49 protein-coding genes (1 of these 49 running past the window's edge) are annotated in these 57,671 nt (G+C 43.3%); 15 read left to right on the top strand and 34 right to left on the bottom strand.

All coding sequences use genetic code 11. The features are described 5' to 3' along the window. The 3 genes from ACPUYX_RS19930 to ACPUYX_RS19920 all read left to right on the top strand — a co-directional run. On the top strand, window positions 1-755 hold the 3' portion of the coding sequence (locus ACPUYX_RS19930; RefSeq protein ID WP_426381356.1) for an ornithine cyclodeaminase family protein. 244 nt of this gene lie to the left of the window's left edge; only the last 755 of its 999 coding nucleotides appear in the window; its start codon lies beyond the left edge, outside the window; the stop codon is at window positions 753-755. 47 nt (window positions 756-802) lie between these two features. Continuing rightward, window positions 803-1,822: a proline racemase family protein gene (locus tag ACPUYX_RS19925; protein WP_426381355.1), complete on the top strand. Its 1,020-nt coding sequence runs from the start codon at window positions 803-805 to the stop codon at window positions 1,820-1,822. Between the two features lie 231 nt (window positions 1,823-2,053). Then, window positions 2,054-2,407, top strand: a complete 354-nt coding sequence (locus ACPUYX_RS19920; RefSeq protein ID WP_426381354.1) for a CGGC domain-containing protein — start codon at window positions 2,054-2,056, stop codon at window positions 2,405-2,407. 506 nt (window positions 2,408-2,913) lie between these two features. Here the strand turns inward: ACPUYX_RS19920 and ACPUYX_RS19915 are convergent. Then, window positions 2,914-3,057: a hypothetical protein gene (locus ACPUYX_RS19915; protein ID WP_426381353.1), complete on the bottom strand. Its 144-nt coding sequence runs from the start codon at window positions 3,055-3,057 to the stop codon at window positions 2,914-2,916. Between the two features lie 433 nt (window positions 3,058-3,490). Here ACPUYX_RS19915 and ACPUYX_RS19910 point away from each other — a divergent pair, with 433 nt between their 5' ends. From ACPUYX_RS19910 to ACPUYX_RS19890, 5 genes are all read left to right on the top strand, one after another. Beyond that, window positions 3,491-4,576 carry an RHS repeat domain-containing protein gene (locus tag ACPUYX_RS19910; protein WP_426381352.1) on the top strand — a complete coding sequence of 362 codons (1,086 nt, stop codon included), beginning with the start codon at window positions 3,491-3,493 and terminating at the stop codon, window positions 4,574-4,576. 5 nt (window positions 4,577-4,581) lie between these two features. Continuing rightward, window positions 4,582-5,019: a hypothetical protein gene (locus tag ACPUYX_RS19905; protein ID WP_426381351.1), complete on the top strand. Its 438-nt coding sequence runs from the start codon at window positions 4,582-4,584 to the stop codon at window positions 5,017-5,019. A 244-nt stretch (window positions 5,020-5,263) separates the two neighbouring features. After that, on the top strand, window positions 5,264-5,833 hold the full coding sequence (locus ACPUYX_RS19900) for an imm11 family protein (RefSeq protein WP_426381350.1): 570 nt from the start codon (window positions 5,264-5,266) through the stop codon (window positions 5,831-5,833). Between the two features lie 429 nt (window positions 5,834-6,262). Next, window positions 6,263-6,490: a hypothetical protein gene (locus tag ACPUYX_RS19895; RefSeq protein ID WP_426381349.1), complete on the top strand. Its 228-nt coding sequence runs from the start codon at window positions 6,263-6,265 to the stop codon at window positions 6,488-6,490. Window positions 6,491-6,677: 187 nt separating this feature from the next. After that, window positions 6,678-7,250, top strand: coding sequence for a hypothetical protein (locus ACPUYX_RS19890; protein WP_426381348.1), 573 nt, complete (start codon window positions 6,678-6,680; stop codon window positions 7,248-7,250). 314 nt (window positions 7,251-7,564) lie between these two features. Here the strand turns inward: ACPUYX_RS19890 and hypD are convergent, their stop codons facing one another. The 18 genes from hypD to ACPUYX_RS19800 all read right to left on the bottom strand — a co-directional run bounded on the left by hypD (window position 7,565) and on the right by ACPUYX_RS19800 (window position 31,051). Beyond that, window positions 7,565-9,922: a trans-4-hydroxy-L-proline dehydratase gene (gene hypD / locus ACPUYX_RS19885; protein WP_426381347.1), complete on the bottom strand. Its 2,358-nt coding sequence runs from the start codon at window positions 9,920-9,922 to the stop codon at window positions 7,565-7,567. Between the two features lie 61 nt (window positions 9,923-9,983). Then, on the bottom strand, window positions 9,984-10,889 hold the full coding sequence (locus ACPUYX_RS19880) for a glycyl-radical enzyme activating protein (RefSeq protein ID WP_426381346.1): 906 nt from the start codon (window positions 10,887-10,889) through the stop codon (window positions 9,984-9,986). A gap of 2 nt (window positions 10,890-10,891) precedes the next feature. Next, a complete protein-coding gene (locus ACPUYX_RS19875; RefSeq protein ID WP_426381345.1) occupies window positions 10,892-11,956 on the bottom strand; it encodes a glycyl-radical enzyme activating protein in 1,065 nt (354 codons plus the stop codon). A gap of 36 nt (window positions 11,957-11,992) precedes the next feature. Then, a complete protein-coding gene (locus ACPUYX_RS19870) occupies window positions 11,993-14,386 on the bottom strand; it encodes a glycyl radical protein (RefSeq protein ID WP_426381344.1) in 2,394 nt (797 codons plus the stop codon). A gap of 154 nt (window positions 14,387-14,540) precedes the next feature. Beyond that, window positions 14,541-15,257: an ABC transporter ATP-binding protein gene (locus ACPUYX_RS19865; protein ID WP_426381343.1), complete on the bottom strand. Its 717-nt coding sequence runs from the start codon at window positions 15,255-15,257 to the stop codon at window positions 14,541-14,543. Beyond that, complete coding sequence (locus ACPUYX_RS19860; protein ID WP_426381342.1) at window positions 15,254-16,024, bottom strand: ABC transporter ATP-binding protein; 771 nt, start codon at window positions 16,022-16,024, stop codon at window positions 15,254-15,256. Before ACPUYX_RS19860 ends, ACPUYX_RS19865 begins: the two co-directional genes overlap by 4 nt. Before the next feature lie 109 nt (window positions 16,025-16,133). Further along, window positions 16,134-17,090, bottom strand: coding sequence for a branched-chain amino acid ABC transporter permease (locus ACPUYX_RS19855; RefSeq protein WP_426381341.1), 957 nt, complete (start codon window positions 17,088-17,090; stop codon window positions 16,134-16,136). A gap of 3 nt (window positions 17,091-17,093) precedes the next feature. Then, the gene (locus tag ACPUYX_RS19850; protein WP_426381340.1) at window positions 17,094-18,014 is read right to left on the bottom strand and encodes a branched-chain amino acid ABC transporter permease; all 921 of its coding nucleotides are present in this window, start codon (window positions 18,012-18,014) and stop codon (window positions 17,094-17,096) included. A 104-nt stretch (window positions 18,015-18,118) separates the two neighbouring features. Then, window positions 18,119-19,279: a branched-chain amino acid ABC transporter substrate-binding protein gene (locus ACPUYX_RS19845; RefSeq protein WP_426381339.1), complete on the bottom strand. Its 1,161-nt coding sequence runs from the start codon at window positions 19,277-19,279 to the stop codon at window positions 18,119-18,121. Between the two features lie 591 nt (window positions 19,280-19,870). Next, window positions 19,871-20,704, bottom strand: a complete 834-nt coding sequence (locus ACPUYX_RS19840) for an ABC transporter permease subunit (RefSeq protein WP_426381338.1) — start codon at window positions 20,702-20,704, stop codon at window positions 19,871-19,873. Next, on the bottom strand, window positions 20,683-21,735 hold the full coding sequence (locus ACPUYX_RS19835; protein WP_426381367.1) for a class I SAM-dependent methyltransferase: 1,053 nt from the start codon (window positions 21,733-21,735) through the stop codon (window positions 20,683-20,685). The genes ACPUYX_RS19840 and ACPUYX_RS19835 overlap by 22 nt, the downstream gene beginning before the upstream one ends. A gap of 36 nt (window positions 21,736-21,771) precedes the next feature. Next, window positions 21,772-22,572, bottom strand: a complete 801-nt coding sequence (locus tag ACPUYX_RS19830) for an ABC transporter permease (protein WP_426381337.1) — start codon at window positions 22,570-22,572, stop codon at window positions 21,772-21,774. Then, window positions 22,541-23,494 carry an ABC transporter ATP-binding protein gene (locus ACPUYX_RS19825; protein ID WP_426381336.1) on the bottom strand — a complete coding sequence of 318 codons (954 nt, stop codon included), beginning with the start codon at window positions 23,492-23,494 and terminating at the stop codon, window positions 22,541-22,543. The genes ACPUYX_RS19830 and ACPUYX_RS19825 overlap by 32 nt, the downstream gene beginning before the upstream one ends. A 3-nt stretch (window positions 23,495-23,497) precedes the next feature. Beyond that, on the bottom strand, window positions 23,498-24,817 hold the full coding sequence (locus ACPUYX_RS19820) for an ABC1 kinase family protein (protein WP_426381366.1): 1,320 nt from the start codon (window positions 24,815-24,817) through the stop codon (window positions 23,498-23,500). Between the two features lie 205 nt (window positions 24,818-25,022). After that, window positions 25,023-26,621, bottom strand: coding sequence for a prenyltransferase/squalene oxidase repeat-containing protein (locus tag ACPUYX_RS19815; protein WP_426381335.1), 1,599 nt, complete (start codon window positions 26,619-26,621; stop codon window positions 25,023-25,025). A gap of 333 nt (window positions 26,622-26,954) precedes the next feature. Next, a complete protein-coding gene (locus tag ACPUYX_RS19810) occupies window positions 26,955-29,138 on the bottom strand; it encodes a DNA topoisomerase III (RefSeq protein ID WP_426381334.1) in 2,184 nt (727 codons plus the stop codon). Between the two features lie 59 nt (window positions 29,139-29,197). Further along, window positions 29,198-29,653, bottom strand: a complete 456-nt coding sequence (locus ACPUYX_RS19805; protein WP_426381333.1) for a YbaK/EbsC family protein — start codon at window positions 29,651-29,653, stop codon at window positions 29,198-29,200. Between the two features lie 9 nt (window positions 29,654-29,662). Further along, on the bottom strand, window positions 29,663-31,051 hold the full coding sequence (locus tag ACPUYX_RS19800) for an aspartate kinase (RefSeq protein ID WP_426381332.1): 1,389 nt from the start codon (window positions 31,049-31,051) through the stop codon (window positions 29,663-29,665). Between the two features lie 251 nt (window positions 31,052-31,302). Between ACPUYX_RS19800 and ACPUYX_RS19795 the strand changes: the two genes are divergently transcribed. Next, entirely contained in the window at window positions 31,303-32,448 is a 1,146-nt protein-coding gene (locus tag ACPUYX_RS19795) for an aldo/keto reductase (RefSeq protein ID WP_426381331.1), read from the top strand. A 240-nt stretch (window positions 32,449-32,688) separates the two neighbouring features. Here the strand turns inward: ACPUYX_RS19795 and ACPUYX_RS19790 are convergent, their stop codons facing one another. Together ACPUYX_RS19790 and ACPUYX_RS19785 are read right to left on the bottom strand one after the other, a co-directional pair. After that, entirely contained in the window at window positions 32,689-33,276 is a 588-nt protein-coding gene (locus ACPUYX_RS19790; protein ID WP_426381330.1) for a hypothetical protein, read from the bottom strand. 184 nt (window positions 33,277-33,460) lie between these two features. Continuing rightward, window positions 33,461-35,380, bottom strand: a complete 1,920-nt coding sequence (locus tag ACPUYX_RS19785) for an APC family permease (protein ID WP_426381329.1) — start codon at window positions 35,378-35,380, stop codon at window positions 33,461-33,463. A gap of 148 nt (window positions 35,381-35,528) precedes the next feature. On the opposite strand from ACPUYX_RS19785, the gene ACPUYX_RS19780 reads away from it, so the two are divergent. Beyond that, complete coding sequence (locus ACPUYX_RS19780; protein WP_426381328.1) at window positions 35,529-38,762, top strand: SNF2 helicase associated domain-containing protein; 3,234 nt, start codon at window positions 35,529-35,531, stop codon at window positions 38,760-38,762. Window positions 38,763-38,841: 79 nt separating this feature from the next. Here ACPUYX_RS19780 and ACPUYX_RS19775 read toward each other — a convergent pair whose 3' ends face one another. From ACPUYX_RS19775 to ACPUYX_RS19720, 12 genes are all read right to left on the bottom strand, one after another. Then, entirely contained in the window at window positions 38,842-38,985 is a 144-nt protein-coding gene (locus ACPUYX_RS19775) for a hypothetical protein (protein ID WP_426381327.1), read from the bottom strand. Between the two features lie 77 nt (window positions 38,986-39,062). Then, window positions 39,063-40,064 (bottom strand): PfkB family carbohydrate kinase, encoded by a 1,002-nt coding sequence (locus ACPUYX_RS19770; protein WP_426381326.1) that lies wholly within the window; start codon window positions 40,062-40,064, stop codon window positions 39,063-39,065. A 23-nt stretch (window positions 40,065-40,087) separates the two neighbouring features. After that, window positions 40,088-40,735 (bottom strand): bifunctional 2-keto-4-hydroxyglutarate aldolase/2-keto-3-deoxy-6-phosphogluconate aldolase, encoded by a 648-nt coding sequence (locus ACPUYX_RS19765; RefSeq protein WP_426381325.1) that lies wholly within the window; start codon window positions 40,733-40,735, stop codon window positions 40,088-40,090. 28 nt (window positions 40,736-40,763) lie between these two features. Continuing rightward, window positions 40,764-42,251, bottom strand: coding sequence for a UxaA family hydrolase (locus ACPUYX_RS19760; RefSeq protein ID WP_426381324.1), 1,488 nt, complete (start codon window positions 42,249-42,251; stop codon window positions 40,764-40,766). Between the two features lie 19 nt (window positions 42,252-42,270). Beyond that, window positions 42,271-43,797: a tagaturonate reductase gene (locus tag ACPUYX_RS19755; protein ID WP_426381323.1), complete on the bottom strand. Its 1,527-nt coding sequence runs from the start codon at window positions 43,795-43,797 to the stop codon at window positions 42,271-42,273. 35 nt (window positions 43,798-43,832) lie between these two features. Then, window positions 43,833-44,678: a 5-deoxy-glucuronate isomerase gene (gene iolB, locus ACPUYX_RS19750; RefSeq protein ID WP_426381322.1), complete on the bottom strand. Its 846-nt coding sequence runs from the start codon at window positions 44,676-44,678 to the stop codon at window positions 43,833-43,835. Window positions 44,679-44,783: 105 nt separating this feature from the next. After that, a complete protein-coding gene (locus ACPUYX_RS19745; protein WP_426381321.1) occupies window positions 44,784-45,860 on the bottom strand; it encodes an oxidoreductase in 1,077 nt (358 codons plus the stop codon). Window positions 45,861-45,871: 11 nt separating this feature from the next. Then, window positions 45,872-46,987, bottom strand: a complete 1,116-nt coding sequence (locus tag ACPUYX_RS19740; protein ID WP_426381320.1) for a M24 family metallopeptidase — start codon at window positions 46,985-46,987, stop codon at window positions 45,872-45,874. Window positions 46,988-47,031: 44 nt separating this feature from the next. After that, on the bottom strand, window positions 47,032-48,318 hold the full coding sequence (locus ACPUYX_RS19735) for a TRAP transporter large permease (protein WP_426381319.1): 1,287 nt from the start codon (window positions 48,316-48,318) through the stop codon (window positions 47,032-47,034). After that, entirely contained in the window at window positions 48,315-48,830 is a 516-nt protein-coding gene (locus ACPUYX_RS19730) for a TRAP transporter small permease (protein ID WP_426381318.1), read from the bottom strand. The genes ACPUYX_RS19735 and ACPUYX_RS19730 overlap by 4 nt, the downstream gene beginning before the upstream one ends. Window positions 48,831-49,116: 286 nt before the next feature. Next, on the bottom strand, window positions 49,117-50,133 hold the full coding sequence (locus ACPUYX_RS19725; RefSeq protein WP_426381317.1) for a TRAP transporter substrate-binding protein: 1,017 nt from the start codon (window positions 50,131-50,133) through the stop codon (window positions 49,117-49,119). Between the two features lie 162 nt (window positions 50,134-50,295). Beyond that, complete coding sequence (locus tag ACPUYX_RS19720; RefSeq protein WP_426381316.1) at window positions 50,296-51,537, bottom strand: ROK family transcriptional regulator; 1,242 nt, start codon at window positions 51,535-51,537, stop codon at window positions 50,296-50,298. A gap of 447 nt (window positions 51,538-51,984) precedes the next feature. Here ACPUYX_RS19720 and ACPUYX_RS19715 point away from each other — a divergent pair, with 447 nt between their 5' ends. The 5 genes from ACPUYX_RS19715 (at window position 51,985) to ACPUYX_RS19695 (ending at window position 57,293) form a co-directional block, all read left to right on the top strand. Beyond that, window positions 51,985-52,191 (top strand): hypothetical protein, encoded by a 207-nt coding sequence (locus ACPUYX_RS19715; protein ID WP_426381315.1) that lies wholly within the window; start codon window positions 51,985-51,987, stop codon window positions 52,189-52,191. Window positions 52,192-52,289: 98 nt separating this feature from the next. Continuing rightward, window positions 52,290-53,810 (top strand): ammonium transporter, encoded by a 1,521-nt coding sequence (locus ACPUYX_RS19710; protein WP_426381314.1) that lies wholly within the window; start codon window positions 52,290-52,292, stop codon window positions 53,808-53,810. A gap of 107 nt (window positions 53,811-53,917) precedes the next feature. After that, on the top strand, window positions 53,918-54,256 hold the full coding sequence (locus tag ACPUYX_RS19705) for a P-II family nitrogen regulator (RefSeq protein WP_426381313.1): 339 nt from the start codon (window positions 53,918-53,920) through the stop codon (window positions 54,254-54,256). A 94-nt stretch (window positions 54,257-54,350) separates the two neighbouring features. Continuing rightward, window positions 54,351-55,634: an SLC13 family permease gene (locus tag ACPUYX_RS19700; RefSeq protein ID WP_426381312.1), complete on the top strand. Its 1,284-nt coding sequence runs from the start codon at window positions 54,351-54,353 to the stop codon at window positions 55,632-55,634. Between the two features lie 138 nt (window positions 55,635-55,772). Continuing rightward, window positions 55,773-57,293 carry a hypothetical protein gene (locus ACPUYX_RS19695; protein WP_426381311.1) on the top strand — a complete coding sequence of 507 codons (1,521 nt, stop codon included), beginning with the start codon at window positions 55,773-55,775 and terminating at the stop codon, window positions 57,291-57,293. A gap of 15 nt (window positions 57,294-57,308) precedes the next feature. On the opposite strand, the gene ACPUYX_RS19690 is transcribed toward ACPUYX_RS19695, so the two are convergent. Beyond that, entirely contained in the window at window positions 57,309-57,464 is a 156-nt protein-coding gene (locus ACPUYX_RS19690) for a hypothetical protein (protein WP_426381310.1), read from the bottom strand. Window positions 57,465-57,671: the final 207 nt, after the last annotated feature.

The raw sequence follows: 57,671 nt of genomic DNA, 5'->3' as shown, positions 1-57,671 counted from the left end.
CGGTCCCGGCAACAATGGTCTTAATTGATGGAGCAAGCGGCGAAGTATGCTGTATCCTGGACGGAACCTATCTTACCCAGCTTCGCACCGGAGCCGCTGCCGGAGCAGCTACCGACCTATTAGCCCGCCCGGATGCTCAAATAGGAGCGCTGATTGGAACAGGAGGCCAAGCCAGTACTCAACTTGAAGCCATGTTAACCGTAAGAAATCTTAAAGAGGTCCGGATTTTTAGCCGTAACTTTGAACATGCCCGGTCTTTCAGCGAACAAATGCGGCAACGGTTAGTGAACTTTGGAACACTTCTTCGCCCTGTAGAAACCTCTGAAGAAGCGGTAACCGGTGCTGATATCATCACTGCCGTCACCACTTCCTGTCAGCCCGTTTTCCAGGGGCAGCTAATAAAAGCCGGCGCCCATATCAACGGTGTTGGTTCCTATCTGCCAACAATGCAGGAACTCGACGAAGTTATCCTTCAGAAAGCCGCCAAGATTTTCTTTGATTCTCAGGAAGCTGTCCTCGCTGAAGCAGGAGATTTTATTATACCTTTAGAAAACGGCACCATCAGCAGTGATAAGTTTACAGGCGAAATCGGCCAAGCTATTTCAGGCCAACTTTCCGGGCGGGAAACCGCCGAAGAAATTACACTTTTTAAAACTGTGGGAATGGCAGTATTAGATATTGTTACAGCTCATGAGATCTACCAGAAAGCTTTAAATCAGGGGATTGGACTAAACTTTAAGTTTGAAGAAGAATAACAACGTAACTAATCCCTAATTTGGGCCACTGAAAGGAATTGAAACCTATGATGAATTTCAAACACTACATACATTGTATAGATGCCCATACGGCAGGCGAGCCTCTTAGGATTGTTACCTCCGGCTTTCCACCAATTCCTGGCAAGACGATGCTGGAAAAAAGGCAGTATCTGCTGGAAAACTATGACCACTTAAGAAAAATGATTATGCTAGAACCCCGGGGACACAGCGGAATGTACGGCTGCATTCTTGTGCCTGCCGTTACAGAGGATGGAGATTTCGGGGTCTTATTCACCCACAATGAAGGATTAAGCTCCATGTGCGGACATGGTATTATTGGGGTAACCAAGGTTGCTATTGAAACCGGGATGATTGTTGCTTATGAAGGGGAAACAATCGTTAAAATTGACTCACCGGCCGGAAGAATTACAGCCTTTGCCGATATCAAAAATGGGGACGTTGAACGAGTTAGATTCCAGAATGTTCCATGTTTTGTCTATCAAGAAAACATCCCTGTCAACGTCGAGGGGATCGGGGAGGTTACAGGTGATGTCGTTTATTGCGGAGCATTTTATGTCTATTTGGATTCCAAACAAATAAGCCTGACAATTACCCCGGAAAACACCGAAAAACTTGTCTCCATCGGCATGGAAATTAAACATAAAGTAATGTCAGTTATGGAATTTAATCATCCCTCATCCAGGGTCAATTGGCTATATGGAACGATTTTCTACGAAAGGCCTGTCCGAGAAGGCAGCACACTTAGGACCCGAAATGTTTGTATTTTTGCCGAAGGGCAAGTGGACCGTTCTCCTACAGGAACCGGAACAGGCGGGAGAGTGGCTCTGCACTATCATAAAGGTGAAATGAAAAAGGACGATACCCTGTTCAATTACAGCATTATTGACACTCCCTTTGCAGGAAAGTTTGTGGAAGAAACAAAGGTTGGAGACTACCCTGCCGTTCTTACAGAGGTATCAGGAACAGCACAAATCACCGGGTTTAATCAATTAGTGCTTGATCCCAAGGACCCGCTGCCTGAGGGATTTAGGATCATAGGGAGTTAGTGCAAAGGCCCCGAATGTTTGATGTATAACACCCTTAACTAGTTTTATTCTGTTTAATATTGTTCAAAGTGTTTAAACACTTTGAACAATATTGTTTAACATTTCCTGAGGATTGTCTATTTCATAGAGCTTCAATTATGGTTACATTACAAATTACAATTTAAGCAAATAAAGGATAATTGGACCTATTACCGAATACTTACTTATTATTTGGAAGGGGGAATTAGATCAATGGCTAATATCTTAATTGTTTCATGTGCAAAAATTCGTGATATTAGTTGTGTTGCTTGTTTAAAATGCTTTAAAGCTGCTCAGCTAAAGGAGGGGGAATTTGCCAAATATGACTCGGTTCAGATTGTGGGCAACAGCAGCTGCGGTGATTGTCCCGGCCTAGTGATGCCTAAAGTCGGTTTAGTTATGGAAATGTCAGATTATTTAGATCGCGATATTGATGCCATTCATATTGGTACCTGTGTTGTGAAAGCAAAAAGTACTGCCGGCTGTCCAATCGATCTTGACGGAATTAAAGCAAAACTAGAAGCTAAATATGGTAAACCCGTCGTTTTAGGCACTCATAATTATTAATACTTCGACCCCGGCTTTGCCGGGGTCTTTTATACTCACGTTTAAACAAGTATAGGTATTCAAAACCGTGAGGCATCTGCATGCTCAGAATAATTAGAGCGCAAATAATTCCGTTTAGTTCATTGTCTTATTTATTAATAGATGCTCGAATTCCCTGCAATATGAAAATTCGCGGCCTCCTACAACAAAACAACAACATGGTATTAAGCTCGTGTACATTTATTCCAGCTATCCTATAACTGGAGAAAACAATTCAAAGAACGCTCTCCTGGTATCATTGCTAGTATACAGGGAGAGCGTTCCTTATTAAATCTGTAGTGTTATTCAGTTGCTCAAGTTCTTAAGTAACGATTAATTTAGAAAGCTGTATGCTCCGTTCGGGCAATAATCTCTTCCTGCAAGGCTTCACTGAGATCTTTTCCACAATATCGTCAATCCGTCAATCCTCGGATCATCGTTACCATAATTGGCGAGTCTAAGCAAAGTTTTCGAATATCCTCATCTCCTTAAAAGTCAGTATCAAGAGCAGCTAGGAGCTGTTCCATTGTCACTTGTTTTGTTTCAAAGACGATACCGCCAACCTGTTGATTAAATCGACTACAATCAAATGATGCCATTGCCGACATTATATTCAGATCCGCCCCAGACATAATCTTTGCCTTCTCGATACATTTCTAAAAGGTCAAGGAGAGAGCCGGAACAGGACGATGCATAACGATTTCATCAAATCACATAGATTCCTTTTCACCACGACTCAGATCACACAGTTAATCTTCTTCTTGACCGCAGTCAAAAACTCGTCATAGGTCTTAAAGTTCAGTGTATTTCTTGTTCGCACAAAGACATAATCACCTCACTTCCAGTTTTTTTCGTCCAGAAGAGTAAACGCGTCGATGCTCCCCAGATTACTATCAGCCAAGGCTGTGTACTGGCGCAGGCGCCCCTCCCAAATTTGTCTCGACACAGCCGCAGGAATTCCAGTTAAAGGCTTCTTTCAGGGGAATCCAACTATCCTCTTGTATATTAAGACTATTTAATTACGCACTTTTCCTAACGAAGGCAGTGATTGACGGAACTACGTTTTTGTACCAATATGATCCTGCCGGTAACATTACCAGCATGAGCTTACCGGGTCTGGGAACTAAGACCTTCACCTACGATGCGGACAACCGGATAACAAATTCTGGTTTCAGCTATGATGCGAACGGAAATCTTACCAGTGCCGCAATGTACGGAACTAACTACCAATACAGTTATGATGCTGAGAATCGCTTAACGACCGTTAAGGACTCCAGCGGAAATGTTATTGCCAGCTACACCTATGATGCCGATGGTAACCGGCTGAGCAAAACGGCTGACGGGACGACGACGCTTTATCACTACTTCCAAGGCCAACTCATGTATGAGACGGTTGGTTCAACGATCACTGCCCTCTATCTGAGGTCTTCTGACGGTCAGCTTCTAGGTGTACGCCTGAACCAAAACGGAACCAATAACTATTATTACTACCATTACGACGCTCAAGGAGATGTAATAGCTGTAACAAAAGCCGACGGTTCTCTTTACAGGCAGTATGTTTATGATCCGTATGGCAATATTATTAGTGTCAAGGATGGCAGTGGAAATTCGATTGACATTAACAACGACTCTGGGTTTAATAATGCTTACACGTATCGGGGCTATCGGTTTGATTCGGAGACAGGGTTGTACTTCCTGCAGTCTCGCTATTATGCAGCAGGAATTTGTAGGTTTTTAACGAAAGATACGAATACTACTTTAGATTACTCAAACTCAAAAAACCTTAATCTTTATGCCTACAGTGAAGGAGACCCAGTAAATAAGATAGATCCAGATGGGAAAATGGCCGAAGTTCTAGCTGGGGCATGGATAATAGGTGAAGCCGACTTTTGGAATCCTGTTGGTTGGGTGTTATTAGGTGGAACTATAGGATACGCCGCGTATGATTGGTTTTTTGCTAAAGATTCAAGCAAGAGTGAACGGCATGGAGACGGAGGAAGGGCACTCGATAAAGCACAGAAACAAATACAGATTTTAGAGGAACAACTCAAAACAGCTACAGGAAGAGAAGCCGATAAAATAAGGCAGAAAATAAAAAATATCGAAAGAACTGCAAAGGGAAAAGCAAAAGGTGAAACCCATTGGAGGTAGACTGTGTGGAGATTAAAACTGGGATTGGTTTAGACCAATTAATTTTTGGAATGTCATATGAAGAAGTTAGGAATATTTTAGGGGAACCTGATAAAATCCTTGAAACAGAAAAAATTGACGGGGTTGTTTATTACTTCTATGATCAATTAATAAAGACAAAGTTTGATAAAAGGAAAAATGAAAAATTGTACTCAATAGAAGTTCATAACCCTGAAGTCTCCTTTTTTAACCAAAAAGTAATTAATAAAACAAAGACAGAAATTGAAATGCTACTCAAAAATAACGGGTATACTGATCTTGAATATGAGGATTATGAGATATTTGATACCATATTCTGTGAAGAAATATGGACAACATTTCAATTTGAGCTAAATAGATTGAGAAATATTGAATTCAGCCCTCTTTATAAAGACGATAAGATTGTTTGGCCCAAGAAAGCCTAATTTCTATTGTCTCAGAGGACCAATATTTAAGTAAAATCTCAAATGGGTCAAGTCCGCATCGGGCTTGGCTCTCTTTTTTGCACTTGGCGTGATCCATTTGTAAGGCAGGGGGCATTTCCATTAAAACCGTTGGCGTGTGAAGCGATTTTGAAGGAAATAGCCGAAATGCTAGAAAGTGGCGGATTATAGTAAGAATTAAGCATTAAAAAGAGTAAAACCCTCTTTCATTTAGGAGGTTCAGACTATGCGGATCTACAAATTAAAATCAGATGTTGAAAATTACGAATGGCTTACACTTGTTAATGAAGAAGACTGGAGAATGATGAATCATCTTTTTAATGGGCAACCTGCAGCTGAAAAATATAGGTCTATTCAAGTGATAAAAATGAATGATCAAGATCGAGATAGGCCTTTAAGCGATTGTCCGTATCTTATGCCTGGTATCTCTATATTAAACCAAAAAGCCATAGATAAAATTTGGCATCTATTTTCTCCATATTCGGAGCTTCTTCCACTAAGCTCTTACGAGGGAAAATTCTATATTGTTCATGTTACTAATATTTTAGATTGTATTGATTATCAAAAGTCAATATTTAAAAGATTTAAGAATTCACCAGAAAGTCAAATAATGCGTTTCATAAAATATGCTTTTCACAGCGATAAAGTTGGTTCTAATTTGATATTTAAAATAATTGATCAACCTAAAAGTACTGTTTTTGTAACTCAGGAATTTGTGAACTATGTAAATAGTACGGATATAACAGGTCTGAAATTTGATTTAGTCTGGGATTCAGAAGAGGACAAAGTTAATTAAACAGTTAAAAAAAGTAGAGGGCGGTGTCTAGGCATAGTCCTCTCACACCCCCATACATACTATTAGCTCACCTTGGTTGTTGACAAAACTTGTTAACTATTATTACTAACTTAATAAATCAATTTTTGAATGGGAATACGAATCCGGGCCTAGGGACAAAAAGTCTATTTAAAAATATTTACTATCTAAGGGGTAGAAATGGTGCCCGAGTATTTTATAGAATAGTAAATGGTGTTATTCAAATACTGGGTAAGGCTAGTAAGCAAAATGAGCAAAAAGTAATAAATATTATAACCAAAATGTACAAATAAATGGAGGAAATATGAAGATTACCAACTTATTTTTCCAACGCCCCTGTCTAAAATTAAAGATATCGAGAATGATAATATCGATGTCATTGTTCGGTTAGAAGATCAAAACAGTTATACCTTGGTCGTTTCTACTCCACAATATTTTTTGTCCTACATGGAAAAGGAGAAAAAGGAATTTGTTGAAGCCGGCTCCCCTTTCGTTATTGTAAAAAAACTGACAGAAGAAATTATCAGAGATGCAATTGAAGATTATTGTCGAGGTAATGCATATTGGATAAAAGTATATCATTTAGCTGTAGATCTAAATATTGATGAAGTAAATAGTTTAATGGAAAGCCAGAAATAGGATAGTTTAATGTGGACACCAAATATGCCTCTAAGAAAGTGTCGAGTACGGTCAGAATCAACAGCTGAAAACCCAACACAAACTAGTGATAATGGGTCAATATCAACATTTAATGCAAATTCGAAAAATTAGCAACCTACAACTCTCAAGGGGGTGTCGCGGAACTACTTTTCTTAAGTAGCAAGCGATGCCTCCTTTTCTTTCACAAAAATACACCTATTCCTATGATTTGGATGGCCGCCCCACAGATGTTAATGCTATTAATGAGACGACAGTCAACGAAATTCAGGCAACCTATGATGCCATTGGCAATCTGATTAGTTACTCAGACGGTAATTCCGGAACGGTGTCCGGTAATCCAATAACCCTCGATGCCTTAAACAGGATTACGCAATTTAATCTATCCTACGGCGGCGCTTCAATTCCTTACAGCTTCACCTATACAGGCAACGGTCTGCCCGACAAAGTAACGGCAGACAACCAGAATTTCTCCATGATTTATGATGACGGAGACCAACTAATTAACCAAAACAATCCTGACGGTACCCAAGATGTCTACACCTATAACGAAGCCGGTCAGATCACAGGTATTCAGACGGGAAAAGTAGATACCTCAAAGGGCAGAATCATTCTTAATCCGCTGTGGTCCAGTCAGTACGGCTTTGATTCTGATGGAAGGATTAGTACGGTGACGGGAACCAGGCCTTCAGGTGCTAATTTAAGCGAAAGCTACATGTATAACAGCGCAGCGAGGCGTTAAATCTCCTGACTCAGGCCGTGAGTCAGGATCTACGGTATTTCAAGGAAGCTGCCCGTATGATCATTACTAGCATTAGTTTACCAGGTCTAAGAACTGAGACCTTCACCTTTGACGCTGACAACCGGGTTACCAACCCTGGTTTTAGCTATGATGCTGAAAATCGCTTATAGACCGTTAAGGACGGCAGAAATAAATGTTCGATTAGAAAACTTAAAGAACGCTCTCCTGGTATCATCGCTGGTATACAGGGAGAGCGTTCCTTATTAAAATCTGTAGTGTAATCAGATTGCTCAAGTTTCTAAGTAACGATTAATTTAGAAAGCTGTATGCTCTGTCCGGGCAATAATCTCTTCCTGCAGAGCTTCACTGAGATCGCAGAAATAATCGCTGTATCCGGCAACACGGACAATGAGGTCACGGTACTTTTCTGGTTCCTTCTGAGCTGCCCGCAGGGTTTTGGCGCTGACAACATTAAACTGAATGTGGTGACCGCTCAATTTGAAGTAAGAGCGAACGAGCTGGACTAATTTCTCAAGTCCTTCATCCCCCTCTACTACTTGGGGAGTAAACTTCAGATTCAGCAAAGTCCCTCCTGTGCGGGCATGATCCATTTTTGAAGCGGATTTGATAACCGCTGTCGGTCCTAAGCGATCAGACCCTTGTACGGGAGAAATCCCTTCGGAAAGCGGTTCCCAAGCCCTGCGGCCATCTGCCGTCGCACCAATGACCGAGCCGAAATAAACGTGACAGGTAGTTGGCAGCATGTTAATGCGATAAACCCCGCCTTTCGTCGTTGGCCGTCCATTGACCTCGTTATAATAGGCATTGAAAATGTCAACCATGATTTCATCGGCATAGTCATCGTCATTGCCAAAATGGGGCGTTTTGTTCAGCAACAACTGGCGAACTCCTTCGTATCCCGTGAAATTTTGCCCTAAAGCCTTCAGCAGCTGTTCCATGGTCAGGTCCTTTTGCTCATAAACATGATAACGAATGCCTGACAAGGTATCTGTAAGGCTGCCCAGACCGACGCCTTGAATATAGTTCGTGTTATAGCGGGCACCGCCGTCGTTGTAATCCTTACCTTTGAGAATGCAATCGTCGATGAGTATGGAAAGAAAAGGTGAGGGCATATAGGCGGCATAGAGACGCTCGATGATATTGCTGCCCTTAACCTTAATGTCAAGGAAATAATGAAGCTGCTTTTTAAAGGCCTCAAAAAGTTCTTCATAAGAACTAAAGTTTTGGGGATCACCGGTTTCCAGTCCCAATTGCCGACCTGTCCGCGGATCAATCCCGTTGTACAAGGTCAGTTCAAAAATTTTCGGCAAGTTGAAATAGCCTGTAAGGATATAACTTTCTTTGCCAAAGGCGCCTGTCTCAACGCAGCCACTGGTACCGCCTTGGCGGGCATCCTCAATGGATTTACCCTGGCGCAGTAATTCTTCAACCACTGAGTCGGCATTAAAGACGGAAGGCTGACCCCAGCCTTTGCGGATGATGCGAGCCGCTCTTCTGATAAAACGATCAGGATTCTTTTTGCTCAATTGAATATTGGAACTGGGCTGCAAAAGGCGCATTTCATCGATAACATCTAAGACTAGGTAAGTGACGTCATTGACTCCATCTGAGCCATCCGCTTTAAGTCCGCCGCTGTTGATATTGGCGAAATCCGTATACGTTCCGCTTTCCGCTGCGGTTACCCCCACTTTAGGCGGCGCCGGCTGGTTGTTAAACTTGACCCAAAAACACTGCAAAAGTTCCTTTGCTTTTTCTTCGGTCAAAGTCCCATCAGCTAAACCTTTCTTATAAAAAGGATATAAATGCTGATCCAGTCTTCCGGGGTTAAAGGCATCCCATGTATTAAGTTCCAAGATAACACCGAGATGCACAAACCAGTAGGTCTGCAGAGACTCCCAGAAATTTCTCGGGGCATGGGCAGGAACATGGGAACATACTTCGGCAATAGTTTCCAGTTCCTCCTTGCGCAGCGGGTCTGTCTCAATTTGGGCAATTTCTTTAGCTTTTTGGGCATACCGCTCAGCAAATGAAATGATTGCTTCAGCGCAGATCCTCATGGCCTTTAGTTCTTCCTGCTTCTGATACACTTCTGCATCGTTTAAATAATCCAGCCTTGCTAAGTGATCATCAATTTTCCGGATAAAATCTAAAAAGCCGAAACGATAGATTTTATCATCAAGAACGGTATGGCCCGGTGCCCTCTGTTCCATAAACTCCGTGAAAATACCGGCATCGTATGCTTCTTTCCATTCCTCGGACATCTCCTGAAAAATCAAATCGCGTATAGAATTTCCTTGCCAATAGGGAATAATTCGCTGTTCGTAAGTATCACGAACCTCCTGACTTACTTTAAAAGAAATCTTGGGCCGTGAGTCGAGAATATCTAAATCCTCAAGAGAGTGACAGCAAAGTTCAGGATAGGTATAAGTCGCCTTGGGCGCAGGCCCTCGCTCCCCTACGATCAATTCTCCCGGATTGAGGCAAATCTCTTTGTGTTCCAGCATGTACTTAAAAGCCAACGCTCTGCGGACAGGTACAGAGGAATTACCGGCTTGACGATAAAATTCCGTCATCAATTCTGCTCTTTCCGCAGAAATATAGGCTTCGGTTTCTAAACTCTGCCGCCTGAGCATAGTTACTCGTTCATTCATTTCGACCTTTCCTCCCCTCGGAAACTTCAACATTTCTTGATACTTCTATTACTTTTCAGTACTAACCACCGATTTTAACCTTTAACCCATACTGTTCCAACTCGCCCTTGATCCGCTCCATCTGCTCATTCTCAGGAGCTTGGATGTCCGGCAGCTGGTATTCCAGACCCAACCGTTTGTATTTGTCCACACCGGCTCGGTGATAGGGCAGCAAATGAAGTTCTTGAACTCTTTTCAAGGAGGCAACGAATTCTCCAAGTTGATGAAGGTTTTCTTTATCCTCATTACATCCGGGAATGATCGGTACACGAACTAGAACCTTAGGATGGTGCTCTGTCAGCCAGCGCAAATTTTCCAGGATAAGTTCATTCGGCACCCCGGTGTAGTATTGGTGTCTCTGAGAATCCATGAGTTTTAAATCGTATAAAAAGAGATTAACATAAGGGCTGATTGTTTGGAGAATTTCAGGCTTAACATAGCCGCAAGTCTCTACTGCTGTGTGTATCTCCTTCTTTTGACAGTCTTGAAGCAGTTCTGTTAAAAAGACAGGCTGCATCAAGGCTTCTCCTCCCGAAAAAGTAACCCCTCCTCCCGATTCATCATAAAAGACCAAATCTTTTTCAATCTCAGCCATGACCTGGTTTACAGACATGGTTTTAGCCACCAGATCTCTCGCTCCGGTATGACAGACTGTACAGCAATCCCCACATACCTTGCACTGAGCGCGATTATAGTCCAGTTTACCGGACGTCGGCCTAATTGCGCTGCTGGAACAACTTTCCAGACATTGCCCACAGCCGATACAGCGATCCGGCCAATAGAACAGCTCTTGGTCATACTTTTGACTTTCCGGATTATGACACCAAAGGCAATTAAGAGGGCAGCCCTTAAAGAAAACTGCCGTTCGAATACCCGGTCCGTCATGGATAGAATATTTCATAATATTAATGATCTTACCATTTGTCACCTTCAACACTCCGTCTGTCCAGCTATCAACTCACCGTCAACTCTGATTGGTACTCCAGGGTTTTGTTGGGCAAGAAATACAGCTCGTTCTATGATTTTTTCCCGCGCCGGCGGCAGCACATCTGGCAAAGAATAATCTCTCTGGAGACTTCTATAGGTTTCCAGGCCAAGCCGGTGATAGGGCAAGAGTTCGATCTCTTGAAGTTTCCGCAGGGATTGACAAAATTCCGCAACAGCAAGGAGATTCGAATCTGAGTCATTAACTCCCGGAACCAAAGGGATGCGCGCAATAATATCAAGGGAAGCGTCAGAAGCATCTACCTTCCTCAGGTTATCGAGTATCTGAGAATTATCTGCTCCCACCCATTGTTGATGTAATTCTTTATTCATATGTTTTAGATCAACGTATAAAAGATTGAGCCAAGGCAAAACCTTCAAGATACTCTCAAAGGAGGCGTAAAAACTACTCTCCATGGCTGTATGAATTCCCAGTTCCCGGCACCTTTTTAATACTTTGGAGACAAATTCAGATTGGTCTAAAGGCTCTCCACCACTAATAGTAACACCGCCGCCCGAATAAAAAAAGAAGATCTCATCCTTGGAGATTTCTCGGACTATTTCTGATACCAACATTAAACGCCCGTATTTTTTTATGGCATTCTGCGGGCATTTTTCTGCACAAGTAAAACATTCTCGGCATTTTGAGTAATCGCTGATGACCTTGCGCTCTCTCTTAGATATGACAAGAGCTTCTTGGGGACAGAGGCTAACACATTTACCACAGCCATTACAGCGATCAGAAACATAACCTCTTTCTGGAACTGGTCTCTGAGATTCGGGTGTGGAACACCAGCGACAGCGCAGGGGACAGCCCTTAAGGAAAATCACCGTCCGCAGTCCCTGCCCATCGTGGATTGACGTCCGCTCGATTCTGAGTACTGATCCCATTAATTCTTCAGACGTATTAGCCAATGTTCCAATTGGAGATTCCACGAAACCTAAGGCAGCACCTACAGTGTCTTCAAGAGACCTCGGGGATGGCATTTTAGTCATATCCAGTTCCGTCATAACCTTCACCCCCATAAAACCTTACACTGATAACCTTTACCCAACGGAAATCCCATGCTGCACTGTACGCCCAATAATCTCATTCTGAACATCTTTGCCAAGCTCCACAAAATAAGCCGTATAACCGGCAACCCGAACGAGAAGTCCTCGATACTCATCGGGATTTTTTTGCGCCCGTAATAACTTCTCCTGGTCAATGACATTGAACTGAACATGGAAAACACCCAAGCTGCACATGCTTTTCAGCAAAGCCATCATTTGGATAATGCCGTTTTCTGTAGATAATAGCTCCGGTTCAACTTTCATATTCAACAGTGTTCCCTGAACAAATCGATCATGAGGAATATTTGCCACTGATTTCAAAACCGCTCCCGGTCCGTTCAAATCCGTACCACCGCTGGGACTGACACCGTCCGCCAGGGGGTTCCAGGCCCGGCGGCCGGAAGGCAGGGCGCCTACTTCCAAACCAAAAGGAGTATTTCCGGACACAGGGAGAATACCGGGAGTCATGCGTCCAAATTTACTACTGTATTTTTCAATCTCATCGGCAATAAAAGTAAACATTTCTCCCGCAATATCATCAACCAGGGGATCATCATTGCCATACTTCGGGGAGTCTAAGCAAAGTTTTCGAATATCCTCATGTCCCGCAAAGTCAGCGTCAAGAGCAGTTAGGAGCTGTTCCATGGTCGCTTGTTTTGTTTCAAAGACGATATGTTGCACAGCCGCTAAACTGTTGATTAAATCGGCAACTCCAATCAAAATGATGCCATTGCCGACATTATATTTAGCTCCGCCCCAGGCATAATCTTTGGCCTTCTCAATACATTCCTTAAAGGTTAAGGAGAGAGCCGGAACAGGACGATGCATGCCGATTTCATCAATCACATGGCTTCCTTTCACCACAGCCCGGGTCACATATTCAATCTGCTTCTTGACGGCAGTCGAAAACTCATCATAGGTCTTAAAGTTCAGCGGATTTCCGGTTCGCACAGAGATATAGTCGCCGCTCTTCCGGTTTCTTCCGTCCAGAAGAGTAAACTCGACAATGCTCCCCAGATTAATATCTGCCAGGGCTGTGTATTGGCGCAGACGTCCCTCCAAATTTGTCTCGACACAGCCGCAGGGATTCCAGTTAAAAGCTTCTTTCAGGGGAATCCCCTTATTTAAGAGCATGCGTATCCCGATATCATCGTTATGGAAGGCCGGGAACCCTGTTCCGAGTCGAATGAGCTCTACGACCTTTCTCAAGAAGGAGTTGGGATTCTTGGCCAGGCTATAGCGAACTGAAAGAGAAGGTTGATAAAGCCGAACATCCATAGTCGCCTGCAGGATTAAATAGGAAAGGTCGTTAACAGCATTCCGTCCGGAACTATCCACACCGCCGACACAAACATTCTGAAACATGGGATACCCGGCGGCGAATTCCGCTGTAACGGCATCCTGGAAGAGACAGGGTTCACTGAACTTAACCCACAGGCAATCCAAAAGTTCCTGAGCCTCTTCCGACGTTAAGCGCCCGGCTTCCAGATCTGCTTGATAATAGGGCCAGAGATACTGATCCATGCGTCCCGGATTATAGCTTGCAGCATTCTGCTCCATGAAGATAGCCGTTTGATAGAAATAAAAGGACTGCAAAGATTCGCGAAACGTTCTGGCCGGATTGGCCGGTACCTGATGACAAACTTCGGCGATCTCCAGAAGTTCCTTTTTCCTCTGGGGATTTTCTTCTGCTGCTGCCAGTTTTTCCGCTTCCAGAGCATAGCGTTCCCCTAAGATCCTTAACCCTTCAGCGACAATCAGGAGAGCATTTAAATAGTAATCTTTTTCATAATCTCCCGGCTTAGTCATATCCAAAGCCGCTTTTCTTTCTTCCACCTGTTTTTGAATACCGCTGACTCCCTCGCGGATCAGCCATTCATAACCGGCTGTGGTTTCCCCCCAGCCGCGAACTGCTTTACGGTTAATGTAGATGATTCCATGATCTCTCATGATACGGGTGTCCTCAGGAATCTGAGCTAACCATTCTTCATAGGTGGATTTTCCTTGCCAATAAGGGCGAATCTCTTCTTCAAAAATTCTCCGGTCTTCCGGTTTTAAATAAAAAGGGTCATAGCGGCGTTCATTAATTGTCTCCAATTCTTCGTTGAGCACGGACCAGCAAGTATCTGCACATAAAATACCCCCGCGCATCTTGCTTCCGGAGCACCCCACGATCAACTCGTCATCCCAGATCTTCACAGTCTTATCCTGACACTGCTTGCGAAAAGCCTTAGCTTTACGCAGGACAAGAGGCTCCCCTTCAGTTTCCTTAAAACCCTCGGTAAGAATTCGCGCATTCTCCAGATCCATCTCCGGACGAGTTTCCAGAACTCTTTTCTTAAGACGATTCACCCGCTCCATGTAGCCCCTCTGCGCTCCTTGTGACACATCAACACCCCCTTAACGGTTTTAAAGTAAACTCGTTCAGCTAAAGCTGAACATCGGGGCTTTTGGTGACGAAACTGTCCTGTAGACACTTTCGCCGAAAGTGCCAAGCCCATAACAAATGCTATCACGCTGAAGGAAGGACTCGATAATCCTTCTATTCTCCCAGATAAGCCTTTGTTATTCTCTCGTCTTTCCTGAGCTCGGTACTGTCCCCTTCCATGACCAACTCACCGGTCTCTAAGACATAGCCATAATCCGCCAATTTTAGGGCTATCTTTGCATTTTGCTCCACAAGCAATATTGTAGTTCCTTCAGAATTCAGCTGCTTAATAATTCGCATAATATCTTGAACAATCAGAGGTGCCAGGCCCATGGAAGGCTCGTCTAATAGCAGAAGCTTGGGGTCAGTCATCATGGCGCGGCCTATGGCCAACATTTGCTGTTCCCCACCAGAGAGAGTTCCTCCGATTTGTTTTTGCCGATCTTTTAAACGGGGAAACATTTCAAAAACATGTTCAATTCGCTTACGGCGTAAGGAATCGTCTTTAAGGGTAAATCCCCCCAGTTCAAGATTTTCCTTAACCGATAAATCCTTGAAAATTCGCCGTCCTTCGGGGACATGGATTAAACCCATGCTGACAATATTGTGGGCTTTCTCTTTACTTATATCCCGGCCATAAAACTCGATTTTGCCTGCAGATGATTGAATCAATCCAGAAATTGTCTTTAACGTTGTTGTTTTTCCGGCACCATTGGAACCAAGCAGTGTCACGATCTTCCCCTTGGGCACTTCCAGACTTACCCCTTTAAGAGCATGAATTTTCCCATAAAACGTTTCAACATTCTGCAGGACGAGTGCTAAGTCGTTCATTCCTCATCCTCCTTACCCAAGTAGGCTTCAATGACTTTGGGATTATTCTTGACTTCGTCAGCAGTTCCTTCAGCAATTTTCTGGCCATAGTCAATGACCACAATTTTTTCCGAAACTTTCATGACCAGCCCCATATCATGTTCAATTAAGAGAACTGTGATCCCCAAATCCTTCTGAATGCGCCGTATTAAGTCAACTAGCTGATCTTTTTCATCATGGTTGAGACCGGCTGCCGGTTCATCCAATAAAAGAAGTTGCGGATGAGTGGCCAAAGCCCTGGCCCACTCCACACGACGTTGGTCACCATAGGCCAAATTACGGGCTAAACGGTCTTGCTTATCTAAAATACCTACAAAGTCCAGACACTCTTCGCTTACCTGCCGAATTTTCTTTTCTTCCTGACGCTGACTGGGAAGTCTCAGAACAGCCCCCAGAACGCCGGCGGACGTTCGGCTATGCATGCCGGACATGACGTTTTCTAAAACCGTCATATCTTTGAATAGACGCAAATTCTGAAAAGTTCTCGCCATACCCAATTTCGTAATTTTATGCGGCTTCTGCCTAAAGATACTTTGGCCTTGAAATAAGATATCGCCTTCACTGCCTTTATAAAAACCCGTCAGACAATTAAATGCTGACGTTTTTCCTGCACCATTGGGGCCTATCAGACTTACAATTGAATTCTCATCCATATCGAAACTAAGGTTATTTACAGCTGTTAACCCGCCAAAACGAAGAGTTAACTTTTTTACTTCTAAGATAGGCATTCTATTCACCCTTCTTTTTTAAGTTCCGGACATTCAAGCCGCTTTCACAACGAGTAAAGGAGGTAAAGAAACATTAAACTTCTAAGTTCTTTGAAACCCAAATGCCTCTCTAGCTTTTTCGTTCCGGCCAAAGACCTTGAGGGCGAAAGACCATAATAATAACCAGGAGAATACCAAATAAGAGCATCCGCATCTGACCAATTTCCCGAAATATCTCCGGAAAAAAAACCAGGAATACGGCTCCAAGAATCGCACCGGGAATCTTACCCATTCCTCCTAAGATTACAGCCAGGAGAATCATCGCTGATTGAGTAAAGGCAAAGGTCTCCGGCGAAATAGCTGTCATCTTAACTGCAAAAAACGCTCCCGCCACACCGCCAAAGGCAGCTCCAATCATATAGGCGTAGAGTTTTGTTTTTACAGGATCAATGCCCATTGCTTCAGCAGCATCTTCATCCTCGCGAATATATTGCCAAGCTCGTCCCAGACGAGAATGATAGATGCGCAGAGACACGATAATCGCCAAAATGACTAAGATAAAAAATGTATAATAAAAATCTGTAATTTGATAAAGTTTATGTCCAAAGATAGTCGGTCGTTGAATACCTACCAAACCACTTGCCCCACCAGTAATCTTTAAGTTGCGGGCGGTAATGCGGGTGATTTCCCCAAATCCCAAGGTTACGATAGCTAGGTAATCGCTGCGCAGTCTTAAGGTCGGTCCCCCGATGATAATCCCTGCTATAACACAAAAGATAACAGCAATGGGTATGGTTAGCCAAAAGTTCAGGCCGTATCTCATAAGGATTCCCGTTGTATAGGCTCCTACAGCAAAAAAGGCAGCATAGCCAAGGTCTACTAAGCCGGCATAACCAATAACAATGTTTAAGCCTAGAGCGAGAATAATATAGAAAAACGTATTCGTCATAACTTCTTCTATATAGTTATTGACACCCAGAGGCAGTAAGGCAACGATTATAACCAATAGGGACAGGAATAAAGCACGCGTTTTTTTGCCGCTTATTGTTTTAAGCACACGATCTTTAAAGCCAACAGAATTAACCATCCGCTACATCCTCTCAATCTCGCTTTTACCCAAAATTCCAGTCGGTTTTGTAACCAGCAATAGGATTAAGATGCCAAACGTAAAAACGTCTTTCCAAGCAGAGCCTACAAAAGGAAGCTGCGTTCCGGCCGTTTCCAAAAGGCCTAAAATAAGGCCCCCGAGCATTGCTCCGGGTATACTGCCGATCCCACCGATAACTGCTGCGGTAAATGCCTTTAAGCCAATGATAAAACCCATGTAAAAATGAATGCTTCCATAATAGACTCCTGCCATGACACCGGCAGCAGCAGCCAAGGCTGAACCGACAAAAAAGGTTAAGCTGATGGTCTTCGTGACATTAATCCCCATAAGACGGCAAGCATCCTGATCAAGAGCTATGGCGCGCATAGCTTTGCCATACATCGTGCGATTGATAAACCAATATAAACCGAGCATCAGAACAGCCGTAGCAACCACCATAATTATCTGGGTATAGGTAATATTAACAGGCCCGACACTGATTCCGTCGTAGCCAAAACTGGTTGTGAAGGCTTTATATTCCCCGCTCGTCATAACCATAACGGCGTTGAATAAGGTAAAGGATACACCTACCGCCGTAATTAAAAGAGACATACGAGGGGCATTTTTATTTAAAAGGGGCTGGTAGGCAACCCTATGTATTACTATTCCCAGGAATCCCACAAGAACCATACTGATTACCAAAGCTACAGTGATTCCTAACCAACCGATTCCTAGAGCGCTTCCGAAAATACCAAGAGCCCCAAATCCCACGAAGGCTCCTACCATATAAATATCCCCGTGGGCAAAATTAAGGAGTTTTATAATGCCGTAAACCATGGAATAACCGAGAGCGACAAGGCTATAAAAAGAACCTAAAATTAAACCATTCACAAATTGTTGAATAATAGTATAAAAGACTGTCATGGCGTGCACCCCTTCACCCTCTTTGAGCTAAAGACAAAGATTGTCTAAGGACGACTGGGAAAAACTGCCCGGTCGTCCTTAGCATTAGTTAATTCATACTTTCTTTATTGCAGAACGAATTGTCCGTTCTTGATTTGCAGGACGATAAAGTTACTCTCTTGTAACGTCTTATTGGGAGCAAAGGTTACTTTGCCGGCTAAGCCCTGGAAATCCTTGGTTTCGGTCAATGCCTTAATGATGGCCTTGCCATCAGTATTTCCAGCTCGTTTCATGGCATCTGCCAGCAGGTTAATCCCGTCATAGGCCAACGGGGCATAGGCTCCGGGAGTCTGACCGTATTTTGCTTTATAAGCATCGGCAAACTGTTTTGCCGTCGGGAGGAATTCAGCAACGGGAGGCGAGAGTACATAGGTGCCTTCTCCGGCAGCTCCGGCCATCTGGATAAGTTTGGGATCGCTGCTGCCGTCACCAACAACAATAGCTCCTTTATAACCGCCTTGACGCAATTGCTTAATTAAGAGGGCACCATCTGCATAATAAGCGGTCCAAAATACCAAATCCGTATTTTTAGATTTTAAACTTGTTACTAAGGAAGAAAAATCCTGTTCTCCTTTAGTTGTTACGTCATGGGAAACGACTGTATTTCCTGCGGCTTTCCAAGCAGCTTCGGTTTGCTTTGCCAAATCGGAGGAGTAAGCATCCCCTTGTTCTACAATGGCAACATTTTTGGCTTCCAGCTTTTTAAAGAGTTCAACCGCTTTTTGAGTCTGGTGTACAGCTGTACCATTAATCTGGAATGTATTTCCGGGATTTTGATCCGTAATTTTTGATGAGTTGGCAGCTTCAACGATATAAGGAATGTTTTTCTCGTTATAAATCGTTAAGGTTGGAACAACTGCACCGGAGCAATATCCTCCAACAATGGCTACTACCCCTTCAGAAACTAGCTTATTGGCAGCTGCCGTTGCTTGCTGTGGATCACAGGCATCATCACCTGTAACGGTTCCTAATTTTTTACCATTAATCCCGCCTTTGGCATTCACCTCATCGACAGCCATTTTGATGGCATTTTCCATATCTTTGCCGTAGGTGGCCTCAGAACCGGTCATAGGTAATGGTACGCCGATCTTAATATCTCCGCTGCTTGCTGATGACTGATCGGATGAACCCGATGACGTTGCGCTGGATTGGGTACCGCAGCCTGAAACAATTACCGAAAAGGATAGAAGTGTCACCGCAAGTACACTAAGAAACTTTTTGGACATTTCAAATTTCCCCTCCTCATTTATGTAGGTTATATTCCGTTGTAATTACGTGCTAAACATCACCTCCTATTTCCGGATCTAAACCCTTGCATCGTAATGACCAGAATTCCGCAAATTTTCAGATCCGGTTACATGCAGAAGAATCACAATCAAAATAACCTCAGCTTAGCTATAGATAACAAGCCGAATCAGCCAAAGTAAAGAAATCATAAATAAAAATAAGGTATGGTACCACTCAAAAGCAGCACCAAAAGCAGAAGCAATAGCAGAGCAAGTTAAAAAAGCAACAAGATGTCAAATCTTGATTATGTGCTTCACAACATAACCCGACCGGAACTTTTCATAAAAAATTAGGCATAACAGGTTATATAGTAAAAATATGGTAATTTGATATAATCTGATACTCCGCCTTGTTTTCGGTAAACAACATTGTTTCCTCAAAAACTGTCAAATTTACAAATACGTTTCTCTTAAAACATATTTAATATGATGATATAGTGCAATACTAGCTCTGTCAATAATTTATTACTTAATATACATTATACTTTCAACGTGTTATATAGAAGTAAGGAAATCCTTAGGAAAATCTACTTAAATTGCCAAATCCCTACGTCGGAATACAAACCTTGAAAGAAGCAGGCAAATTCCCGAAATACAGCTTAAGATAAGGCATTCTTTGGTCGGAAGCAATTTTCCCCGAAGAACTTCTTGAGGACGAAACAGACCAAAAGGCGTTACGTTTTGCAAGCGGGAAAATCGTTCACTGAGAGATGACATGACGTCGAGCCCGTAAAAAATGACGGTTAATGCGCTTACCAAAGGAACAGATACTTCTTCTGAGTTTAGGGATACTCCAAAGAGCATACTGTAGCCGCTGACCACCGTACTCAAGCAAAAGCCTAAGATTCCCATTCTGAAGAATTGCCACCTGTCAATGGTTACCTTAAAAAAGGCCGCTGCAGAATATATCCCTCCTACCGTAGCGCCGGTTAACAACATTAATTCCGTTACAAGCACTCCAATTTGAGTATTGATAATTTCCGAGCGGGACACTGGTGATGATAAAGGATAAGCCATAAAACCTTGTTCAAGCATATGCGCAGCCAGAGTATTTGATGCGCTTATTCCGTAAACGGAAATAAGCAGCGTCCAGAACCTTCCTAATAATTGCGCCGAGATATAGGATTCATAAGATATATCTGTCTCTTCCGCGGAAACGCCAAACGCTCGTTTAACCGGTGCCGGAAAACTGTTGGGAAGATCTTCGATCACAGGTGATTCAATAAGAATTGGGTAAACCCAGGTTATCAGCCACTCATATAGCATCAGACTCAGGGAATAACCTATGACCTTTTTACCCTCATATTTAAGCATTGACCAATACAGTGCATCGTTCATCATCGTCACCTCGGCGTTTCTAGACACTCATCCGTTTTTCTGGCACAGAAATAGTGGGATGTTCCCAAAGGCATGACCGCAATATCAACATCGCCGTATCCGGTTTGGAACAATAACGATCTAATTTCCTCTGTGGTGGGAAGTCCCTCGAAGCCCTGATGGCAGGCCAGAAAGAAGCTCATAAGATTTTGGGGAAGATGAGTCCGAAAGACTCGAACGGGAGAGCCCTTGCGTACTGCTGTTAGTATCCCTACTTGGCCGCCCGGCTTTAGAAATTCTCTAATGCTTCCCAGAAGTTGAATTCGTTGTTCCTGGGTGAAGAAGTGGATACTATTGTTGAGCAGACAAAGATCGAAGCTGCCTAATTCCAAGAGAGACTCCTTCTGCTGGTCAACTAACGAGAAAATATCCTTACACAGAATTCGGATTCTTCCGTCGGATTCTTTAACTTTTTCCTGCGCTCTTTCAGCAACGGCGGGATTCATTTCAATACCTACTCCGCATAGATCTGAAAATTCGCTGCTTAAAATCTTTAAATAGCGTCCTTCCCCACAGCCCAGATCCAAGACACTCTTCCATTGTTCTTTTTGGCACTTACTGCGCAAGTAGGGCCAGACGAATGGTTCAGAGACGATGGACGCTTTGGCAATCAGTTCTTCCATTTCGTTCTCTAACGTTAACTTTGCGCATTGTTTGGTAATCAGACGTGGAAGTTCTGCAAAGCCTATGGTCCAATGCGCTATAAGTTCCTTATATAAGGCCTCTAAGCCAAGGTTTCTATATTTATTAATAGCTTTCGCTAATTTCGTCGCTTGAAAAAGATCGTTCTTCTTGGTTAGCAGTTCCATATAGTGAGCTTGTTCTAACCAATGATCTAACAAGATTTCGTCCCACCCCGGATGCATGATCATAAGTTCTTCTAAACTTCTTGCTGTTTCCATCTCCGCCCAGAGATTTAGCTCTAAGCCGGTTTGAACCACCCACAAAAAACCAAGGTATTCCATCATACTGGTAGTTTTCGCAAGCAATGACAACATACTTACGTCCAAGCGTCTCACTCCTCTATACTTTTCCAAGCAGATCGTTTCTTCGTTCTAAACGCAGAGGTCTTTCCTCTCAAAAACATAACAGGCAAGGGTCAAAAAGGCTGCTGAAAGGGTCATTAATGACACGATTTGCCAAGCCGGCGTGTCTCCTTCCAATACTTCTTGAGGACGGAACCAACCAAAAATCGTAAGATGTTTAACCCAGGAAAAGCGATCATCAAGACTCGAAAAAATATCGAGAGCATACCCGGTAAACGTTAAGCAGGCAGCGCTCAGAATAACGTATTCTTCATTATTAAAAAGGGTTGAAAAAAATAAGCTATAGGAGCCTACGCTGAGAAACAGGGCAATAGCCAGGGCTCCCAGTCTGAGATAAGCTTTTTTATCCAACGATAAGGCAAATAGTTTTGCCTCTGCCCATATCCCCAACTCCGTCAGAAGCGCCATAAGAACCAATCCACTGATGAGTACCGCAGCCTGGGTTGAAAAAACCTCAAAACGTCCTGCAGGAGAGGACAGCAAATAAGCCATTCCACCCTCGGAAACGTAGTGGGCTATTAATTCGTTAGCCGTACTTATGGTGTAAATCCCCATAACCAGGACCCAAACCTGCCCGAAGCATTGACTGGCGGCAAAAGACTCGAAACGGCAGAGAGCATAATCTGAAGTCAACCTGAAAACTCGCGCCAATTTCGGCAAGTTCTGAGATAGTTTAGCCATACTACTCGACTGAGACAAGGTCGGAAAAACCCCAATCAATAAAAGATTATAAAGGGACAGACCCAAAGCATAGCTGCAGGTTTTTTTACCTTGTCTTTTAAACATGGCTCGAAATAATGCTCTGTTCAACCTCCTCCCCCCTTTCATAGAACTGCATAAATGCTTCTTCTAATTCCGTCATCCTCTGCAAAAAATCCTTAACCTGAACTTGAGCTAAAACCTTGAGAAGCGGATTTATATCACCCTGAATTTCAACAGAAACTTGATTATCGCCGATTCGGTCAGCTTTCAAACCGCTCTCACAGATAAGTTGAGCCTGTTCAGGGGTTTCAAGCGTAATTTCAAACGTCCGGCGTTGTTCCTGCCGCAGTTTTTGAATTCCCTCGACAGCAGCCAACCCTCCTGCCCGAATGATCCCAACCCGGTCACATGTCCGTTCTATCTCCGGAAACATATGTGAAGAAATTAGGATGGTTTTTCCACGGTCCTTTTCCTCTAAAACTAAATCAATAAATACCTTTTGCATCAGAGGATCGAGACCGGAGGTAGGTTCATCCAAAATTAAAACCTCAGCATCCAACATCATCGTGTTAATAATCCCTAATTTTTGTTTCATCCCTTTGGACATTTTCTTGATAGGCTGTTTTAAGTTAACATCCAAGCGCTCAGCTAAAGCATCGCGCCGCCTTGAAAAAACGGGACGGTTCCCATGCATTCCCGCCATTAAATTTAAAAACTCAAGGCCGGACATTTCTTTGAGAAAATTCATTTCTCCGGGAAGATATCCCACGAAAGCTTTAACCTCCTTGGCCTCTTCCCAACAATCCAGGCCCTTGATCCGAGCAAATCCAACATCCGGTTTAAGAAAGCCCATTAAATGGCGGATCACTGTGGTCTTCCCCGCACCATTGGGCCCTAGCAAACCAAATACTTCCCCCTGTTGAACATGAAAGGTGACATCGTTAAGCCCTGCAATATGATTTGAGATTGCCTTTCTATTCTTTGGCCGTACTTTCGTATAAACTTTCGATAATCCATTAACCTGAATCATGGTTTAACACCTTCTTAGACCTAAATACTTTTTGAACCAATCTTTAAGGCTCCACTGCTCCCGAAGCCAAAAACGTCGCAAGGGTTTAATTAATTCCGCTAAACTTATGGAAGGATCGAGTTCATGAATGACTCCTTCAAGGGTTAACAGCGATTTACCCAAGAGGATAAACTCAGGAGGAAATTCGAGCTCATATTGAAAAGCCAAGTTCATACAGTCGTTAATGGCCTGCCGCAAATCCACTTGGCCAAAGGGAACGTCCAAATGTCTTCGCTGTATCTCCGCAAGGTCCTGACATAAGCTTGCAAAGTCCGCCCTTTTGGAAGAAATTGCCAAACGCATTAAAGATCCGGCCAAGGCCTTAGCATTATGCCGTCTTAAGGCCAGGATTACATTCAATAATTGTCGTTTTAAACGCGGATTCAAAACTCCTACAATTCCAAAATCGATAAATCCGATTCTTCCTCCGGATAAAACGATAATGTTTCCGGGATGGGGGTCCCCATGAAAAAAACCGTCTCTTAAAATTTGCAGGAGTAATGCCCGGCCTAAAAGCTCAGCGATGGTTCTGCCATCATAAAGAGTTAAGATTTTCTGTCGCTCATTAAGTTTTATTCCCTCGAGATAGGACATAGTCAGAACCTTTTTGGTTGTATGAGTCCAAAAAATTTGCGGAAAAATCACTTGCGAATCTTTGTTGAATCCTTGAGCCATCCTCTCAGCGTTTTTGCCCTCCGCTAAATAATTTTGTTCTTCTTTTAGCCATCTCGAAAATTCCGCAAGCATTCCTCGGAGGAAATAGCGTTTTAAGTTTGGGAAGCGGTACTCCACGACAGGAATGATTTCTCTCAGAATTTCCAAATCCGTTTCAATGACTCCTGTATCGGGACGCTGGACTTTAACGGCAACCAGTTCACCGGATTTCAGGCGGCCGACATGGACTTGGCCAATCGAGGCCGATGCCAGGGGAGAAGAGGTAATGTCCTGAAAAAGTTCTTGGATTGGAGCTCCTAACTCCTGCTCGATGGTCCGGCTTATAAGAGCAAAGGGAACCTGAGGAACCCTGTCTTGAAGCTGCTCCAACTCATGAACAATGGGTATGGGGATAATATCCGGACGTGTGCTCGCAAACTGACCAAGTTTTATAAACGTTGGACCCAGCTCGCTCAAAACTCGACGAATCCGCTGGCCGAGATGGGCCATGACAACTTCATTTTTTCCCTGATTTTTTAGGCCCCTGCTTTCGAAGAGAATAAAGCCAAATCCATGGCGAATCAGCACGGAAACAATCTCTTGATATCGGCCAAAATGCTGAAAAATCATTTCAAGCACGGGAAAAGCGCTCCTTTTTAACCTTCCTCAACGTCATAATCTATAATATTCCAAGATACCCAATTATGACTCTTTTTCTAGCCTGCACTAGGTATCATAGTTCTCACAATCATTTCAAGGAAACAAACAAACTATCCAGACCAAGATCTTCATTGCTAAGAATCCAGTCTGGATAGTATTGTTTTCAATCTTTAACTCAAAAACCCAAAAACGACCGTTTGGGAGTATGAGTATATATGATCTGGTATCGTTGTAAGGCCCGAATAGCAGTTAAAGCCGTTGTCAGGGGTTCCTCATAATTCCAGCCCTTAGCATAGATTCCGCGGTAAGACGGCTGAAAGGAACCATTGTCTTTCTGCGCACTGAGAAGGTTTTGGATGCCCTTATCCATGACCTCCTTGGGAACGAATCGGCTATACCTCCATAATCCCGATAAGGCCAACCCCGTCTCCACAACCGAGCCCCAGTCTCCTTGATTCTGAGCTTTGAGCAGAAACTCCAATCCCTTTTTGCGAGCCACTTGAATATTGCGCGGAATTGTCCAGCGTTCCCAGCTAATTCTCCATTTGCTAAGAAGTTCAAGAGCCTGAGCCGTACTGTAGATTCTCCCCTCAAACCAAGAGCCCGGAAAGGCTCCCTGCTTATCCTGCTGAGAAATCAGCCAATTAAGTCCTCGCCAAATGGCTTCATCTTGCCCTCGAGAGGAACCCCATAACGCTTCCAAAACATGAATCGTCACATCAACACTTGAAATATAAACAGGAAGTTCCGAAGAAATAGCGGGGGGGACTCCAGTAAAGCTGGGAAATGTTCCCCAGCTCCCATCAGAATTTTGCAGTCTTCTCAGCAGCTCTACACCCTGCTTATTCTGCTTTCCAAGCATCTGATGATAAGCCATTAAGGCAACAGAGGTATCGTCCAGATCAGGATGAGTATGTGGAGGAGTGCTTCCGTAACTCCCGTCGGAATTCTGCCCTTGCTTAAGATAATCCATCGCCTGAGAAAGCCAAGGATACGTTTCATTCCTTTTCATCTGTTCGCCAAAAACACAAACTGCCCAGGCTACCGCCCAGACCTTAAGCTGATCGAAGGCCGGCCAGCCGCCGCTGGAGTACTGCTTGGAAACTAACCATTGCCCTGCTTTCTCCGCTCGTTTACTGTTGCCGCCCCGCCGCAGGAGAGCCAAGATACCTAAACTTGTAGCCACAATATCCTCAGCCCAGGAACCATCAGACATTTGCGTTTCCAGAAGATATTGAATTCCTTGGCTGATTCCCTCTGGAGAATCGGAAGCGAGAATTGATGCTGCAACAACCACCGGGCGACCATAGAGAGGTAATTTGGCCAAAACATGGTCTTGAAGAATATTGGGAAGCAAGATTTCTTCCGGTGTAGGTCCTTCTAAACCAGGCACCACCCTTTGCCCTAACGATAATATCATTTCAGAAAATTGCCGGGCCTGAGATAAAAGCCGGATTTTAGCTCTCCAGCCCCCCTCACTTCCTTGTATAACTGAATTGACGATCTGAGTTATTTCCGGATCCGGCTGGTCGCCGGGAAATTTCCCCCAACCTCCGCGGCGATTTTGCCATAGCCACTGAACTCCTTGCCTTTGGGCGCTTTCAAACCCTCTTCCTATTGCCAGAAGGGCAAGAGCGGCGAGGGCTGAAGCTCCCGGACTTGGAGATACTCCGTGCATTTCATCAGGATTTCCTGTTACGATTTGTTCTATGCCCTCAGCTACATAGCTCCTGGCTTTAGCAAGACATTCGTTAACATCACCTTTTAGCTCCATAGCACCCTCTCCTTTAAGGCATCCCATAATATGATTTATGTTTGGAGAGGGATAATCGTTCCAATAGTCTTCTTTTCCTTTACTTATGTAGAAACAATGGATTTAGATAACACCTTAGTGTGCTATTACTAAAGGTATCAATAATAAAAAGAGATTTTTCAGTCTACACCGAAAAACCTCTTTCGAAATTTATTTCTTCTTAACTTCTTAAACTAATTAATTTCTTAAACTTATTAACTTTTTATTTACACCTTGATTACATTATTTTATTTATAGTTCTTCATTCAACGTAAGAATCCCGCCACTACAAGTGGGAGTGGTTCCCATACGAGTTCACTTCTTAATTTGTAATTTCGCTAAAGCATCTGCTAAGGCTGTGTTTTTCAGAGTTTCATCATTCTGTCTCTTCAAAAAGGCGTGGACTTCCTTTTTATTGCCGGTACTCTTTTCAGCCTCTTTCCGTTTCTTGAAAGCAGAGAGTTTTTCCCGGTAACCGCAGACACAAACGAACAATTTGTTTTCGCCCTCTCCCCGAATCTCCATTTTCTTATGGCATTCCGGGCAGCGCGCATTAGATATTTGGGAAATAGCCTGCCTGTAACCACATTCGCGGTCTTGACAGACGTACATTTCCCCTTTCTTGCCCTTCACCTGTAAGAGGAACTTACCGCAATCAGGGCACTTTGTTCTAGTTAAATTATCATGTTTAAAGGATTGAGTGCTGCCGTTGACTGTAGTAACAAGCTGAGTGGCGTACTCCCGCATTTCCTTTATGAATGTCTGAGCATTTGCCCGCCCTTTGCTTATCTCATTTAATTGTTGTTCCCATTGGGCGGTTAACTCCGGTGATTTAAGTTCCGGTGGAACTAAGTTAATCAATTGAATTCCTTTGGACGTCGGCATAATTTCCTGGCCCTGCCTGCTCATATAAAACGAGTTAAAGAGCTTTTCAATGATCTCAGCCCGTGTTGCCGGGGTGCCCAGGCCATGACTTTGATCCATAACTTCTCTCAGCTGCCGGTCTTCAATCATTTTGCCGGGATGTTCCATGGCAAAGAGCAAGCTGGCTTCCGTATGTCTTGACGGAGGCTTCGTTTTCTTGGCTTCCAGATGTATTGACAAATTCTTCAGTGTATCACCAAGGCTAATTTGGGGTAAGGTCTGCAATCTCTGATCTTCCCCTTCATCCTCATCCTCTGCCCCTGGGTAAGTCGAATAGACATCTTTCCAGCCTTTTTTGAGGACAATTCTTCCCTTTGTAGTAAATATTTCGCCATTGACTCTCATCTTTACGGTCGTTTGCTGATATTCAAAGGCCGGCGAAAGTACGGCCAAAAACCTGCGCACGATTAAATCATAAATCTTAAGTTCTTCTGAACTAAGCCTATTCAACATAGCTGGCTGTTCTGTGGGAATAATTGCATGGTGATCCGAAACTTTAGAGTTATCGACAAAACGTTTGGTTATGCTGAGTTTATTCCTTAAGATTCCCCGAGCCAAATTTACGTAAGGACCCTGGGCAACACTTTTCAAGCGTTCAGATAGTGTCGGTACGATATCCTCACTGATATAACGCGAATCTGTTCGCGGATAAGTCACCAACTTATGGTTTTCATAAAGCAGCTGCATGATGTTCGAAGTTGTTTTGGCAGAAAAGCCATACTTTCGGTTAGCATCCCGCTGTAGTTCTGTAAGATCGTAAGCTAAGGGGGGCAGCTCTTTCTTGGCCTCTTTTTTTACGTCAACAATTTCTCCGACATGACCCTTTACTTTTGTTAAAATCTTATCCGCCTTTTGGGAGTCAAAAATGCGGGTTTGACCATTTTGGCCCTGCCAGCGCAGGTCAAAGGTTCCTGTGGAGGCAACCACCGACCAATAGTCTTGCGGAACAAATTCCTTAATTTCTCTTTCCCGTTCAACGACCATAGACAAGGTAGGCGTTTGGACACGGCCGGCTGAAAGTTGGGCATTGAACTTACATGTCAACGCGCGGGTAACGTTTAAGCCCACCAACCAATCGGCTTCTGCACGGCATTCTGCTGCCGAATAGAGCGCGTTAAAATCTTTACCGGGCCGTAATTGTTTAAAACCGTCCCTGATTGCCTTCTCAGTCAGAGATGAGATCCACAACCGTTTAATGGGTTTACGCCAGCCGACTTTCTTGATAATCCATCGTGCCACCAGTTCACCTTCACGCCCTGCATCAGTGGCAATAATCAGCTCATCCACTTCTGGACTTCTCATTAAACTCTTAACCGCCCCAAACTGTTTGGCAGTTTCTTTGATGACCACTAATTCCATTTTTGACGGCAGCATAGGAAGATCTTCAGCTCTCCAAGTTTTGTAGCCGGGATCATAGACTTCAGGGTCAGCAAGGGTTACCAAATGCCCTAAAGCCCAGGCGACAATAAATTTTGCTCCTATGAGGCAACCATTTCCCTTCTGGGAACAGTTTAAAATTTTAGCCACTTCGCGGCCAACGGAAGGTTTTTCAGTTAATACTAAAGTTTTCCCCATGTCATACTCCTTTTAGTAAGACTCCCACTTCTACAAGTAGGAGTGGTTCCCATACGAGGTCACTGAGCAACATCTATCCATTGTCCACAGGTTAGTTCCTGCAGAGCATCCACTGTCAATTTAATGGCCGTATTGGGTTCACCAGCCGCAGGAAACACATGAGTATAGGCTTGCAGTGAATAATCCAAATAGATCGGAATAGGTTTCTTTAAGCCGAAGGGACAAACACCGCCGACTGGATGCCCGGTGACACTTATTACTTCTTCAGCCTCAGGCATCTTAGCCTTTGTCGCAAAGACGTCTTTAAATTTCCTATTATCCAAACGTTTATCGCCAGCCATCAGAATCATAATGAATTGCTCTTTAGTTTTAAAGAGCAAGGATTTTGCGATTTCTCCGGGGGTTACCTTTAAGGACTCAGCCGCTTTAGCAACGGTGCTGGTATCTTCAAAGGTTAATATTTCAATATCTTGCTTGTTCTCTTTTAAGAACTCCTTGACCAGTTCAACAGACATAACTTCCTCCTAATATTCGGCGACACACAAATCTTCATTCAGACAAACAATGGCTTTAGCATACATTTTCCGATCAATGACAAATTGCATATTGACCTGCCGTAAGGACTGGGCGACACATTTGATATTAATATCATTTTTAGCCAAAGCGTTTGCTGCCCGTGCAAGAATTCTTGGCATGGCGATATTTGAACCAATAACGCAGACGATAGCAGCCTCTTGAACTGTTACTGTCTGATAGTTTTCTTTCAGCTCTGCAACCAATTGATCATTGAGATCTGATTGCCAAATTACGAGTGAAATGCTATTGGCATTAGTCGCTTTGGTAATATAACTAATATTGTGTTCCTTAAACTTCTTCATGATCTCATAGTCGAAGCCAATCTCCCCAACCATTAAGGTATCATGAATCTCCAAGACTACAATCTTATCAGACCCGGCAATAATTTCTATTCTGGCCTTAGGGCCAATATAATCCTTGGAAATGAGGGTTCCCGGATGGCTAGGTTCAAAGGTATTCTTGATGCGTAAGTTAATTCCAGCCATTTCTAAGGGTTTGGAAGCATTGGGATGAATGGCCTCCATTCCGATATCTGCCAGCTGATCGGCAACATCATAATTCGTCTTGCCAACGGGAATAGCCTTTTCAACTCCAACAATCTTAGGATCTGCTGAGGAAAGATGAAACTCCTTATGAATAATCGCTTCATTGGCTTGTAAATGCGTAGCAATCTTGGAAAAGGTAATTTCCGAATATCCTCGTTCATATTGCCGCATAATCCCTTCGACTCCTTTAGTATAGCCTGTCGCCACGATTATGGCGTCAAAGGGATTAACATTCTTAAACGTTCTTTCGATACGATCGCTGAATGAAAGCTGCTTCGAATCCCTAAAACCGGTGAGGTCCACAAGTTCGGCACGAATTCCCCGATTACGAAGAATATTAACCGTGTTAAAGGCCGAATGGGCTTCTCCAATGGAAGCCAATAGTTCCCTGGCCGCCGATAAGATACTTCCCCGCTCGACATACCCTGAAGCAATAATATCTTCCATACTGCTCAGATAAGCTTTGGTCTGATTAATTCGCTCCAGTAAGAAATCACGGCAGACTTGATAGTCCAAACCGATTTCCACGAAGGATTCGTTAATCTGAAGCAACCGTTCTAATAACTGATTTATGGAAGTTTCATAGTCTTCCCCTTTAATAAAATGTTGGTAAACTCCAGGCGCTTTGGTTTTTTTATCTTCTAACAGCCAATTCGTTACCCCGGCATAAGCAGAGACGACAAAGACTCTGCCGTAGTGAAAGCCTTCTGAACCCGGATAACCAATAATGTCATTAAGCACATTTTGAAATTGAGACATCGATGTACCGCCAATTTTTTCTACAGTTAACATAGTTAATGCTGAACCCCTCTTCTTAATTCTAAAATACAGAAATCCCAATTTTAAGACTATATGATAACAGTCGTATCTTAGTTATACCTCGATCAGCGACAATTGTCCACCTTAATACATGCTCTCCTGATAGTACCGTTCTGTCCATACTCATTTTCCTTAAGCAAAGGAGTAGTCCCCTTGAAATCTTGTTTTCAAGAGTATACGCTATAACTATTAATTCCAAACGACGAAAGAAGGGAAGTAGGTCTATGAAATACCGAAAATTTGGCAGTTTAGATTATCAAGCTTCAATTCTGGGATTTGGCTGTATGCGTCTCCCTACCCTGAATGGAGATCCCAGTAAAATCAATGAGCCGGAAGCGATCTCCTTAATCCGTTATGCTATCGATAACGGAGTTAACTATATTGATACCGCTTATCCCTACCATCAAGGGCAAAGTGAACTATTAGTCGGAAAAGCGCTGCAAAACGGTTACCGGGAAAAAGTTAAGCTTGCTACGAAGCTCCCTCTTTTTCGCTGCCAAAGTCGTGAAGACTTTGACCGCATCCTCAACGAACAATTAAAAAAACTTCAAACAGATCACATTGACTTCTATCTTTTGCACGGCCTTAGCAAAGCCACCTGGGAAAAGGCCAAGAGCTTTGACTTTGCAGACTTTCTCCAAAAGGCTTTGGCAGACGGGCGAATTAAATATGCAGGATTTTCCTTTCATGATAAATTCCCGGTTTTTCAGGAAATTGTCGACGCCTATCCTTGGACCTTCTGTCAAATCCAATATAATTACATGGATACGGAGTTCCAAGCGGGTAATAAAGGACTAAAGTATGCAGCAGAAAAAGGGCTCGCCGTAATCGTTATGGAGCCTCTGAAGGGAGGCAAGCTCGTTAAAAATCCTCCGTCTTCCATACTCAAACTCTGGGACAAGGCGGAGGTCAAACGATCGCCTGCCGAGTGGGCACTGCGCTGGGTTTGGAACCATCCTGAAGTGACCTTACTCTTAAGCGGGATGGGCACCAAGGAGCAAGTTGGCGAGAATTTACGCCTGGCGGATATTTCCGAAGCCAATTCCCTAACGGACAAAGAACATAAATTAATAGACGAAGTTAGAAAACAATACTTATCCTTAAACAAGGTTGACTGTACGGCCTGCGGCTATTGCCAGCCCTGCCCTTCCGGTGTAAATATTCCCAACAACTTCGCCCTTTATAATGACGCCCATATATATGATGATTTTGGTTCCTCCCGTTTTGCGTATAACACCTTCTTTACCCCGGAAAGTAAAGCTTCTGCCTGTATCGAGTGCGGTGCCTGTGAAGAAGTCTGTCCTCAGCAGCTCCCAATTCGAGAACATTTGAAGGAAGTCCAAAAAGCCTTTGAGCCAAACCCCTCTTAAATTTAAAAGTATAAGGGTTGTAACAGATTCAGACAATGAACTGTTACAACCCTTTTCTATCATTTTTTACTCTAAGACTTTATGCCTTAAAAAACCTGTGTCAATCCGACTCAACTTCATTATACTTAAAAACCAAATTACCAACCTATACTGTGCCGCTTTCTTGAAAAACCACCATTTCTGATTTGATTCATTTACCATTTAATAAGATATTAAATTCCAGCATTATAACCCATAAACTTACTGACTTTCAAAACTGCGGCTTGAATTGGCCAGAATAAACAGCGGCTGCCGGAGATAGTCCACCGGATAAAGATCATCTCTTCCGGAAATTAAAGCCATGACTCTCGCCACATTGGAGAGGGGATCTATAGAAAGAATAACAAAGGCATCTTTCTCTGCGGTTAAGGGATAAATAACGTTGTCCTTGTTTAAAACATCCAGATAAGCATCCAGGGTCAGCACTTTAAAATCTTGATTCCGCCAGCGCACATCGTAAAGCTTAAAGGCCTGATGAGCCACAAGAGGCAAGAGGATGTCTTCTGTTAAATAAAGTTCAATCCCCATCATATAACCTTCACTATCGAGATCATTCCAATATTCGCAATGAAACACATTATTGACTGCCTCTCGATAGGTCTTTACCGACAAGCGCATCTGATTTAAAAGTTGGCCCATGCCCGGCCATTTTATCCTTGGTATGCTGAGACTTTTGATGTCATAATATAATCCAATGTCGCTTTCCTCGAGGGTATACTCAACAGTTGTATCATTGGGCATCAAGTAAATATAGCCCATTTGCATATTGTTGTCACAAGTGATAAGCATAGCACATCTCCCCCCAAAGCTTCGTATTGTAGCTTGTCTACCTCTTCTACATATAGGCTCATTTATCCTGCAATAGAAGCAGAGACATTATCCTGATGATTTAACAGGATACACAAAAAAACAGTCTTAATCCTCTCAATAAAGAGCAATTTCGACCCCCATCTTGACGAAGACATTTAATTTTCTATGCGCCTTCGTTCGTCTCAGGATGATATGGGACACTCGTCACTAAAATACTCTTCCTAAGCAGCAACATTAGTTTAAGTAACTGTCCTGTTTGATTATGCAAAATGTTGTGCCACAATTTTACAGGTACATATTCCGGAATCGCAACGGTTATGGTTTCAAATTCCCCTTTCTTCTCAACGTTATCAACGTAATTCAAAAAATCGTGAACCATTGCCCGATAGGGAGATTCAACAATTTCCAAAGGAATTTCAATGTGGTGTTCTGCCCAATGCTTCAGCAACTTTTCCGTTCGTTTGGGATCGGAGGCAATATGAACGGCAGAAACTTGAGGCGTTAAGGCGTAAGCATACCTTAACGTTTTAAGCACTATTAGGTTCAGATCATATACCGGCACAATAATTTTATTTTTATAGTCTGTTAGCTCAACGTGCTCCCTTCGTTGTTTAACTTTCATGACGTAGTTGTGGAAGTCAACAGTAGCTTCTCTGGTAACTTCAATGTTTTGAATTTCCCCTCGATAAACACGGTTAATTCCCCGAAATATGAAAACCAGCAAAGGCATAATCAACAAAATAATCCAAGCGCCTTGGGTAAACTTAGTCGTAATAAACACAATTAAGACCAGGAAAGACACAATGCCTCCAAAGCTAAAAATAGCGAAGTCTGACTTCCACTTGATTCCTTTCTCCTGCCAAGTATTTTTAGCCAGCCCCGCTCCCGTCAGGGTGAAGGAAATAAAGACACCAATAGCGTAGAGGGGAAGCATCATATGAGTATCCCCCTGAAAAATAATGATGAGAAAACTGGAAACAAAAAACAAGGTCCAAATACCTACACTATATACTAAACGGTCCCCTAAATTTTTAAAATACCTGGGTGTAAATCCATCCCGTGCCATTAAACTCAATAAAATAGGTAGTCCTGCATAAGGTGTGCTTGAGGCAATAATTAGTATGGCCGCTGCAGTCCCCATGAGGACAAAATAAGGAATTGTTCGTCCAAAAATGATGATACCCAATTGATTTAAGATGGTATTCCCTTCTGAAGGCTCAAGCTGATATGCACCCGCTAAATAAGTCAAACCGATTAATCCTGCTGATACAATAACTGCAAGGATAAACAAGGTATGAATAGCCCGCTTTTGAGCAGGATTTTTAAAGGCTGTTACTCCATTGCTTACAGCCTCAAAACCCGTCAAAGCTGTTGTTCCGCCGGCAAAGGCCCGCGCCAAAATAAACCAGGTCATCTCGCCGGCAGAGGATGCTGCCTGATGCCCAGTTGCTGCGGCAGCAGGTGTTACCCCATGAGTAAAAATCTCTGTCAGTCCGGTTCCGATTAAAATCGCCATGGTTAAGATATAAAGATATACAGGGACAGCAAATAGTTTGGCGGATTCTTTTAAGCCTCTCAGATTAACCCAAGCCATAAAAATAATAACCAGACAATCAGCAATGACTTTATGGGGAGTGGAAGCAAGCCAGGGAAAAATCCCAGTCAGGTTTTCAATCGCCGAGCTGACGCTGACGGCAACCGTCAGGACATAATCCAAGGTCAAACTTGCCCCGGCGATCAGGCCATAGGTATCACCCAAATAAGCCTTGGCAATCGTATAGGATCCACCGCCTTCCGGATATTTCTGGATCGCTTTACGATAAACCAGGAAAATACTGATGACTAAAAGTACAATGGTAAATGAGACTTTTAAAATATAGGCAAACCCCAATGAACCGGCAAGCAGCAGGATATATAAAATCTCATCAGGAGCATACCCCTGAGACGAAATAATATCCGACCCGAAAACCGGAATTCCTCCGCTGACCCCAACTTTTGCCTCCTCAGCATTATGCGTTGCCAAAGGATGACCGAAAATTGTTGTTCTGATTTTAAGCCATAACAACTTGTTAGTATTTGCCATTTGTCAAATGCTGACCTCTCTTCCCTATCACGGCTGTCCTATACAACTTGAAGCGTCAGGTTAGACGCCTAACCTCATTTATGATATTCTTAACTCGATTCCTGTAAAAATTAGTCTAGTTGCATTATGCCGCTAAAGGAGTAATTTCATGCCTCGTTTTTTAATCTCAGAACCACAAATCATGAAACTAGCTGATAATGACCGTGTCTATAAAAAGGGAATCTCCTATTTCCTAACCAATAGGGTTCGTGATTGTAGCTATGACTCTGAAAAAGGTACTGTCAGCGCTTCTGTCATCGGCAATTTACGTTATGAAGTCCAGTTAGTCTTCGCAGAAGAGGGAGCCTTACACTCCTATTACTGTACCTGTCCTGCCTTTGCCGAATATCACGGTGCATGTAAACACGTCATTGCAGTTCTAAAAACTATTCTGCAAAAAACAATGTCTTGGTCTAAGCCCTCGAAACAAAATCAGGCTGTGGAGAAATTCCTTCAAGCCTTTTCTCATCAACAGCGGGACTTTCATTTAGAAGAACTAACCTTAAATGCAGAGCTCACTATTATGACTGGCTATCACTTATCAGCTGATTTACAGCTTAAAATTGGGCTGCAGCGCCTTTATATCGTGAAAGACTTTGAGCAATTCCTTACTGCTCTTAAAACAGGCCAATCTCTGGAATTTGGCAAACAATTCACCTTTGAGCCTCAGCGTCAAACCTTTAAGGCAGAAGATCAAGGGCTGGTTTCCATGTTGATTAAGATGTATGAACAACATGCTTCTCTGCTTGAAATGCAGGGGAGCTATTATAGTTCGAATTTGTTTAAACAAAGACCCCTGCCTTTATCCGGCTATTATCTGACGAAATTTTTGGATGCAATGGACAATAAAGAATTTCTTTGCCAGGTTAATAGTTCGAGTCCACAAAGCATGCGAATTGTCAGAGATGGTCTGTCCTTGGAATTTTCTCTGAATTCCCAGGATCAAGACCTGGCCTTGACCCTGGAATCCGCGGATATCCCCCTGCAATTAACAGCAGACGGCAGCTATTATTTGTACCATCAAACCATTTATCAGGCGACTGCAGCTCAAAAAGACCTGCTTCCATCCCTTATAAGCAGCCTGAACGGGAATGCTGTGACGGACATTGTTATTCCGGCGGCTCAAAAAGAAACGTTTGTCTCTGAATCCTTGCCCATGATTGAAAAAATCGGAACGATCTCTATTGACCCCATCTTAGAAGACAAATTCAGTCAAGATATGTTAGAAGCCAAACTATTCTTTGATCGCTCTGAAGATATGGGCATTACGGCACGTTTAGAATTTCATTACGGAAATGTTGCCATAAACCCTTTCACCTCAACTCGTGACATTACCACTAACTCCGCCGATGAGACCATCCTCATTCGATCCATCACACAAGAACGGACAATCCTTAGTATTTTGGAGCAGGCCGAATTTATTGTTTCCAAAGGGCGCATTTACCTTGATGACGACGATAAAATCTTTGAATTCATAGCCAAAGGAATCCCCCTGCTTCAGAATCTGGCCGAGATATACTATTCCGATCAATTCAAACTCAAAATTCGTTCCGCTCCGACCTTCTTCGGTCAAGTTCGTTTAAATGAAACGTCAGACATCCTTGAAGTATCCTTTCAATACAACGATATTGATCCCAGCGAATTAACAGATTTATTTTATTCCCTGCATTTAAAGAAAAAATACCACCGCCTGCGCGATGGTTCCTTTCTTGATTTAAACCAACCTGAGTTAACCTCCGTTGCTCAGCTCTTTGATAATTTAAATCTCAATGCCAAAGATCTGGACCAAAAACTTATTAATCTTCCTAAATACCGGGCCATGTATATTGATAGTTTTCTCCGTCAGGCTAATCTCCCCGGAATGCAGCGCAACAAGGCCTTTAAACAACTCGTACAAAGCGTTCTTGAGCCGCAGGATGGAGACTATGAACTTCCCGCAGATGTGAGTCCTGTTTTGAGAGATTACCAGAAGACAGGGTTTCAATGGTTAAAGACTTTAGCTGCCTGCGGTTTAGGCGGTATTCTAGCCGATGACATGGGCCTGGGCAAGACTCTCCAAATTCTCTCTTTTATTTTATCTGAAAAAAAGGCATCATCAGATCCTGCCCTGGTTATAGCCCCTACCTCACTGATTTATAACTGGCAGACAGAAGCCCAAAAGTTTACACCCTCTCTAAAAATTCTTGTCATCGATGGAACACCGCAGGAAAGACAAGCTCAAATAGAAGGTATCAGCCAGTGGGATCTTGTTGTTATCTCCTATCCTATTATTCGCCGTGAGATTGACAATTTGAAGGATGTTATGTTTTCTTATTGCTTTCTTGATGAAGCCCAGCATATCAAAAACTCACAAACCCTGAATGCTAAATCTGTTCAACAAATTCAAGCCAAAGGCTATTTTGCCTTAACAGGAACGCCTATCGAAAATTCCCTTTCTGAGCTATGGTCTCTTTTCAATTATATCATGCCAGGCTATCTCCTCACCTACCCGGAATTTCGCAAAAAGTTCGAAGTCCCCATTGCCAAAGGAGAAGACACGCCTCTTACCGAGTTAAGCCGCCATGTGAATCCATTCATCTTACGCCGTCTGAAAAAAGAGGTTCTTAAAGAACTGCCGGATAAAATTGAAACTCAGCTTTATGCGTCTTTAACAGAAGAACAGAAAAAACTATACCTTGCTTATTTACAAGAAGCAAAAGGTCAGATAGCTCAAGAGCTGGCTGTTGCAGGCTTTAATAAAAGTCACATTAAGATTCTCGCAGCTCTTACCAGGCTTCGGCAGATTTGCGGCCACCCAGCCATGTTCCTCAATGATTACACCGGCGAAAGCGGAAAAATGCTTCTCTTGCAGGAAGTCATCACAGATGCCTTGGGCAGTGGCCACCGCATCCTTCTTTTTTCCCAGTTCACAACTATGCTGGATCTTATTGAGAAGTTCTTAGACTCACAAAACATTGAACATTTCTATCTTTCTGGAGCAACCAAAGCTGCCGAGCGGCTGAAAATGGCCAACGCTTTTAATGCAGGAAGCGGCCAGGTCTTTCTAATTTCATTAAAGGCCGGGGGAACTGGCCTCAATTTAATTGGTGCTGACATGGTTATCCATTACGATCCCTGGTGGAATCCCGCAGTGGAAGATCAAGCCACAGACCGAGCTCACCGCATCGGCCAAAAAAACTCTGTTCAGGTGATTCGACTTATTGCCCAAGGAACTGTTGAAGAAAAAATCAGTGCTTTGCAAGCTAAAAAAAAGGCTCTCGTAGATTCCGTGATTCAACCTGGAGAAACGTTCCTTTCCAAGTTGTCTGAGGAGGAGCTTAAAGAAATCTTTGATTTGAGTTAAATAATCAATGAACAAGGCGCATCCAGTTTTTTGGGATGCGCCTTGTTCATGTACTCTTCAGGTACTATATTATAGCCACCTATACCGATGATGCGGGAGCATTCCAAGGCTCGCCCACTCGCTTGCGCGGGAGCTCCGCCAAACCTCCGGGTAATACCTGAGGTGAACCGCTGACTGCGCTTCCCCACGCAACCTTTGTGAGCCTTACTGCCTTTCCATGCAATGAGTTCACTCTTGTGGGCGAAGCTTCCTTCCTTATAGGTCTATATTTTTCGAGGCAGGATATTCAGTATCTCGTATTTAGCGTTGGACTCGCAGCATAGAATCTCCCTGAAGAAGCGATTCCACTTCTCCCAGGGTTACTAAATTAACGTCACCTGGAATAGTATGCTTCAATACTGATGCGGCGACTGCAAAATCCAGGGATTTTTGAGGGCCATAATTGGACAATTGGCCATAAATCAAGGCACCAAAGAAGGCGTCCCCTCCCCCGATCCGATCTACAATCTCCAGCGTATACTCTGGCGCTGTATATAAGGTGCTTCCGTCAAATAACCAGGCTGAAAGAAGGTGACGATTGGCAGATTGGCTTTTGCGCAGGGTATTGAGGACTTGCTTAAAGCCAAAACGGTCCATTAACTGAGAGGCTAAGTCCTGATAGGTGTTGGAGGAAGTTGCCCTAATGCCAAAGATAGTCTCCGCTTCGACCGGACCTATTCCCGAGACAATATCCACCTGTTCTAAAATAGGGGCCATAACCTCTCCGGCCCGTTGGGGGGACCAAAGTTTTTGACGGTAATTGAAATCACAGCTAACGGTCAGTCCTAATTTTCTAGCTGTTTTTACACCCTCTAAGACAGCTGCCGCACATCCTTCCCCTAAAGCCGGCGTGATTCCTGTAATATGAAACCAGTCTTTATCTTGTAAGAGAGTCTCCCAAGCAATTTCCGTTTCTCTTAATTCACTGACAGAAGAATTAGCACGATCATAAATGACTTGAGAGGCTCTCTGAGAAAATCCGGCTTCGGCAAAATAAATGCCTAAGCGTTTTCCGCCCCAAAGCATTGATTCCGTATTGACACCATACCGGCGCAAAAGCTGGTTCGCCGAATGGCCTAAGGGATTGTCGGGCAGTTTACTGACAAAATAGCTATCTGCTCCTAAGCAAGCCAGAGTTACACATACGTTGGCTTCACTCCCGCCGTACACTGCCTCAAACTGTTCCGCCTGCACCAAGCGTTGATAACCTGGCGGTGACAGCCGAAGCAGTAATTCTCCAAAGGCTATGACCTTCTGATTCATGATACCACTCCTAGCGTAGACTCCTAAACTTGCTTGCGTGCTGAACTAATGGCCTCCACAAACTGTCGGGCTGTGGACGTAATCAGATCATAATTTCCCGTTTTAGCCCCTGCAGTAAGTTCGCCCCCCACACCAACAGCTAAACAGCCATTTTTGATCCATTCGCCGACGTTATCCAAGCTGACTCCGCCTGTTGGAATGATTTGCACCTGGGGAAGCGGCCCTTTAACCGCCTTGACATATGCAGGCCCATAGGCATTACCCGGGAATAACTTGACCACATCTGCCCCTGACTCCATCACCGTAACCATTTCCGTGATAGTTTGAGCACCGGGCATTACGAGTTTTCGATAGCGATTTGCCAAACGAATGACCTCAGGATTAAAACTGGGGCTGACAATAAACTCTGCTCCTGCCAGCAGACAGACACGTGCTGTCTCACTATCCAGGACTGTACCGGCTCCAAGGACGATTTCTCCCTGTCTATAGGCATTAGCTAATTCCTGAATAGCTGCCAGGGCTCCCGGAACTGTCATAGTAATCTCGATAATGTCAATCCCGCCCGCGCGGCAGGCTTCCGTGATACGTATCGCCTGTTCGGCATTTTTTGCCCTGACTACTGCCACAATCCCTGTGTTTATGACACGCTGCAAGCTTTCTTCTTTTGTCATTGATTTGCACCTCTCAACCTCTGCGAAACTACAAAGTAACTCCGCTCTTAAATATAGCAATCTCTCTGAATCCAAGTTTTTCGGATTGAGTTTTATTGCCGTTAGCTATTGTTAAAACATGATCCCAAAACTCCTGTGCTAAATCGTCCATACTCAGGCCTTCCAAAAGCCTGCCGGCATTAAAATCCATCCAATTGGTTTTATGCTTAAACAGTTCCGAATTCGTAGCAATTTTAAGAGTTGGTACGCAAGTACCTAAGGGAGTACCTCGCCCCGTTGTGAAGAGGATTAATTGGCATCCCGCAGCCGCCAAAGCCGTGGAAGCCACCATATCATTGCCCGGAGCCGAAAGAAGATTCAATCCTTTGGCGTGAACTCTCTCCGCATATTTAAGAACATCAACGACTTGTGAATGGCCGCCTTTTTGAGTGCACCCCAAGGCTTTATCTTCCAGCGAACTTATGCCCCCTTGCTTATTGCCCGGGGATGGGTTTTCATAAATTGGTTGTTCATAAGAAGCATAATATGCTTTGAAATTGTTAATTAAGCTGACAGTTTTCTCAAAGACCTCTTGATTCAGAGCACGATTCATTAAGATTGTTTCAGCTCCAAACATTTCCGGAACCTCGGTAAGAATCGTCGAACCGCCTTGAGCTATAAGGCGATCAGAAAAGCGACCTACCAAAGGATTGGCGGTGATCCCGGAAAAACCATCAGAACCCCCGCATTTCAATCCGACTGTCAGCTCTGCAACAGAACAGCCTTCCCGTTTAAAGGATTGGACGTAATCCGCTAGTTGAAGTATTAATTGGACACCGGTCTCAATCTCGTCCTCTACCTCTTGAGCTACCATAAATTTAACACGTTCCGGGTCATAGTCTCCTAAACGCTTCTTTATTTCAGTAATATTGCTGTTCTCACAACCCAAGCCTAAAACCAGAACGCCTCCGGCATTGGGGTGATGGATTAAATCAGCCAGAATCTGCTGAGTCAAGAGTTGATCTTCACCCATTTGAGAACATCCATAAGGATGCTTAAACTCGAAGACCCCATCTATAGTCTCGCGTTGTTTCAGAGTTTCCCCAGCGGTTTTAGCAATAAGTTCGGCAATTCTATTGACGCAGCTGACCGTGGGAATTACCCATATCTCATTGCGTATCCCCACCTTGCCGTCGGTCCGGCGAAAACCCTGGAACGTTGCCGTCGAAGCAGGATTCACGCTATCAGTTTTTCCGGGGGAATAGTGATAGGTGAGAACTTCACCAAGATTCGTTTTCAAATTATGGGTATGAACCCATTGCCCTTGGGGAATATCTTCAACAGCCTTTCCGATGGGAAAGCCATATTTAATAATAGCCTCGCCAGCATGAATTTCCTGAAGTGCCACCTTATGTCCGCCGGGAATATCCCTCAGAGGACAAACCTCACCTTCATTATATGAAACGATCTCTCCTGCTCGAAGGTTTTTTAAGGCAACGGCGACGTTATCTCGAGCGTTTAGTTTTAAGAGATCCATGGTTTTAACTCCTATCAATTTATTTATTGAGAAAGGACCGTTCAATTGCCTTTTTAACACCATCCTGGAGAATAGCATACAAATCGGCTCCGACCTTTTCTGCTAAGCCGGTGATCTCATTAAGATCTTGTCCCCATACCTTTGTTTCCGCGAATATCCGGTGCACGAGATGCAAGACAGATTCTAAACTTTGATCACATTCCGACCAGGCAGCTTGCATCATTTGTAATGTTTCGAGATCATCTTTCATATCAACGTCTTTATCGCCAATACGACATTTCATGACGGTGCCTTCAACAGTTCCACGATAAACTGCGAAAAGAGCTGCCATGGAGAAACAGAGTTTATAGGGCAGCAAGCCTGTCTTTTTGGTATAGTTCAAGAGTGAAGGCAAGACACGGGTTTTAAATTTGGAGGTCGAATTTAACAGGATGCTCAATAGATAATGTTTAATATAGGGATTCTCAAATCGTTCCAAGACCGACTGAGCATACTCCGTCAACATTGACTCGTCAAAGTCCACTGAGGGAATGATTTCCTCGAAAATAACTTCTCGAGTATAGCGTCCTAACACGTTATGCTCGACCATTTCGCCCACCGTTTCCAAGCCATAGAGAAACGCTACCGGAACACTAGAGGTATGAGCACCGTTAAGAATACGTACCTTACGTGTGCGGTAGGGTGTCATATCCTCTGTCCAAATCACATTCAGACCTGCTTCTACGAAAGGAAGTTTTTCTTGAACTCCTTCGGCTCCTTCAATGACCCAAAGATGAAAGAGTTCTCCCGTATCCATCAATTGATCCTTATAGCCTAATTGATTAGTGAGCTCAGCAATTTCATCTTTGGGATAACCAGGGACCACTCGATCCACCAGTGTATTAAAGAAGCGGTTATGTTCCTCTAGCCAGGTTTTAAAGGCTTCAGGCCAACTCCATTCAGTTGCCAGGCGAAGAATAATACCTTTAAGCTGATCTCCATTACGATCAATCAATTCACAAGGAAGGATGGTCATTCCTTTTTGAGGATCACCGGCAAAATACTGGTAGCGATGATAAAGATAAACAGCAAGCTTTCCGGGAAAGGACGCTGGAGGAGTATCCTCCGGACGGTCACTGGGGCTATAGACAATGCCGGCTTCGGTTGTATTAGAAACGACATATTCGATATCAGGGTTTTCCGCACATTTTAAAAATTCCTGCCACTCTGTATACATATCTATTCCCCGGCTGATGGAACGGATAATTTGCTCTCGGCTTACCGCTTTCCTCTGACTCATTCCTCTTAGGATTAGAGTATAGAGACCGTCTTGAGCGTTTAATTGAGGAATTAATCCCGCCGGCAGAGGAGAAACAACCACTACTCGACCGTTAAAAAGGCCTTTTTGATTCATTTCGTGAACCATCCAATCCACAAAGGCCCGCAAAAAATTACCTTCACCAAATTGGATGATCTTCTCCGGAAGTTGTTTAGAATCCTTACCAATATCTAGGCCTTCAGGAAAATGGCAATTCCCTTCTAACAGTGATCGATTTAATTGCAACATCAATGACTCCCCCTTAATGAATTCGCATGATGATATTAAAGAGTTTCCAGCTTCCGCAGTTCCTTAAAGTTCGGATCATCATTGGGAAGCATTTTTCGACCCATGTTTCCGGCCAGGAACCACAGATAGTACACTTTAATTGAAGGTGGAGCAACAACAGGATGATATCCTTTAGGAATAAAGACACTGTCAGTATCTCGGATCAGATAAGCCTCATTTAACTCCCGATCTTCAGTGTAGAGCACTTGGATCCCGAAGCCGCTGTCAGGGCTCACCCTGTAATGATAAATTTCCATAAGTTCGGTTTCCATACCGGGAACATAGGTATCGTGCTTATGAGAGGGGAAACTTGACCAGTTGCCGGGCGCACTATACGTTTCTCCTACAACGATCCGGCCGACCTTTCCTTCGCCATTGTCTACGATAATATCATGAACCTCCCGCTGCCAATTGGTCTCTCCTCCACGTTGGTTAACCACAACCTCTTCCGGTTTTACAACAAAGGAAGGATACTTTTCCTCAGCTTGAACAAAACAGAGCGCCGCTTCAAAGTTCTCGCTTTTGGCCTTTACCTGATACTTACTGTCTCGAGGAATGTAAACTGTCGCTGCTCTGCCCGAAAAAACGTCTTTCCGTTCTCCTAAATCTTTATATTCTTGCTCGTCAACGTTTACGGTCGCTTTTCCACTTAGAATTACTAACGCAATCTCAAACCGTCCCGACTCCCCAGTATAATCTTCCTGATTTTTCAGTTTGAGCAATCCGAAGGACATTAATCCTTCATTGGCAGGAATTACTTCCCGATAGCCGGTATAAGCTTGACCTTTGTAATGCAAATCCATAATTATCTCTCCTCGTATAAGCAATTTAAGTAAACTCATTGACCAACCCCCACTTATAGAAGTGAGGGGCCTAAAAACTGGATAAATAGACAATAGCTTCTGTAGAGCAACAGAGAAACAGTCTCTAAATCCGGGTCATCTAAATTAGGGAAGTTGAAACGCATCTTCATCGAAAACTATGGTTTTGCCTTCCGCCCGACTTTTATACGCCAGTTCGATTAAGCGTATCGTAATCCATGCTTGCTCAGGTTTAACCTGTAAATTGCTTTCCCCGGCGATTGCCTCATAGACATTTCTGTAATATCCACGATAATCCCCGGGCTTAGTTTCTACCTTCCCAACAAAATGGGTGCCGGAAATTTCCGTATTGAGTTTTCCCCACAGAGACTCTGATTCTGCACCCCAACTACTATCTTCTCCTGGCCTTCGCCCGCTGCGCAGAGCAGCTTCCTGAGGATCCATTCCATATTTTAAGAATGAACCTTTGGTACCATGCAAGAGAAAATGAGGCCCCGGTTCTCGAACCAACATACTTGCTTTTAAGGTAACCTTTAAGGAGTTTTGGTAACCTAATTGAATCTCAAAATAATCTTCAATTTCCGTCCCTTCCCTAAGCGAGCGAATATCCGCCGTTACACTGAGAGGGATTCCAAATAACATCTGAGCTTGATCCAGCAGATGAGACCCTAAATCATAGACAATGCCGGAGCCGGGAAGAGACTTTTCCTTCCAGGTATTGGGACGCAGAGTTTCTAAATACTTATCGAAATGTGCCTCATATTCTGTCAGTCGTCCCAGCATTCCCTGTTCGATTACTTGTTGAACGGTAAGAAAATCCCCGTCCCAGCGCCGGTTTTGGTAGACACTTAAAATCCGTTTTTTGCTGCGGGCAAGCTGAATCAGCGCCGCAGCTTCCTGAGATGTCACGGTAAATGGTTTTTCAACCACTACGTGCTTTCCCTGTTCAAGAGCTTGTTTCACATAATCAAAATGTGTCTCATTGGGTGTAGCCACAACGATTAAGTCAATGCTGTTATCCTTGAAAACATCCTCGATATCATGAACCACTTCAACCCATGGATAATCTTCCTTCGATTTTGAGCTCTTTCGTTCCACAACAGTTTTAAGCCGAAGCCCAGGAACTGCCGTAATAATTGGGGCATGAAAGGCTTGACCGGCCATACCAAAGCCAATTAAACCCACGTTAAGAATTCTATCCATAGTTCACCAACTCATCTTTCTAAAATCAGTGGCACCTCAAAGGTCTCCCCAGCAATCTGAACAATCTGCGTCGGAAATTTTCCCGTGGCTGTAAGATTACGCAGCCCCTCCGGCCTCACTAAAACGGTGTCTTCCGCCTTAGCACCCTGAATCGTCGGATTCCAGGCTAATGCTTGCCCAACGACAATCAGTTCTTTCGAATCCGGGAGTGCTTTAATTTCTCTTGATTGATAACCTGCTAAACCGCCTTGATGGTGACATTTCCATTCCTCAGGATAACCGCTATTGGCATATTCCTCCCGGCCCGCCCGGAAAGCCTCTCCAAGGGATATTCCCGGCTGAGACTTCGCCCAATAGGCGGCGATTACTCTATTAACTGCCTTCTGCTTTTGGCTAAGCTCAGAAGGTATAGCCCCAAAATACACCCCTCGAGAAACAGAGGCTACCAATCCCCACCGCCTGGCACCCAGGACAAGAAGCCCATATTTATTGACGGGTTTAAACGTCGGCAGAGGATGGCGCCGGGAAAGGACACGTTCATCGGCTCCGACTAAACAAACGATGGGCTCCATTCCCCGCTCAAAGCAAGCTTTGGCCATCCTGCCGGCAACCTCCAGCTCAGTTTCCCCGGGGTTAAATTCTCTGGCTACAGATTCCACTGTCCCCGCCGCCATTTGACCCAAGGCTGCATACCTTTCTTGTTCTGCCTCAGTTAATGTTTGCCGCAGTTTAGATAAGGGAGAAGCAAGATCTCTTTCTTCAGCTATCTTCAATCCTTTAAAGCGCTCTGACAAGGCATCTGATTTTTGCTTGTCATCGTGCCAGGGAAAAATGATAGTCTTATCACAGATCTCAGCAGCCCCTTCTTCCTCCCAAAGCCTCTGAACTTCGATATTATTGGCAATCAGTTCTACAGTTTCCCGCCCAATCCAAAGTTGAGCAAGTCCGTCAACTGAAGCAAAATTAACGAAATACCTTCCCCCGGTTAACCAGCTGAGATTAACCTGGGAAGAAACAAGAAGACCGTCATAGCCTTCTTGAGTAATAAGCGTTCGAATCTGGTTAACCTTCTCCAGGATTTCTTCCCTTGTTACGACCAGTCCATTATAAGTGTAACTATTTGACATACTTATACTACCACCGTTCAATTTCAATCCACGATTTTATAGTCTTAATGAGTCAGGAAATGAGGCAAGGTCATAGATACTGCCGGCACATAGGTGAGTAACAAAAGCATTACGATCATAACGCTGAGAAAGGGCAGCATCGCTTTGAAAGCCTTCTCTAAGCTTAGTTCCCCAATGGTGCAGCCTACAAAAATAGCGCTTCCTACCGGAGGAGTCAGTAAACCTATCCCTAAATTCAGCATAAGCATTACGCCAAATTGAATAGGATCCATGCCATATTGCGTAGCAACTGGAAGCAAGATCGGAGTGGCAATCAGAATCAACGGCGCCATATCCATAATCATACCTAGCACCAGCAAGATGACATTCAGTAAAAGAAGAACAACATATTTGTTACTTGAGATTGAAGTAATAAAGGTCATAACCATGTCCGGTATACGGAGATAAGAAAGAAACCAGGCAAAAGCTGATGATGCAGCAATTAAAAAGAGGACAACAGCTAATTTACGGAACGTTTCGATTAAAATGTGATTGATGTTTTTAAACGTCACTTCACGAAAAACAACAATGACAAGAATTAAAGAATAGACGACGGCAATGGCAGCAGACTCATTGGCCGTAAAGACTCCCAGCAAAACACCTGCGACAATGATTAAGGCTGTTGTCAGACTTAAAATACCTTCAATAATAACCCGCATCATTTCACTGCGCGGAATACTCTCCCCTTTGGGATAGCGCCGCCGAACAGCAATAATATAACTGGTTACCATAAGAGCAAGTCCTAAAACAATTCCCGGAACTAGCCCTGCTGCAAACAAGCCGGCAATGGACACCCCGCCGGCTGCCAGGGAATAAAGAATAATATTGTGACTTGGAGGCAGCAAAACTCCTTGAATTGCGCCAGTACATGTAACACTGACGGCATAATCGTTGTCGTAACCACGCAATTTCATCATAGGGATCATAATACTGCCGATTGAAGAGGCATCAGCTACAGCAGAACCTGTAATCCCCCCGAAAAACATGGTCGAAAGAACGTTAACAATAGCCAACCCGCCCCGGAAACGACCCACTAAAAGATTAGAAAGTTTGATTAGGCGTCGTGAGATACCGCCTTCGCCCATGATTTCCCCGGCAAAAATGAACAAGGGGATTGCCATCATAGAGAAGGAATTTAATCCATTCAGCATCCTCTGTCCAATAACCTCAAGAGGAACATGGAGGTAGATTCCTGTAAGAACTGAAGAAACAGCTAATGCCAAAGCTACCGGAACCCGCATTAAGAAAAGCAGGAAAAATGAGCCAAGCAAAATCGCAATTCCTAAGGTCATGATCCTTCCTCCTCACCAATAAACAGCCAATATAATCCATAAATAACAATTAAGATTCCGGTCACAGGGACAATCAGGTACTGTAAACCATTCGGCCAACCGGTTGCCGGCAAAATTGAGCTCCAAGTCAGAGTCGTAAATTTGTAACCTTCATAAAATAAGAAAATCCCAAACAAGATAATAATAATATCGTTTAGCAAATCGAGGACTTTACGAATAGGCTGAGGCAATTTGTCAAACAAAAGTGTGACACTTAAATGACTTTTGCGGCCAAAACCAGTGGCGATACTTAAGAAACCGTAAGCAGTCATAAACAGAAGAGCCACTTCTTCGCTCCAGGCAGGTGTTTTGTGCAATACATAACGCCCAAAGACCTGGTAAATTACGATACCGACCATTATGGCCATCATATAAGCGCCGAAGACTTCTACAACGTTTTCCAGGCCATGGATTACCTTCCTGACAGAGTGCCTGAACCCATTGCGTTGTTTTTCAGATTCAAGTCGGCTCAAACCAGCCACCTTCTTTCATATCGACGATGTTTTAATTAAGATATTAATTTTTAAAAAAGTTTTGAGCAATATATACATTCATTACAAAAAATAACATTTTATAAATAAAGAAAACTTGTCTGTCACCAGAAGACACAGTCTCTCATTTGTTAGGCTTGGGCGCAAGCACCGTCTCCTTATTGCACTTATGCTTAAAAGACCCATATGCCGTTATAACGGCACTGCGAATGATTTAAATAAACCAGGATGACCGGTTGACTGCCAGTCACCCTGTAAATGTTGCCTGTTATTTTGTAGCTCGAATCTGATCAATGATAGAGGTATAATCTTTGCCATATTTATCATAGAGAGGTTGAGCAGCCTTTTGCCATTCGGTAATATCAACTTTAGTTACAACGTTTCCATTGTCCTTAGCTGCTTGAATTGCCTTGTTCTCCAGATCAGTCCAAGCTTTACGCTGAACTGCCTGGGAATCTTTTGCTGCTTGAAGAACAATCTTTTGATCATCTGGAGACAACTTATTCCAAGTTGATTGGCTTGCTAAAAGAATTTCCGGTGTACGGGAGTGCTCATCAAGGGTGAGGTACTTAGAAACTTTATAATGGTTGGTTGAATAATAGCTGGGCCAGTTGTTTTCCGCACCATCAATGACGCCAGTTTGCAAAGCGCTGTAAACTTCACCATAAGCCATCGGGGTCGGGGAACCGCCAAGAGTCTTAACGAGATCAATAAACATGTCTGATTGCTGAACGCGAATCTTAAGTCCGGCTAAATCTTGTGGATGAACGACAGGTTTTTTAGAATTATAAAAATTTCTGGCCCCTGAATCGTAATAGGTCAGACCGATCATTTTTGAATCTTTGAGCCCTGCCAGCATTTGATCGCCAATTGGTCCGTTGAGAACTTTCCACATTTGATCACTGCTGGAGAACAGGTAAGGTAAGTTAAAAACGTTTAATTGCTTGTCGAAAGATGCCAAAGGAGAAGCATTAATCCGGCCAAAATCGATGGCGCCTAACTGTAGTTGTTCAATAGCGGTTTTTTCGTCACCTAATTGAGCATTAGGATATACAGAAATTGTTATCCGTCCATTTGTCCGTTCCTTTACCAATTTGGCAAATTCGTTATCCCCAACAACTGTTGGATAATCTGCGGGTTGAATATCTGCTAAACGTAAGGTCATTTTTTGACCGGAAGTACTTCCACTTTGACTCGGCGTTGTATTTTGGGAAGTACCGCAGGCTGTTAAGCCCAAAACGAGGGTTGCACTTAGGGCAGCAAGAGCGATTCTTTTTAATTTCATTGAATTACTTCCTCCTCCAATTGCTTAAAAATTCTGTTTTCAGAAAGCACTAAAAGCCATTATATCTTTCCTACCACTCCCTTTCTATATCCACATTCATTGAGTGATTGCTAATAAAAATCGTGTATTTTATTAGCAACGTATTAATAGGGACATCTATTTTCAAATAACAGTCATGGAATAAATGTTCTCCGTTCTGTCATTTGAAAAAAGCTTTTTTATGCCCACCAAGCAGGCGCCGTAGAATGCTGCTTGACGGCCGATGAGAGAAATTTCCACTCTTGTATTCTTGGAAATCTCAGGAAAGGCATGAGCATGCATACTTTCGATGAGTGGTTCCATGAGAACTGACCCTGCTCCGGCCAGAATGCCCCCAAGGACTACCATTTCCGGATTATAAAAATTAATGAGGTTGGCGACACCCGTTCCCATATACCAACCGGCTTGTTTGATGAGTTCCCAGGCATAAGAATTGATATCTGAAGCACAGGTTATAATATCTTCAATGGTAACCTGCCCTTTACTTTCCCAGATTTGCTTTAACGAATCTGAGGTCGAACATAAAGGCAGTTCATTATTGGCCTTACGAACCAATGCCGGAACAGCGTAGAGACTTTCCAGGCACCCTTTGTTACCACAGTTACAGAGGGGACCGTTTTCAACGATAACAACATGGCCCATCTCTCCGGCATAACCTCTTGAGCCATAGAGAATTCGGTCGTCCATAATAACTCCGGCACTTAAGCCTTCACCTAAATTGACATAGGCCAAATCTTTAACATGCTTGCCTTGCCCCAAAGTGTATTCCGCCAAGGCAGCAGCGTTAGAATTATGTTCTATAAAAAAGGGCACAGATATAACATCTTGCAGCCAATCTCGAATAGGAGCATTGCGCCAACCCTCTCCAAGATTTGGAGAATGCTTAATAGAATTGTCTTTGCGGTCATATAAACCCGGGAGAGCAAAGCCAGCCCCCATGATTTTTTCCGCAGGGATCTCCGTTTCATTAATGAGCCTATCGATACAATTCTTAAGGGCAAGAAGTCCCTCTTGAGGATTTGACATATTAATTGAAGCTTCAATGATTTTGATTGGTTTAGCTTGCAGGTCGACAATTCCCAGAGTTGTTCTATTTCTGGTAATCTCCACTCCAATAACATATCCCGCTTCAGGATTGAATTTGAGTTTAATTGGGCGCCGGCCCCCACTGGACTCTCCGGGTCCAAGTTCGATAACATTTCCCATTTGGACAAGTTCTCTGACAATACCCGTGATTGCTGCCGGGGTAAGTCCGGTTAGCTTGGCCAACTCTTGCCGAGACATTTCTTGATTTTCCCGAATTAAATTTAAAACCTTAAGACGATTTAGGGTTTTTAGATAGTCAAGATTGGCAACGTCTTTCATGGCTTCCCCGTCCTTATTTAACAGTGTTTATGATCATAAGCGTACTTGTGTCATTTCATTTGAATCATATCCTATTTAAGCGAAAAAGTCGACGAACTTAATTAACTCTGTTAACTATGTAATTATTCGACATTGCTTCAAAAAATCCTTTTTTAAAAACTTTCGGGTAAGTAAATATTTTTAAGAATTCATTGGTATCTTCTGCCTTTTTTTAATATCAAGAAAACACTATCCTAACAAAGTGTTACCAATCAGTGAACTCTGGCTCACGAAATGTATACAATGTTTTTAGCGAAAGCATCTGGACTTCACAACCATTACTCCGTATAATAACCGTAATGAGCAAAGGCGCTCTCGAATGAATTTCGAGAGCGCCTTATTTATTTCAAGCAAAGACGCTTGGGCAATGATGTCCGAGCGTCTCTTTTATTTTAAGGAGGTGATTCTATGAAAATACTCAAGATCCTGATTGGTGCAGACATTTTTATTATACTTTCCGGTTTGGCCTGGCTGTTGATAATTCCGAACTTCTATTTAAGTGCTTTTAACCGGCCATTGCCATCATCGTTTTTAGGAATGTTGGTGCTTTTATTCGGTATCTACAAAGGTTTTCATTTGCGCAGGACCTATTTAAGACTTAGAAGTCAAACCTAACAGTTTTATAAACTCATCGTCAGCTATTATTCCTTATTAATATATGGAAATTGAACCATCGTAGAAACGTCTATTATTAATGAAAGGGGCGGGAAAAAATGAAAAGGTCAAAATTGATTAAGATCACCTTGTTAACCGTATTTTTAATTCTCCTAATTGCAACAGCAGCCTTAGCTGCCGGTGATCCCTCAGGAGCAAACACCGGAGGGATTGCCGATATCGCCGCAGCTAAAGCCGGAGATCCAACATTATCGGAAGTCGCCGCTCAAGTTGGTAAAAACAAAATTGGAATTAATTTTGTTTGGACCTTACTTACAGGGTTTATGGTTTTCTTCATGCAAGCAGGATTTGCCTTAGTTGAAGCCGGTTTTACCCGTGCTAAAAATGCCGCTCATACCATGGCTATGAACTTAATGGTCTTTTTGGTAGGAGCCATCGGTTATTACCTCGTAGGGTTCGGTTTGATGTTTGGTGGAGTCGGCGCAGTGGGAGCTATCGGGGGAACACCGCCCCTCACTGGCGAATTTGCTGTTAATGGTTGGGGCTTGTTCGGTCATACAGGTTTTTTCCTGACTTCAGGCGGAACTTATGATGTCGGAGTATTTATCCTCTTCCTTTTCCAAATGGTATTTATGGATACCGCAGTGACTATACCAACGGGAGCACAGGCAGAGCGAATCAAATTTTCTGCGGTTGTCATCGGCAGTTTCTTCATTTCAATGTTTCTTTACCCAATCTACGGAAACTGGGTTTGGGGCGGCGGTTGGCTTTCTCAAATCGGTTCACACTGGGGCTTGGGACACGGTGCTGTAGACTTTGCTGGTTCCGGAGTAGTACACAGCATCGGCGGAGGCTGTGCCTTGGCAGCAGCCTTAGTATTGGGGCCTCGTATTGGGAAATATGTTAACGGAAAAGTTAACGTTATTCCCGGCCACGATATACCGATGGCGATTCTTGGCACCATTATCTTGTTCTTCGGATGGTTCGGATTTAATCCCGGCAGTACTTTAGCCGGTACGGACTTACGAATTTCCGTGGTTGCTGTTAACACCATGTTAGCCGGTGCCGTGGGCGGCTTTGTAGCCATGATGATTATGTGGATTAAGTATAAAAAGCCAGACCCTTCTATGATGTGTAACGGTACTTTAGCAGGTTTAGTGGCGATTACTGCTCCTTCTGGCTTCGTCTCAGTCAATTCTGCCGTTATTATTGGAGCAATAGCCGGAGCCCTTGTCGTAGCCAGTGTACTCTTTATCGATCGCAAATTGAAAATTGATGATCCCGTGGGAGCTATCTCTGTTCATATGGTTAATGGTATCTGGGGCGTCATCAGTGTCGGGATCTTTGCTGACGGCACCTACGGAGATGGCCTCAACGGAGTTGCCGGAGGAGTAACTGGCCTGCTTTATGGAAATGTCGGGCAGTTTGGCGCCCAATTGATCGATGCTGCAGTAGTTCTGGTTTGGAGTATTGGCTTGTCTTATATCTTCTTTAAGATTCTCAATGCGACTCTCGGTATGCGTGTGAAACCGGAAGACGAATTAGCCGGATTAGATATTCCTGAAATGGGCATGTTAGCTTATCCAGAATTCGTTATGAAGTCATCTACCGGTGAATGAACTCGGACCCACCCCACTTATAGAAGTGGATGTCTTAACAGCTGGAAAAGTTCAGACAGTTCCACTAGAATTGGCACCACCTATGGATATGAAAGGAGAATTTTCCTATGAAAAAAATTGAAGCCATAATCCGGCCGGGTAAACTGGATGAAATCAAGGATGCCCTGGCGGCTGCCGGAATCTTAGGCATTACAGTGACACATGTCCTCGGTTTTGGCAGGCAAAAAGGCTATACGCAAATTTACCGTGGTCAAGAAGTTGTTTCACATTTGCTTTCGAAGATTAAAGTAGAAATCGTCACTGTTGATGAAAAGTTAGATGAAGTTATCGATATTATCGTTAAAACCGCACGTACTGGTCAGGTTGGCGATGGCAAACTATTTATTCATAATGTGGAGGAAGTTATTCGTATTCGCACCGGCGATAAAGGTGAGAAAGCTATTTAACGATGACAAAAGATAGAGAAGGCTGATTATTTACGAATAAATAATCAGCCGCCTTTATTTTAGCTTCTCGCCAACATGGAAAGGAGAGCAGAATGTGACATTAGCTGAGCCTTTAGTAATAACTCTAGTCATCTTCCTTTTAACCTACAGCCTCATAATCACAGAAACTCTCAACCGAACCGTTGTTTCTTTAATTGGCGCTAGTTTAATACTTTTCGCTAATGTTCTAAATCAGGAACAAGCAATACAAGCCATTGACTTCAATACAATTGGTCTGCTCATTGGAATGATGATCATTGTTGGTGTAACTCGTCGAACGGGGGTTTTTGAATATATGGCTATCAAAGCCGCCAAGCTTGCTAAAGGTGACCCAGTATTGATTTTAGTGGCTCTTTCTACAGTAACGGCAATAACTTCGTCATTACTTGATAATGTAACAACGGTTTTGCTGATAGTACCTGTAACATTTTCCATTTGTTCTGAGTTGTCTATCGATCCCATACCTTTTCTTATCAGCCAAATCCTCGCCTCGAATATCGGCGGTACCGCAACTTTAATCGGAGATCCTCCCAATATTATGATTGGCAGTGCTTCCGGCCTGAGCTTCCTGGATTTTGCTCTAAATCTCTTCATCCCCATTGCTGTTACATCCTTAGCAACCATGCTGATTTTACGGGTTATCTATCGTAAAAAGCTAAAAGCATCGGAACTTGCCAGGGCTCGAATTATGGATTTGCCGGAACTCGAAGCTATAAAAGATTTTGCTTTGCTAAAGAAGTCTCTGTTCGTCCTAAGTCTGACAATTTTAGGCTTTCTATTGCATAAGGTACTCAATTTCGAACCAGCGACTATTGCCATAGGGGGAGCCACGCTTTTATTGTTAATTACAAAGGAAGAACCTGAAGATATCTTTCTGACTATCGAATGGCCGACTCTCTTTTTCTTTGCAGGCTTATTTATCATTATTGGCGCTTTAGATCAAGTCGGAGTGATTGAATGGGTTGCCAGGAGATCTATTGAAGCTACAGGCGGAGTTATTTCTGCTACGACGATGTTAATCTTGTGGTTGTCCGCTATTGCCTCCGCATTTATCGATAACATCCCTTTCGTCGCTACAATGATTCCACTTATCCAAAAGATGGGGCAAATCGGAGGAATTACAAACTTGAAACCCTTATGGTGGGCTTTATCCTTGGGAGCATGCTTAGGGGGCAACGGGACACTTATTGGAGCTTCTGCTAACGTCATTGTAGCAGGGCTAGCTGAAAAAAACGGAGTTATCCTCACGTACAAAGGGTTCCTTAAAATAGCTTTCCCTTTAATGATTTTGTCGGTTATCATTTCCACTGTTTATATTTTCGCAGTATATCTGAGGTAGTTCCAATTTATCATTAGAAAACTTCACAACCGGGCACCAAGTCTTGCCAGGATTTGTAGTGATAAAGTGTTTTAGTGAGCCCTCTGTCTATGGAAAACAGGGCTCACTTTTGCTTTTTACGGTTAGGAGGATGCGCTCATGAAGTATAACCTAAAACCTCAAGACAAACTACAAGATAAACTGAGGGATGTATTAGGAGAGGAAATGTTCAACGTTTGTCTTGAAAGCCCAGAAAAAGCAGCCGCTTTTGGATGGTTATTCTCATTTGCTATTGCAGATTTTGATCAAAAACAAGGAATATCTTCCGTCACTTCCAATGTACTTCTTGAAACTAAAGAAGAATTGGGGGAAGCGTTCTGTCTCTGGTGTTCACAGAACTCTTCAAACCTCAGGAGCCTAATAACTTTGTTAGACAAGTATGTAAACACCTATGAAATTAATAAAAAAAATAAAGAGCATCTCAATCATCTTTTCCAAAGGATTCATGGCAACAATTACAAGGCTAGGGCTGTTTCCTTGGTTAAAGCCTATAAAAAGGATCAGCCCACAAATCTAATCGACCTCTTTGAAAGAATCAACATAACCCTTGTGAGTGACCTTAAGGGGATATTCTCCCAAAGGTTATGTGCCGACGATGAATCTGATCTTCGAGGATTCATGGGATGGTTAAAGGAAGATCTTATGGCGGTTTTATGTAATGACCTCCAAAGATTATTTAATAAATCTCGAACATTAAAACTAATGAGAAGCCGTGCCATGGGATCAACACTTCATGAAATCAGTTTAGATTTAGGAATCACCCGGCAAAGAGTACGTCAAATCGAGAAAACACTGCAAAATCATTTTAATAATTATGTTGCAACGTTTTGGCCCCATTATATTCTTTCTGCCTTTGCCGAAACTATAAATTATGTTTCAGTTAACACCCTCGAAGAATATTTTGGCAGTCTATCAGACATCGTTTTCTATTGCCTAAAAGAAAGCAATTGCTCTGCCTTTCAATGGTGCAGCCAGCTTAACGGTTTTATTATTGGAGATGCGCAATGGTATTCGCGATTAAAGGACTATAAAAACGGACTATCTGAAATGCTCGAATATAACTCAGTCGACCCTTTAATCCGTGAAATTATGGTTCAGTTCTCTCTCCCTATAGATTTTAATGACACAAAAAAGATCATTCTCTCTGGGTACAGTTTATCAGGTAAAGTATATTTACGAAACAGAATCAGCCTTTCTCAAATGTACCATGCAGTCCTCGAAAGGTTTTATCCCAATGGGATCGAACTTTATAACCCTTCCGAAGCGAATTGTTTTCGTAATCATGTACGAAGATTATTCGGAGAGGTAAATCTCCCCAAAAATAACCGCGCTCTTGATGTGCGTCTAGCCGACTTTACAATCTTATGCGATCGGAGAAAGCGCATTTTGCCAAGCGGTGTTAAAGTCTCCCCGGATTTGCTGAATAAGATCCACGAAGCCATAAAGGCATCTATAAAACACGAAATTCTGTTTAAGGAACTGTTTGAAACCTTTAAAAATGAACTTTTACAAACAAGTAATATTTCAAACAGTTATTTCTTACAGGGTCTCCTGAAATATACTTTTGCTGATGAATTTGACTTCACCCGATATTCTCTAAAAAAGCGAGAAGACGATTAGGAAAAGCTAAATGTTCTAATCATTATGTTTCTCATTATTGTCATTTTCTAGATCGCCAACAATTTTTGCCGCCATAGTATAATCGATAATTCCATTGCGCGCAGCCTCTTGCAAAGCATTTCGTTGTGCCGTCAGAATAATTTGGCCCGCTTTGTCTCGCTCAGCTGCCATAATTACCTCATTTTTTAAATGAAGCTCCTTAATCAAAGCGTCTATTTCCTTCTGTCTCTCGAGTAATGCCTCTACCGCATCATGAACTGAACCCTGTCTAACGGACAGTATTAAAAAAGTCTATCGTAGAATTTCATGGATTTACGCAATCTGGCATCGCTTTTCAAGCGGTGTCAGTTTTGTTTTAAGCTGAATACGTTCATGGTT

Source organism: Desulfosporosinus sp. SYSU MS00001 (genome assembly GCF_049943955.1).
Lineage (GTDB): Bacteria > Bacillota > Desulfitobacteriia > Desulfitobacteriales > Desulfitobacteriaceae > Desulfosporosinus.
The sequence above is the reverse complement of the archived record's forward strand: the minus strand, read 5'-3'. Positions and strand labels throughout refer to the sequence as shown.

Excerpts from the sequence above, each read along its gene's own strand:
- ACPUYX_RS19780 (WP_426381328.1), top strand. The coding sequence starts at position 35,529 with ATGCCTCGTTTTTTAATCTCAGAACCACAAATCATGAAACTAGCTGAT.
- ACPUYX_RS19925 (WP_426381355.1), top strand. The coding sequence starts at position 803 with ATGATGAATTTCAAACACTACATACATTGTATAGATGCCCATACGGCA.
- ACPUYX_RS19855 (WP_426381341.1), bottom strand. The coding sequence starts at position 17,090 with ATGGTTAATTCTGTTGGCTTTAAAGATCGTGTGCTTAAAACAATAAGC.
- ACPUYX_RS19920 (WP_426381354.1), top strand. The coding sequence starts at position 2,054 with ATGGCTAATATCTTAATTGTTTCATGTGCAAAAATTCGTGATATTAGT.
- ACPUYX_RS19765 (WP_426381325.1), bottom strand. The coding sequence starts at position 40,735 with ATGACAAAAGAAGAAAGCTTGCAGCGTGTCATAAACACAGGGATTGTG.
- ACPUYX_RS19805 (WP_426381333.1), bottom strand. The coding sequence starts at position 29,653 with ATGTCTGTTGAACTGGTCAAGGAGTTCTTAAAAGAGAACAAGCAAGAT.
- ACPUYX_RS19785 (WP_426381329.1), bottom strand. The coding sequence starts at position 35,380 with ATGGCAAATACTAACAAGTTGTTATGGCTTAAAATCAGAACAACAATT.
- hypD (WP_426381347.1), bottom strand. The coding sequence starts at position 9,922 with ATGAATGAACGAGTAACTATGCTCAGGCGGCAGAGTTTAGAAACCGAA.
- ACPUYX_RS19770 (WP_426381326.1), bottom strand. The coding sequence starts at position 40,064 with ATGAATCAGAAGGTCATAGCCTTTGGAGAATTACTGCTTCGGCTGTCA.
- ACPUYX_RS19755 (WP_426381323.1), bottom strand. The coding sequence starts at position 43,797 with ATGTTGCAATTAAATCGATCACTGTTAGAAGGGAATTGCCATTTTCCT.
- ACPUYX_RS19715 (WP_426381315.1), top strand. The coding sequence starts at position 51,985 with ATGAAAATACTCAAGATCCTGATTGGTGCAGACATTTTTATTATACTT.
- ACPUYX_RS19740 (WP_426381320.1), bottom strand. The coding sequence starts at position 46,987 with ATGTCAAATAGTTACACTTATAATGGACTGGTCGTAACAAGGGAAGAA.
- ACPUYX_RS19710 (WP_426381314.1), top strand. The coding sequence starts at position 52,290 with ATGAAAAGGTCAAAATTGATTAAGATCACCTTGTTAACCGTATTTTTA.
- ACPUYX_RS19725 (WP_426381317.1), bottom strand. The coding sequence starts at position 50,133 with ATGAAATTAAAAAGAATCGCTCTTGCTGCCCTAAGTGCAACCCTCGTT.
- ACPUYX_RS19745 (WP_426381321.1), bottom strand. The coding sequence starts at position 45,860 with ATGGATAGAATTCTTAACGTGGGTTTAATTGGCTTTGGTATGGCCGGT.
- ACPUYX_RS19705 (WP_426381313.1), top strand. The coding sequence starts at position 53,918 with ATGAAAAAAATTGAAGCCATAATCCGGCCGGGTAAACTGGATGAAATC.
- ACPUYX_RS19850 (WP_426381340.1), bottom strand. The coding sequence starts at position 18,014 with ATGACAGTCTTTTATACTATTATTCAACAATTTGTGAATGGTTTAATT.
- ACPUYX_RS19800 (WP_426381332.1), bottom strand. The coding sequence starts at position 31,051 with ATGTTAACTGTAGAAAAAATTGGCGGTACATCGATGTCTCAATTTCAA.
- ACPUYX_RS19875 (WP_426381345.1), bottom strand. The coding sequence starts at position 11,956 with ATGACGGAACTGGATATGACTAAAATGCCATCCCCGAGGTCTCTTGAA.
- ACPUYX_RS19695 (WP_426381311.1), top strand. The coding sequence starts at position 55,773 with ATGAAGTATAACCTAAAACCTCAAGACAAACTACAAGATAAACTGAGG.
- ACPUYX_RS19795 (WP_426381331.1), top strand. The coding sequence starts at position 31,303 with ATGAAATACCGAAAATTTGGCAGTTTAGATTATCAAGCTTCAATTCTG.
- ACPUYX_RS19865 (WP_426381343.1), bottom strand. The coding sequence starts at position 15,257 with ATGAACGACTTAGCACTCGTCCTGCAGAATGTTGAAACGTTTTATGGG.
- ACPUYX_RS19720 (WP_426381316.1), bottom strand. The coding sequence starts at position 51,537 with ATGAAAGACGTTGCCAATCTTGACTATCTAAAAACCCTAAATCGTCTT.
- iolB (WP_426381322.1), bottom strand. The coding sequence starts at position 44,678 with ATGAGTTTACTTAAATTGCTTATACGAGGAGAGATAATTATGGATTTG.
- ACPUYX_RS19690 (WP_426381310.1), bottom strand. The coding sequence starts at position 57,464 with ATGGCAGCTGAGCGAGACAAAGCGGGCCAAATTATTCTGACGGCACAA.
- ACPUYX_RS19900 (WP_426381350.1), top strand. The coding sequence starts at position 5,264 with ATGCGGATCTACAAATTAAAATCAGATGTTGAAAATTACGAATGGCTT.
- ACPUYX_RS19845 (WP_426381339.1), bottom strand. The coding sequence starts at position 19,279 with ATGTCCAAAAAGTTTCTTAGTGTACTTGCGGTGACACTTCTATCCTTT.
- ACPUYX_RS19815 (WP_426381335.1), bottom strand. The coding sequence starts at position 26,621 with ATGGAGCTAAAAGGTGATGTTAACGAATGTCTTGCTAAAGCCAGGAGC.
- ACPUYX_RS19810 (WP_426381334.1), bottom strand. The coding sequence starts at position 29,138 with ATGGGGAAAACTTTAGTATTAACTGAAAAACCTTCCGTTGGCCGCGAA.
- ACPUYX_RS19825 (WP_426381336.1), bottom strand. The coding sequence starts at position 23,494 with ATGATTCAGGTTAATGGATTATCGAAAGTTTATACGAAAGTACGGCCA.
- ACPUYX_RS19735 (WP_426381319.1), bottom strand. The coding sequence starts at position 48,318 with ATGACCTTAGGAATTGCGATTTTGCTTGGCTCATTTTTCCTGCTTTTC.
- ACPUYX_RS19890 (WP_426381348.1), top strand. The coding sequence starts at position 6,678 with ATGCCTCCTTTTCTTTCACAAAAATACACCTATTCCTATGATTTGGAT.
- ACPUYX_RS19860 (WP_426381342.1), bottom strand. The coding sequence starts at position 16,024 with ATGCCTATCTTAGAAGTAAAAAAGTTAACTCTTCGTTTTGGCGGGTTA.
- ACPUYX_RS19790 (WP_426381330.1), bottom strand. The coding sequence starts at position 33,276 with ATGCTTATCACTTGTGACAACAATATGCAAATGGGCTATATTTACTTG.
- ACPUYX_RS19820 (WP_426381366.1), bottom strand. The coding sequence starts at position 24,817 with ATGATTTTTCAGCATTTTGGCCGATATCAAGAGATTGTTTCCGTGCTG.
- ACPUYX_RS19915 (WP_426381353.1), bottom strand. The coding sequence starts at position 3,057 with ATGTCTGGGGCGGATCTGAATATAATGTCGGCAATGGCATCATTTGAT.
- ACPUYX_RS19760 (WP_426381324.1), bottom strand. The coding sequence starts at position 42,251 with ATGGATCTCTTAAAACTAAACGCTCGAGATAACGTCGCCGTTGCCTTA.